Source organism: Natronolimnohabitans innermongolicus JCM 12255 (assembly GCF_000337215.1).
In the GTDB taxonomy this organism is placed as follows: Archaea; Halobacteriota; Halobacteria; order Halobacteriales; family Natrialbaceae; genus Natronolimnohabitans; species Natronolimnohabitans innermongolicus.
The window spans coordinates 54798-110449 of sequence record NZ_AOHZ01000075.1 but is presented as its reverse complement, the minus strand read 5'-3'; the positions used below and the strand labels follow the sequence as shown (position 1 = coordinate 110449).

Below are 55652 nucleotides of genomic sequence, written 5' to 3'. Positions count from 1 at the left end.
CGGCGCGCCGGCGACGGCGAGCAGCGTCGCGGTCTTGGCCTCAGCGGCGACGGCGAGCAGGTTCGAGAGCGCGCCCGCCTCGAGCGCGCGGGTCGTCCCGACGAACAGGTTGACGGTTCCGTGGCCGGGCCTCGATCGCGTTTCGTCGGCGACGGAATCGGTCGGTTGGGACTCGGAACCGTCTCCCGTCGCCTCGGCGTCACCCGCGGGATCCATCGGCAGCGCGGCCGGGTTCGAGATTCCGGCGGTCGCGTACGCCGTCACGGGGCCGTGCGTGGCCCCGCGGGCGTCGACTTGATCGACCCCGGTGAGCAGCGTCGGTCCGTCGGCGCGGCGGACGGAGTCAGTCTCGTTGCCCTCATCGCCGTCATCGCCGTCGTCGCCGAACCCGGCTCGCTCGAGGCGTTCGTCGACGTACGCCGCGAGATCGGTGCGCTCCCAGCCGTCGGGGACGGAGACGTTGTACGCGCAGTCGGCGGTCCACCGGCCGCCGTTCCAGCCGGTCGAGAGCCACTCGGTTCCGGGTCGACGAACGCGGAGCACGCCCGCCCGGCGACTCGCCGCGTACGCGGGCTCGGACGCGGACTCAGTCATCGTCATCGTCCTCGAGCACGCCGAGCGCCGCGAGGAGCCGATCGTTGGCCGCGCGATCCTTGACCGCGACGCGAACGTGCGAGTCGAGTCCCCGGAACGTCGTCGCGTCCCGGATCGCGACGCCGTCGTCGCGGGCCGCGTCGATCACGTCCTCGACGGCTCGCTCGCCGACGTCACACAGGAGGTACGGCGCGTCGGAGGGGAAGACGTCGAAGCGCGACTCGAGCGCCGCGCGCATCCGGTCGCGCTCGGCGTCGACCCGGTCGCGCGTCTCGCGAACGAACGCGTCGTCCCGCAGGCAGTGGGCGCCGACTGCGGCGGCCGGCGTCCCGAGCGACCACGCTCGGCGGGCCGTCTCGAGGGCGTCCCGTCGCTCACTCGAGGCGACCGCGAAGCCGGCGCGCAGTCCCGGCAGCCCGAACAGCTTGGTCAGCGAGCGGGCGACGATCACGCGCTCGGACTCGAGGCGAACGGCCGAGGGCAGTTCAGTAAAGCCGAGGAAGGCTTCGTCGACGAGCAAGACGGTGTCCGCCCGCTCACAGCGACGCGCGAAGTCGGCTACCGCGTCCGGGTCGGCCGCCTCGCCGGTCGGATTGTTCGGCGTGCAGAGAACAGCGAGCGCGCAAGCCTCGAGCGTCCCGTCGTCGACGTCGAACAGCTCGTCGTGGGGGACGAATCGCGGTGATGCCCCCTGTAGCTCGACCTCGCGGGCGTACTCGCCGAAGCTGGGATACGGGACCAGCGCCTCGTCTCCCGTCTCGAGCGTGGTTTCCATCGCCAGTCGGATCGCCGCCAGTCCGCCGGGCGTGGGGATCACGCGCTCGGCCTCGCAGTCGACGAACTCGCCCGCGGCGGCGCGAAACGCCGAATAGTCGTCGTCGGGGTAGCGACGGGACCGCTCGAGTGCCTCCGTATAGACTCGATCGACGCTGTCGGGCGAGGACGGGTTGGTGTTCGCCGAGAAGTCGAGGACGTCCCGGTCGGTCTCGCCGCCGTGTGGGACTCGCTCGGCGGTCCGGACGGCGTCGGGATTCACGGTCGGCCACCGCCGCCGTTGCTGTCGCTGGTGTCATCCCCGTCGCTCCCCTCGTTTCCGTCGTCTCCGTCCTCGCCGCCAGCATCGATTCCGAGCCGGTCGCAGACCGCTTCGAACCGATCGAGGACGGCCCCCATCTCGCCGTCGGGGACGAGCGAGAGCGCCCCGCCCATCGCGACGCCCTCTTTCGCCTCGCCGGCGCAGTAGCGCTCCATCGAGACGTGCTCGCGCTCCTCGAAGCCCGGATCGGTCACCGTCAGCTCGCAGTTCAGTCGGTAGCAGATCTCGCCGAGCTGGTCGCCCTGCTCGTCGGCAACGAACGACGTGGTCGCGATCGACAGCGGCTCGGAGACGCCGTAATGGCGCAGCGCGGCGGCCACGGCGACCATCTGCGTCCCGCCGCCGAGCGTGACGTCGATCCCCGACTCGAGCGCGCCCGCCGCGATGCCGGCGACGGTCGCCTGGACGGGGTCGCCGACGGCCCGAATCGCCGCGAGCGGACGCCCGTCGCAGTCGCCGGCCGCGAGGTCGCTCGCGGCCAGGGCATCGTCGACGACCGCGCGCTTTCGCTCGAGGGGGTTTCGCGGGAGCGAGGAGGAGACCGTTCCCGGCTCGCCGAGCGCGGTGAGCAGGCCGAGCGCGGTCGTCGTCCCGCCGGGAACCGTCTCGCCGATCGCGATCTCGTCGTCGGGGAGGCTCGCGCCGAAGGCGTGCGCGCGGTCGAAGATCGCCGCGGCGTCGGGGACGGCCGCGGCCTCGCGGATATCGGCGCCGGGATCGACGCCGAGGTCGACCGTCGGCGCGCCCGTCGGCTGGGCGAGGCCGGCGTCGACGACCGAAACGTCGAAGCCGACGACCTCGCGGACGGCTCGAGTCACCGCGGCGGGCGTCGGGCAGCCGTTCGGGCTGACCGGCGTGACGGGCGCCATCGTCGGCGCGCCGTAGGCGATGATCTCGGCGTCGGCGGAGGGCGTGTGTTCCATCAGCTCCGGCGCGGCGCCGGCGGCGCTGATGCCGTCGATCAGGCCCGTCTCGGTCGTGCCCGCGGGGAGAATCACGCGCATCTCAGCGGCCCTCCCCGCCGTCGGTTCCGGACCGATCGACCGATCGTGACGGCGACCGAGCCGTCCAGTCGGCGGCGATGCGGGCGTCTTCTCGTCGGTTCACGTTGATCGCGAGTCGCGGATCGTAGCTCAGGTGCGTCATGGATGATGGGTTCGTCTCGGAATCCGAATTGCCGACCACGTTGACCCCGGTCGGCGCGAGGTGGTCGCTCGACTCGAGCGTCGCGTCGACGCTGACCCCGAGGCGGCGCTTGAGCGCGACCGGCACGCAAACGGTCAGCGAGGCGTCGGTCCCGCCGTGTGTCGCGAGAACCCGGTCGATCGCGGGCGCCTCGAGCAGCGGAAGGTCGGCGGCGACGGTCAGTATCGGTGGCTCGAGGGCGGGGCGCTCGAGGAGAGTCATCAGATCGGCAACGTAGCCCTCGCCGGCGGTCTCGAGGAGCGTCACTGTCGGCCGATCAGGATCGGTCGAATCGTCGGCCGCGAGCGCCTCGAGGTGGGCCCGCGTTTCGGGCGCGTTTGGCGACACGGCCGCGTAAACGGTCGCGATGCGGCTGGCCTCGAGGGCCGCGAGCACGCGGTCGACCATCGCCGCGCCGCCGATCGGGTACAGCGGCTTCTCCTGGGCGCTCTCGAGGCGGGTACCCTTTCCGCCACACATCACAAGAGCGTCCACGCGATCACCCCCGCGTGCGCGCCGGCGACGCGGCCGATCTCGTTGGCCGCGCCGAAGATGTCGCCGCTGATGCCGCCGAGGAATCGATCGGCCCAGTACCAGGGGAGGCCGACGCCGACGATACCGCCACAGACCGCGATCGCGGCCGGGTGCGGCCAGATCGCTGCGGCGGCAGCGAGCACAAGGCCGGCGGGGACGACGAACGCGCCGGACGTCGCGGCCGCGGTGAACTGCCGGCCCATCCCCTCGTGGGCGGCCCGGCCGAAGCAGGCCATCGCGGCCAGCCCGAGTTTCGCGCCGACTTCGGCGGCGACGGCGACGCCGACGGCCGTCGCGGGCGACAGTCCGGCGAGGGAGACGCCGGCCAGCGCGAGCCCCGCGACGGTGAGGGCGACGGCGAGCAACGCGCCCACGCCCGTCGTCGTGTCTTTCAGAACCTCGCGGCGCCGTTCGACGTCGCCGTGAACGACGAGCGCGTCGCCCAGGTCCGCGACGCCGTCCAGGTGGTGAATCCCCGTTACGGCGTAGACGGCGAGCACGTACGCGAAAGCGACCGTCGGCGCCGGCAACGCGTCGGTCGCCAGCAGCGGAATCGACGCGAGCGCGCCCGCGAGGAGGCCGACCAGCGGAAACGTCCACGGCCGCGATCGAAACGCCTCCCAGTCGCCGTCGCGGTGGTCGACCGGCAGCCGAGTCAGAAAGCCGAGCGCGCCGCGGACGGCGGCGATCCGGGACCCGATCACGGCTCCGTCGCCACCTCCGTTCCCGTCCCGATCCACGTTCGGACGCCGCTCTCGAGTAGGCCGATAGTCCCCTCGAGCGTCGCGCTCGCGCCCTCGAGTGCGTACTCAGCACCGGCGAAGAGCGCGACGGCCGCGGAGACCGGCTCCGCCGGAACCTGTTCGCCGCCGTCGACCGTCGGCCCGACCGTGGCCATCGCGACCGCGAGACCGATCGCAATGACGATCGCGACGACACCCGCCAGTCCGACGACGGAGACCGCTCGCTTTCCGTCCTCGAGCGTCGGCAGTTCGGCGCCGGTGTTGAGGTCGTAGACGCCGACCTTCGTCAGCCGGACCGAGAGCACGCAGGCCAGCGTCGCCATCGGCCAGCCGGAGTTGGGCGACGGCGGCTCCCGCGCCCACCGTCGGGCGCGGGCGAGCGCCCGCGGATCGGCGCCGGCGACGGCGATCGCGACCGCCGCGATTCTGGCGGGGAGCCACATCACCGCGTCGTCGAGTCGCGCGCTCGCGGCCCCGTGGGGTTTCGACGGGTAGCCGAGCATCGAGTCGAGCGTGTTGACGGCCTTGACCCACGCCGCGACGGCCGCGGCGAGGGGAAGCGAGAGTGGCGCGAGCAGGGCGAAGGGCAACAGCGTGGCGACGAGCCCGTCCGCCAGGTTCTCGCCGGCGCTCTCGACGGCCGCGCTGCGCAGTTGCGCCGGCAAGAGCGACGACGTGTCGCGCCCGACGAGTCCGCGAACCTGTTCGCGGGCCGCCTCGAGGTCGGCCGGTCCGTCCGGTCGGTCGACGCCGGTCGCGTCGACGACGTCGCTCGTCAGCGCGAGCAGCGAGCGAAGGCTGGTCGTCAGAAAGAGGACCAGCCCCGCGACGACGGCACCGGCGAGCGGCGCGAGTTCGGTCGCGAGGATGACGGCGCCGCCGGCGGCGAGTGCCGGAACGAGGGGCGCGAACAGGGCGATCCCGACGCCGGCGAGTCGCCGTCCCCGCTCACTGTCGGCCCACTCGCGGTCGAGCGCGGCGACGAGTCTGCCGAACCACGCGACGGGGTGGAAGGCGTTCGGCGGCTCGCCGACCAGCAGGTCGAGGCTAAACGCCAGCCCGAGTAACGCGACCGTCGTCAGCAACACGGATACCCCTCCGAACTCGAGCGCGCCGCGCGTCGCTGCGGTCGAATTGCGGCACGGAGCCTCGGTCCGTTCACGTTCACGCTCACGCTCACACTCACACTCTCGAGAGGCGCGCGCTCGGTCATGCGTCTTCTGCCGGTCCCGACCCCGGCGTCGATTCCGATCGATCCAGCGGTCGCTCCGCGACGCTCTCGAGGAGGGCCGGAACGTCCTCGAGCGAGCGGTCCTCGAGTACCAGTGCAGTGCCGCCGACGTCCTCGACGCCGCCGTCGGTCGCGGGGTCGTCGCCGACGTGGACGAGGGCGGCGGGCTCGACCCCGAGACGGTCCGCCGTGAGTTCGAAGATTTCCGGCGCGGGTTTGCGCCAGCCACAGCCGACGCTGGTAACGATCGCGTCGAAGTCGTCCCGTTCGAACGCCGACCGAACGAGCGTTCGGCCGACGAGTTCGGGGACGCTGCAGTTCGAACAGATCGCGACGGGGCCGCGCTCGCGGGCGGCCGCGACCGCCTCGAGCGCGCCCGGGCTGGTCTCGACGTCGGGGTCGAACGCCGAGACGACCGCGCGCCGGGCGGCGTTGTGCTCGCACTCGACGCCGCGGCTGGCGAGCGCCCGCGAGACGTGCGCCGGCAACGGCACCTCCGCGCCCGCCGGCGCGTCCACGTGCGCCTCGGTGTAGGCGTCGGCCCAGTCGGCCGGGACGTCGACGCCCCGTCGCTCGAGTTCCGTGGCCACGGCTGCGGCCGGATCGGACGGTCTGTCGGCGGTCACAAGGGTTCCAAAGAGGTCGAACGAGACACCCACGTTCTCGAGACTACCGCAATCTGACTTTAATTTCGCGATCGGTCGCTCGGCCTCGGTGAAAAGATTTGTAACGACTACAGTCAGGGTAGCTATCGTGGTCCCGCGCGATGTCTCAACGCTCCCCCTCCACCACCGGATTCGTCAGTCGCGTTCGGCGCCTCGTTCGCGCGCCGTTCGAAACGCTTCGCTCCCTGTTCCGCGTCGACGACCCGCGCCGGTCGCCCGACGCTGATCGACAGGCCGACAGCGGGCAGTTCGACGAGCGCGACGCCTGGATCGAGCAGGTCGGCCGAACCGACCGCGACGAGCGGACCAGGTACGACGAACGGGCCGAACGGACGCACCGCCCTGCCGACCGACGCCGCGAGCCAGCGCACGACGCGCCGGTCGACGGCGGCGCCGTCCAACTCGAGTCGAACGCACGCTCGCGGTCGCGGTCGATCGACGCGCTGCTCGATCCCGAGACCGGGCCGACGAGTCGAAGCGACATCCTCGAGTACGGCTGTCTGCCCTCACAGTACGTCCGGGCCGTTCTGGAAGAACACGGCGGTCGGATGAAACAGCGCCAGTTCGTCGAGCGCTACGGCTGGTCGCCGTCGACGCTCAGCGAACTCCTCTCGGACCTCGAAGACCGCGGCGTCGTCGAACGCTACCGACTCGGACGCGAGAAGGTCGTCTGCCTCCCGACGGCCGCCGACGCTGGGACTCGAAAACTCGAGGTCGACGCCGTTCGCGGCGGCGAGCGCGACGGGCTCTGAGTCCGTCTCGTCCGGAGACCCGGGCGAGACTCGACGGCGCCGTCGCTGTGTCGGTTCGATCGTAAAACAACCGCGGACGGTTCGAAAAACGGACAGTTCGGGGTTCTCTACGCGAGTCGCGAGAACGCGAGGTTGCCGGAGATGTTCTTGATGTAGATCTCGACGACGTCGCCTTCCTCTGCGCCGGGGACGAAGATCGTGTACTCGCCTTTCTCGGCGACACCGTCGCCCTTGCGGCCGGTTCCGGTGATCTCGACGGTGTAGGTCTTGCCCTCTTCGACCGCCTCCTGCTGTTGTTGCTGCTGGGCGCTGGCCGAGCGCTTGGTCACCGGCCGGAACGCACCGCAGGCGTCACAGCGCAGCATCGGCGTCCGGTCCTCGCGGACGAGGCGGGTGTCGGGCAGGCCACACTCCGAACAGAGCACGTACTCGTCGACGTAGGCGTCGACGGCCGCGTCGAAGTCCTGCTGGGAGAAGGTCCCGTTGTACCGGGCCCGGCCCTCCTCGAGTTTGCCGCTGGTACCCAGTTCGCGCTGGATGAATCGGTGAAGGTGTTCGTCCTCTCGAGAGAGGACGTCGGCGATCTCGCCGAGGTTCGTAAAGCGCGTAAACGCGCCGTCTTTCTGCGGTTCGGAGTCGGGGATCTGCAATCGCTGTTCGTCGCCGCCGATATCCGGAACGTCCTCCATAGCTCGGTCGAGACTCGCTTCGTAATCCATGGACGAAGGAACGAGACCGCGACGTAAATCCGTTCTGCTATCACGATCGAGAGACGGCGCCGCGATGGCTCGATTCGTGCGCGTAGCGCCTACAGCGCGTCGCTCCCGCTCTCGCCGAGCGACCCCTGCTTGTCCTCGTCGAGGCTCGCGAGGTCGCGTTCGGGGTTGGCCTCGTTGGGGCTGCCCGCCTCGCCGGTGATCTCGCCGTAAACGGCCTCACGGACCTCCTCGGAACTGTCGAACTGCTCGTTCGCGAGTCGGTCGAACACGTCGCCGAGCGACTCCGTCTCGTTCGGCATGTCGATCGGTTCGTTGCCGTACTCCGCGGCGATCTCTTCACCCGTGATCGGATACTCGACTTCGCCGAGGTGGCCCTCGACGTCGTCGAGAATGGACTCGGTCGTCTCCGCCCGCTCCGATTTCCGTTGCTCGGCGCGATCCTGGGCCCGGTCGCGGTTCGGTCCGTCGTCGCTCATGGGAGACGGTATCGCAGGCGGCGGGAAAAGCGACCGGCCGGCGTTCGCCGTGTCCGAAGCGGCCGAACGGGGCGTCCGTCGGCCGCTCTCGAGGTCGACGGATCTCTCCGTACTGGTGCCAGACTGACAGTCGTCACGCCAATGCTGTTGTTACAGCAGGAGCAACAGCGCTGTTGTCACGCTCGTCGTGCGCACAGCTACTTATACGAGGTCTCGAGAGCGGCTACTATATGGCCGACGACGAGAACGATGCACAGCGAACGATCGCTGCGTGTGACGAGTGTGGATCGCTGTACGCAGCCCTCGAGATAACAGCTGACGAGTTTCGACCGATCGGGCGACGCGACGGTTGTGAGTGCGGAAGCACGGCGTTTTCTCCCGTCGAAAGCGAAGACACGGAGCTATCGATCGACGGCCTCGAAGAGTGAGGCGGGCCCTCCCCGTCGGTTCCGACGCACCCGCACGACTGATCGCGGTTGCGCCGATCCATCGGTACAGCAACCCGTAGAGCGACTGCGGTCAGTTCGACCGGCGCGGATCGGTCTCGAGCCGAATCGTCACGAACCGCTACCCGTTCGACCAGCACTCGAGAGCGGACGTGCAACTTTTCCGAGTCGGCGAACGTTATTTGGGACATGAGTGATCAAACGGGGGCCCCCGGAACCGGATCCGGAACGTGGGGTGAGATGGACGACGCCGAGGCCCTCGAGCGGTATCGGACACTGACAAACGCGATCGACGGCGTTCCGTATCAGGTAGACGGAGACGGTCGTTTCGCTGCGGTCGGTGACGGTTTCGCCGAACTCGCTGGCTACTCGGGGGCCGAACTCGCCGGCGAACACGTCTCGCAGCTTCTCGCGACGCCGGCGGTCGAGCGACTCGAGCGTACGAGCGACGAGCGACGGCCAGACGAACGCGACGACAGTTTCGCCCTCGAGACGACGCTCGAAACGGCGGCCGGCGATCACGTACCGATCGAACTGCGGGGGAGTCCGCTGATCGGCGGTGACGATGGTGACGACGTTCGGGGGATCGTCGGCATCGTTCGCGAGCGGTCGGAACAGCAGGGTCAGCAGGACCAGCAGGGCGAGCGGTCGGAACAGCAGGAACGGCAGCACGAACACCGCCAGGAGCAGGCCACAGACCGACGCGACGAACGACACCCGGAGCGATCCGAACGTCGGAACCGAGAACGAACGACGTCCGATTCGCCGCTCGACACGTCGGGGGCGGTGACGACCATCCTCGACGAAGCGGACGTCGTCGACGACTCGTTCGACGTCGCGTGGATCGACGAAACCGCACAACGATACTTCGGTCTCGAGCGGGCTGCCGTCGTCGGACGCGACAAACGCACCCTCGTCGAGGAGACGATCCGCGACCGCGTCGCCGACGGTGACGCGTTCGCGGAGACGGTGTTGTCGACCTACGACGACGACGGGGCCGTCGAGCGCTTCGAGTGTCGGGTGACGGCCGACGACGGTCGCGAGGAGCGGTGGCTCGAGCACCGGAGCAGGCCGATCGAGTCGGGCCGGTACGCCGGCGGACGGGTCGAGCTCTACTACGACGTGACCGACCGCCGCCGCAGAGCGGCCCAGCTTCAGCGCGTAAACGAGGCGGTCAACGACTGGCTCGAGGAATCGTCGCTCGAGGCGGTCGCCGAGCAGGCCTCGGGACACCTCGAGGACATTCTCGAGATGGAGATCAACGGCGTTTACTTCCACGACTCGACCGCCGACGAGCTCCGGCCAGTGCGCTGGACCGATCGCGCCGAGACGTTGTTCGGCGAGCCGCCGACGTTTCGCGCCGGCGAGGGGATCGCCTGGCGGGTCTTCGATACCGGCGAACCAGAAGTGTACGCCGACGTTACCGACGCACCGGGCGTTTACGATGCCGAGACGCCGATCCGAAGCGAAATCGTCCTCCCGATCGGCGAGTACGGGGTCGTCATCGTGGGCTCGACGGAGCGAAACGCCTTCGACGACGACGATCTAACGCTCGCGAAGGTCGTCGCATCGAGCCTCGAGGCGACGCTCGATCGCATCCATCAGGACCGACGACTCGAACGCGAACGGGACCTGACCGACCGGATCCTCGACGTCACGCCCGTCGGAACGCTGGTCGTCGACAGCGAGGGAGAGGTTACGCGGATGAACGAACGGATCACGGAACTGTTCCGGATCGAGGACCGCGAGTCGTACACGCCGACGGACCGGCCGATGTACGACGAAGACGGCACGCGCCTCTCGGCCGCGGATTACCCGGCTGCAGCGGTCCTCGAGACCGGCGAGCCGGTGTACGACCGCATCTTGCAGGTCGAACTCCCCGGCGGCGAGCGACGATGGCTGTCGGTCAACGCCGTCCCGATCACCGACGAGGACGGAACGATCGATCGCGTCGTCACCACGGGTGAGGACGTTACCGATCTCAAGAGACGGGAACGCGAACTCGAGACCGAACTGAGCGAGGTGTTCGGTCGCGTCGACGACGGCGTGTACGCGCTCGACGAGGAGTACCGACTCTCGTTCATCAACGACCGCGCAGCGGAGTTACTCGACGTCGACGAACGGACGATCCGCGGGGCGCGTCTCGACGACGCGTTCGGCGAGACGCCGGAGATCGAGCGCGTCCAGAACGCCGTCGACGAGGCGATGGACACACAGGAGCCAACGCACCTGGAGCACTACTCCGAACTGCTCGAGTGCTGGGTCGAAGCGACGGTGTACCCGTCCGAAACCGGCACCTCGGTTTACTTCCGTGACGTCACCGAACGCAAGGAGATCGAACGCGAACTCCGCGAGCGCGAGCGCCAGCTCTCGACGCTGATGGACAATGTCCCCGGAATGGTCTACCGCGCGAAAAACGAGCGCGGGTGGCCGATGGAGTTCGTCAGCGACGGCGCCGCGGCGCTGACCGGGTACGACACTGCGGCGATCGAAGGCGGCGACGTCAGCTACGGGGAAGACGTCGTCCACGACGCCGATCGCGACGACCTCTGGAATCGAATTCAACGCGACGTGGCCGACGGCGAGTCGTTCTCGGTCACCTACCGGATCGAGACCGCCGACGGCGATCGCAGGTGGGTCAGAGAGTACGGTCGGCCGGTCTTCGAAAACGACGACGTGGTCGCCCTCGAGGGCGTTGCGATCGATATCACCGAGCGAAAGGAGATCGAGCGACAGCTCGAAGAGAGCGAGGCGAAGTTCCGCACGCTCGCCGAAAACGTCGACGAGATCGTCTGGATGTCGACGCCGGACTCGAGCGAGCTACTGTACGTCAACCCGGTCTACGAGGAGATCTGGGGTCGCGATCGCGAATCGCTGTACGACGATCCCCACTCGTTCCTCGAGGACGTCCATCCGGACGACAGCGAGCGCGTCCGAAAGGCGTACGCGGCACTGCCAGACGACGAGTACGACGAGGAGTTCCGGGTCGTTCGCCCCGACGGCTCGGTTCGCTGGGTGCACGCCCAGGCCGTTCCCGTCCGCGAGGGCGGCGACGTCGTCCGCATCGTCGGCGTCGCCGCGGACGTCACCGAGCGCCGGGAGCGCGAGCGCGAACTTCGTGAGATCAACTCGCAACTCGAGGCCGCGATCGACGCCGGCGCCGTCGGCACCTGGGAGTGGCACGTCCCCGAGGACCGGTTCGTCGCCGGCGAGGCGTTCGCCCGGACGTTCGGCGTCGATCCGGCGGCCGCTAAATCCGGCGTTTCGCTCGAGGCGTTCGTCTCCTCGATCCACGAGGACGACCGCGAGCGCGTCGAGCGAGAGATCGACGCGGCCCTCGAAGCCGGAAACGAGTACGAGGCCGAATACCGCGTCTGGGACGACGCCGGCGACCTTCGATGGGTCCTCGCGCGCGGTCACGTCGAGTGCGACGCGGCCGGCAACCCGATCACCTTCCCCGGCACGCTCGTCGATATCACGGACCGAAAGCGCGCCGAACTCGAACTCGAGCGCCAGACCCGCGAACTCGAGACGCTGTTCGAGGTGTTACCGGTCGGGACCGTCGTCGCGAACGGCGACGGTTCGATCCGCCGGGCGAACGGCGTCGCGAAACGAATCTGGGGCGACGACGTCTTCGACGTCGAGGGCGTCGACGAGTACGAGCGGTTCACCGCGACGTGGGCCGACTCGGGAGAGCCAGTCTCGCCCGAGGAGTGGACGATGGCCGAGGTGCTTCGCGGCGAGGCGGTCACGGAGCCCAACGTCTACGAAATCGAGGCGTTCGACGGCGAACGACGGATCATCATGGAACACGGTATGCCGGTCAGAGACGCACACGGCAACGTAAGTCGCGCGATCGTTACGCTCACCGACATCACCGAACGCCGGGAGTATCAGCGCCGCCTCGAGGACCTGATCGACGACCTCGAGGAGTCCAACGAGCGACTCGAGCAGTTCGCCTACGCGGCGAGTCACGACCTGCAAGAGCCCCTTCGCATGGTCTCGACGTACCTTCGATTGCTCGAGCGACGGTACGAGGACGAACTCGACGACGACGGACGGGAATTCCTCCAGTTCGCGGTCGACGGCGCCGATCGCATGCGAAACATGATCGACGGACTGCTCGCGTACTCACGGATCGAGACGCGCGGAAACCCGTTCGAACCGACCGATCTCGAGGCCGTGTTCGACGACGTTCACGACGACCTCCAGTTCAAGATACGGGAAACCGACGCGACGATTACCGCCGACCCGTTACCCTGCGTCAACGGCGATCCGAACCAGTTGCGCCAGGTGTTCCAGAACCTGCTCGACAACGCCCTCGAGTACAGCGGCGACCAGCCGCCGCGGATTCACGTCTCGGCCGACCGCCGCGGCGACGAGTGGGAAATCTCGGTCCACGACGACGGGATCGGGATCGCTCCCGACGACGCCGACCAAATCTTCGAAATCTTTCATCGCCTGCACAGTCACGACGCGTACGACGGAGCGGGTATCGGACTCGCAGTCTGTGAGCGAATCGTCGAGCGCCACGGCGTTCGAGCGAGCGAAGCGGGGTCGTGCCCGGCAGACTCGCGGAACGAGTCCGTCGGCGGCGAGATCTGGGTCGACTCCGAACCCGGCGAGGGATCGACGTTTTCGTTTACGCTCCCTGCAGTTAGCGAGGAGACGCTCGAGGAGTAAGACGAACGGTCGTGTCCCCGTTGTGAGTGACAGTTCGCTCACCGACGAACTCGAGGCGGCCGACCGTCTGTCCGATGTCCGACTCGAGGGCACACTGCTGGCCGTCGGACTCTCGAGGGAGACCGTCGCAAACTCACAGCAGAGTACCTCGATCCCGCCGAACCGCTCGAGCCAGGTAGAACAGAACCGCTGGGTCACGGGAACCGATGCATTCTCACACCGTTCGCACCCGTCGGAGCCAACGAGGGGGCACATTGTCTCCTCTTGTGTGTAATATGCGCGTTTGGAGGGCGGTTAGACGGGTTTCGAGAATTGAACTACACACATAGTTGGGTAGGGCACTGAAACGTGACCGATCATAACAGTCAAAGACAGTGATAAGCTCCATCTGCCCGGAATGCGACGGTTTTGGCGAGGAAGTTGCCAAACGCATTGCCGATGGAAAGACAATAGCTGATTTCGCGTGCACAGACTGCGACCACGAGTGGTCTCTTACAGTATAAAAATCGCAGGCAGGCGGTGACTCAGGACTGAATTCAAGTTGCGTATCTCCGTTGGCCCTACTGCAATTTGGGAATCAGCGAGAAAACGTTCTACCCCGACCGAAGGCGGAGTCTTCGCTATCGATCACGCTTCGACGTGAGCGGAAGTTGCCCTCCCCGATTTGAACAGGTGAGAGACGTTCCTGCTCGCCTCGCTTCGCTCGGCTGTGCGGGCATGCGACTCTCGTGTTCAAATCGTATCGGGATAGACGTCCGACTGCTCACGTTGTTCGCAGTAAAAGTCCGCCCTCCCCGATTTGAACGGGGGACAAGTCGATCTACAGTCGACTGCTCTACCAGTCTGAGCTAAGGGCGGTTACATCACAATGTAGCCGCCGAGGGTAACATAAGGGTTATTATTCGGATCGAGTTAGTCGACTGTCTGACAGTGAAGATTAATATATCTGGACTAGAAGGAGTGTGGTAATCACGCGATGAGTAAGATCACGTTCCGCGCTGACGACGACCTCGTCGGACAACTCGAGGCGCTCGAGATCTCGAAGAGCGAGGCGATGCGCGAGGCGCTACGGTCGTATCTGGACGAGACAGCGAGCGCCCGTGCCGCGGAACGAGCGGAGCCGACCCAGTCAGGTGCGATCGACGACCTGATCCGCGAACGGGTCGACGACCTCCTTACCGAACGACTCCGGGACCTCGAGTACGCACGCGAGGAACGAACGCGGCAGTCGAAGGCACGCCGATCGGGAGACGTAACGATCACCGTCTCGCTCGAGGACGAGGGTCGCCCTCGAGACGAGACTCGGCGGGTCGACAACGCACGCGCGGAACGACACCGAGCAGACGGGGACAACCGACACTCGATCGATCCTGTCCGACGGTCCGGCGACGAACACACCGCCGTACGCGCAGCCGACGAAACCGCCACAGTCGAACGTAAGACATCGTCGAACGGCGACGACGGCGACGTGTCAGACACCGGTGGACACACGCAGTGTGGTCTGTGTGGAGAGACGGTCGACGACGAGCACGTCTACTGTCCGAACTGCGGTGAGAAGGCCTCGAGACGGCTGTTTTGTGAGTGTGGCGACGAAGTCCGTTCGGACTGGTCGTTCTGTCCGAGCTGTGGACGTCGGACGCCGGCGGCGGACGTCCTCGGACGGGATCGTCCTACATAACGACTAGTGTAAGACACGGATAGTCTGATTCGCCGAAACCTTTATTGCCTATGGCAGTCTTCCACTTACTCGCGTAAGACGGTCGTCTTACAGCGGGCGACGAAAGTCGCAAAACGCCCGATGGCGGGCGTTTCCGGTGTAAGACACGCCGCGTCTGACAGGGGCGCGCCACCGTCTTACTCAACAGGGAATACAACAATGGAGCGTGTGACACTGCGAATTCCGAAACAGCAGATCGAGGAGGTCGAACAGCTCGTCGACTCTGGCGAGTTCCCGAACCGGAGCGAAGCCATCCGGTCGGCCGTTCGCGAGATGATCAACGAGCAACAAACCGACGGACCGAGCGAGCAGTCCGGTAAACGAACCTGGGCCAAGGTGTAACGATGCAGGATATCGTACAAGATGCGCTCGAGAACGCCGAGGAAGAAGCGAAGGCGATGGACGCCGACATGGACGGTGACGAGTTCGGCGACCCACGCATCGTTATCGTCGGCTGCGGTGGCGCGGGTAACAACACGATCAACCGGCTGTACAACATCGGCGTCGACGGTGCGGATACCGTGGCGATCAACACGGACAAACAGCACCTGAAGATGATCGAAGCCGACACGAAGATCCTCGTCGGCAAGTCGCTGACCAACGGCCTCGGTGCCGGTGGCGATCCGTCGATGGGCGAACGCGCGACCGAGATGGCCCAGAGCACGGTACAGGAGGTCCTCGGCGATGCGGACCTCGTGTTCGTGACGGCCGGAATGGGTGGCGGGACCGGGACCGGTGCCGCCCCCGTCGTCGCGAAAATCGCCAAAGAGCAGGGCGCAATCGTCGTCGGGATGGTCTCGACGCCGTTCAACGTCGAGCGCGCACGGACGGTCAAAGCCGAAGAAGGCCTCGAGAAACTACGCGATAAGGCCGACTCGATCATCGTCCTCGACAACAACCGGCTGCTCGATTACGTCCCGAACCTCCCGATCGGCAAGGCGTTCTCGGTGATGGACCAGATCATCGCCGAGACCGTCAAGGGGATCTCGGAGACGATCACCCAGCCGTCGCTGATCAACCTGGACTACGCCGACATGTCGACGATCATGAACCAGGGCGGCGTCGCCGTCATGCTGGTCGGCGAAACCCAGGACAAGAACAAGACCGACGAGGTCGTCAAGGACGCGATGAACCACCCGCTGCTGGACGTCGACTACCGTGGCGCCTCCGGCGGACTCGTTCACATCACCGGCGGCCCCGACCTGACGCTGAAAGAGGCCGAGGGAATCGCAGACAACATCACCGAACGCCTCGAGGCGTCGGCAAACGTCATCTGGGGCGCCCGGATTCAGGAGAACTACAAGGGCAAGGTACGGGTCATGGCCATCATGACCGGTGTCCAGAGCGCACAGGTACTCGGCCCGACCACGCAAAAACAGGCCGACAAGTCGCGTGCGAGCATCGAAAGCGTCTCTGACGCCGATTTCGACGCGAGCAACAACGTCGAGGACGTCAACTCTCGCTCGAATTCCCGCTCTCGGTCGCAGTCCCAGTCGGGCTCGCGTTCCGGCGGCTCGAACTCCGGCTACGGCGCCCACAGCGACGGCGGGCGCGAGGAAGTCGAGAAACACAACGGCGTCGACGTCATTCGGTAGGCGGCTCGCAGTCACGTCCGCGACACACTACCCGCCGACTTCGGCGCGCAACACACCACCGACACACCACCGACACACCACACCACCTGCGTGCCGGTCGGCGACACGAGCGTGCCATGCTCGTTTTCTTTCAGCCAGTCCAAAACGATAGTGACAACCGTCGGCAACTCGAGCCATCAGCCAGCGACGGATGCACGCACTCGTCTTCGCAGCCGGCAGAGGGACCCGTTTACGGCCGTATACGGACGACACACCGAAACCACTGCTCGAGATCGCAGGTGAGGCGCTGCTCGAGCGTACCCTTCGAACGGTCGTCGACGCCGGCGTCGAGGCGATCACGATCGTCGTCGGCTACCGGAGCGACGAGGTCCGCGCGGCGATCGGGTCGACGGTCGGCGGCGTCCCGGTTCGGTACGCGGTACAGGACGATCGACTGGGACTCGCCCACGCCGTCCGGACGGCGTTCGAGGACGGCTACGGCGTGACCGATCCCGCGGCGCTGTCGGACGCCGGTGACGACGTCCCGACGGACGTGCTCACGGTCAACGGCGACAACGTCTTCGGCCCCGACTGCGATCTCTCGCGACTCGTCGATCGCCACCGCGAGTCGGACGTCGACGGCGCGCTCTTGCTCGATCGCGTCTCGCGAAACGAGGCCGAGACGACGGCCCGGTGTGACGTCGCCGCCGACGGAACGGTGCGTTCACTCGAGTCCGCGATCGCCGACGACGAGGACCCGGGCGCCGGTTACATCGCCGCCGGCGTCCAGACCCACGACGCGCGAGCGCTGTATACGGCCTGTCGCGCGGTCGAGCGCGCCGACAGCGAAAGCGACGAGTACGAACTCGCGGACGCCCTCGAGTCGCTGCTCGCCGACGGCCGACGCTACGTCGGCGTCGACCTCGAGTGCTGGCACCTGAACGTCAACACGCCCGCGGATCTCGAGCGGGCGCGACGGTACGTTCAGGCTCGCTGTTCGTAGTTACCGGGACTCAAGAGACAGGGGCCGAGACGCACGCGCACGATCCGTGGATCCGTGGTGGCGCGCGCTGGCGCCCGTCCGAGCGAAGCGAGGCGCGAGCGAGGCGAGCACCTCGACGAGCGAACGGGGAATGGAGTGATCCGCTGAGCAACGCGCGGGCGGGCGGCGATGCGTTCGAGGGACGAAAGAGCGAGCGCGGCGCTGTGCGCCGCGAAAAGCGAACGAGTCAGCTGGGGAGGGTGTGATATCCCCAGCGTCAACGGTAGCGACTCTGTGACCGCGGTCCCGAAACAATCGTATCGGGTCGAAATACATACAGTGAGTCGAAACACCAGATCGAAGTCGGACGACGGCCGCCGATTATGCGAGCGACTCGAGCAGCGAGCACTTCCGGCAGCGTTCGCGGGTGGTCGTCGACCCGCACTCGACGCACTCCCGCAGGTCGGCGCTCTCCTCGGCGTCGTCGTTGAACTCGTCGGCGACGATGCCCGCCACCTCCTCGTAGCCCGAGAGGATCGAGTGACGGGTACCGGGGTGGTTCTCCTCGAGATCGTAGAGCAGTTGCTGAATCTCGCCGCGATAGGCCTCGCTGGCGTGGGGACACTCGGTGATGTGGGCCGGGAGGTCCTCGAGGTGGGCGTAGAGGGCGACCTCCTTTTCGGGAACGTCCCGCAGGGGCTTGGCGCGGGGGACGAACTCCTCCTGGTCCTCGCGTTCCGAGAGGGGGCCGAGGCTGGCGTCGAAGTGTTTGGCGATCTGCGAGACGTCGCCCTCGAGGAAGTTCATCAGCGCGGTCTGGGCCTCGTCGTCTAAGTTGTGACCGGTCAACAGGAGATCGGCCCCGAGTTCGTCGGCGTACTTCTCGAGGAGATCCCGCCTGAAGACGCCGCAGTAGGCGCAGGCGGCCATGTTCTCGGGGTCGTCCTCGACGACGTCGTCCATCCGGATCCCGAACTCCTCCTCGTAGGAGACCAGTTCGTGGCGGATCTCGAGATCGGCGGCGAGTTCGACGCAGGCGTCGACCGATTCGTCGCGGTAGCCCTCGATCCCCTCGTGGATCGTCAGCCCGACGAGTTCGATGCGGGGATCCTCGGCGAACGTGTCGTGGAGGACCGTCGTGAGGACGACGCTGTCTTTCCCGCCCGAGAGCCCGATCACCCACGTCTCGGGGTCGTCGGGTGTCGCGTCCTTCGGCACGAGGTCGTCTCGGCGCACCCGGCGACGAACCCGCTTTTCGACCGACTCGCGAAAGTGGTCGTCACAGAGATGCGCGCCGGAGTAGGCGGCGTGCATGACCGCCTCCGCGTCACACCGGTTACAGTCCATCGGCGCCACCTAACCAGCGAGCGCGTATGTCCGTTTCGTCTCTCGGCGACTCCCTCGAGGGGGTGATGCGTACCTGAGTGCGAACCAGGCCGGGGACTCATACGGTTTACTGTCCGTCAGGTCCGGCGCACCCGCCGCCCGGGTCGCGGTTGCGCCGGGACATCGGCACAGCAATCCGTATCAGGCCGGAACCGGCTCTTCCTCGTCGGCCTCGTCGTCGGCTTCGACGACTTCGGCGCCGTCGGCCAGCGTGGCCAGCAGCGTCTCGACGTGACGTTCGCGACTCGCCGACGAGAACAGTTCGTGGCCGCCGTCGTAGAGCACGACGTGTTCGGCGGGAACGCGTCGGCCGATCGCGCGCATGCTGACGAGCGGATCCCGAAGCGAGCAGAAAATGACCGCGTCGTGGTCGATCGTCAACAGCTCTTCTTGCCCTCGGCGGGTTTCGCGGACGAACGCCGGCGAGACCCAGTCCGGCGTCGTCGCGAGCTGGTGATCCGTCGCCTTCGAGCCGAGCGCCTCGCGATCGATCTCGCGGACCGGAACACAGGGGAACGTCGTCGGCAGCTTCGAGACGGCCTCGAGCACGGGATCGATAAACGCCTCGCCGTAGCCCCAGAAGGGACTCAGGTAGACGTGGTTGTCCGCGCCGTCGAGGGCCTGTGCGACCAGCGCGCCCGCGCTGTGGGCCAGCAGCTGGTACTCCTCGTCGAACTCGACGACGTACTCGGCGATCGGCTCGAGCCAGTCGGCTTTGAAGTCCTCGATGTTCGTGGGGAGTTCGAACGCGTGAACTCGATAGCCGGCGTCGGTCAGCTGCCCGATGAGCCAGCTGACGTTCTCGTGAGTCCAGCGGTTGGCCCAGCCCATGACGAAGACGAGTTCCTCCTCACCGTCTTCGTTGAAGATTCGGTGTCGCATAGCTCTCCGTTTGCCGGGAACCGATAAAAAAGGTCCTCTCTTGACACGAGCGAGCCGGCCCGAGCGACGGTCGCGACCGGAGGAGAGAACGGGCGGACGCGGGCCGCTCGTTTACGAACCGTTTTTTGGCGAGCGCTCGAGGAGACGGTATGCTCGCGGCCCTGCGATCTCGGCTCTACCGAATCGGCTTCAACCTCTTTCCGGCCTACCGCGGAACCGGTGGTCGGGTGACGTACATCGCCCCGGACTGGCGGGAGATCCGCGTGAAGCTCCCCAACTCCTGGCGGACGCGCAACTACGTCGGGACCACCTTCGGCGGCAGCATCTACGGGGCCGTCGATCCGTTCTACATGATGATGCTACTGAAGCGTCTCGGCGACGGCTACGTCGTCTGGGATAAAGAAGCCGACATACGCTTCAAAAAGCCCGGTCAGGAGACGTTGTACGCGCAGTTCCGGCTGACCGACGAAGAGCTCGAGGCGATCCGCGCCGAACTCGCAACCGAGGGGACGGAGTCGATCGACCGCCACTACACCGTCGACCTCGTCGACGCCGAGGGGGTCGTCCACGCGACCGTCCGGAAGACGGTGTACGTGACGACCGATCGGTCGAAGGGCGCCTGAGACCGACGAGTGCCGTTCGAGAGCGTCGCCGCACCGAATCGATTCAGACACCGATCGGCCCCGTCCTGCGATCGGGTGGCCAGTGGCGTCCGACGGCATCACTATCGCGGCCGCGCTTGCGCGGCGAAGAAACCGTTTTGCGACTCGAGCACCCACGGTCGACAATGAGTGAACGCGGATTCGCCCGCCGCGACGCGGTCGATCGCCTCGAGAGACTCGTCGACACCGTCGAGGAGGAGCGGATGCCCGTTCCCGTCCGGGAGGTCTGGGCCGTCGGCGACGTCGCGCTCGGACTGGACCCCGTCGAACGGCTCGACGTCTACCTGACGAAAGACGTCCTGTTGCGCGACGACAGCGACTCGAGCGCGACCGACGCCGACGCGGTCGCCGACGAGTACGACGTCGCGGGCATCGGACAGTCCGTCCGGGCCGACTGGGCCGCCGACCACCCGGACGCCATCCGGGCGAACGCCAACGGCCACGCCGCCCCCGAGAAGTGCCTCGCCGCCCACCTCCTCGCCGACGACGAACCGATCCACCTCGAGGTCTGTAACGCCTCCTTCGAGGACAACGTCACCCAGCGTCTCCGCGGCGCGAAGCTGCGCGAGGACTACACCCAACTGCTCGACCCACGCGGGGTCTGTCTCTGGGCCGACGGCACCCGCAGCGACGAGGCGTTTCGCAAGCTTCGGGAGAGCGAACTGGCGCTGCCGACGCTCTCGAGCGCCCTCGAGATGCTCGGGCTGGAGGACGAAGAGGCCGAGACGGCCGCAAAGGAGCTCCACGCCTGGCGCGAGCAACAGGAGGGCGTCACCGTCCGCGGCGACGTGGTGTAAAAACGGTGCGTCTCGGGCTCCGAAGCCACGCTCTCGTGCTCGCTCTTAGTCCATACTCCGCGTCCCGACCTCGACGCCGGTGATCTCGAAGCGCGCGCCGCCGTTCGTTCCGTCGGCGATCGCGATCGACCAGCCGTGGGCGTCGACGATCTCGGAGACGATTTCGAGGCCGAGTCCGGTCCCCGTATCGGTGGTCGAGTAGCCGGAGTCGAAGACTCGATCGCGCTCTTCGACCGGAATGCCGCCGCCGTCGTCTCCGAAGAAGAATCCGCCCTCGAGATCGCCGACGGTGACGGTGACGTCCGAGCCGCCGTGCTCGACGCTATTTCGTATCAAATTCTCGAGCAGCCGCTGCAATCGGGGGGCGTCGGCGACGACCGTTCGATCGGTGTCGATCCGCACGGTTGCGTTCTCGGTCTCGACGCTTCGCCAGCTCCGGTCGACGATACTGCCGAGGTCGACCGCGGACGGATCCGTGACGACCTCACCGGCTCGCGCCAGTGCTAGCAGGTCGTCGATCAGTCCCGCCATTCTGTCGTGGGCGACCGCGATCTCGTCGAGCCGGTCGCTGTCGCACTCTTCTCCGAGTAGCGAGAGGTTCCCGCTGGCGACGTTCAGCGGATTTCGCAGATCGTGGGAGACGATGCTGGCGAACCGTTCGAGCCGCTCGTTTTTCCGACGAAGCGCGCGTTCTCTGGCCTTTCGATCGGAGATATCTCGCATGGCGCCGACTCGCTCGAGTTCGTTTTCGTTCCGCGTGACGGTACTGAATCGCATCTCGACGGGGATCGTCTCGCCGTCGACGGTCGTGAAGTCGAACTCGACGAACCCGACGTCGCGACCCTCATCGGCGACCGCTTCGCGGGCCGCTTTGATCTTCTTGGTCGCACTCTCCGACCCCCACTCGTAGATATCGGTTCCGAGGAGGTCGTCGCGATCGACGCCTTTCATCGACGCGTACGCCTCGTTGACGTACGCGATCGTTCCGTCCGGATCGATCGCGTAGACGGCGTCGTCAAGCGAGTCGAGGATCGCCGCGTAGCGTTCGAGCGCGCGCTCGAGTTCGCTCGGCTCGCTCGCGACCCGCGAGACGATACTGTAGCTTCCGTCCGCCGGGCGAAACTGCGGGCGGCCGAGCGTTTGCAACCGCGTCCAGGAGCCGTCGCGACGCCGGAATCGATACTCGACTGCGCCGTCGGCATCGTTCGAGCCCCGGGGACGCAACTCGATTCGATCGCGGTCGTCCGGGTGAACGTACTCGAGAAACGACTCGCCGACGAACTCCGCGGGATCGTACCCGAATCGTTCGATCGCACCGCTCTGGTAGCGGACGGTCCCGTCTTCGTCGACCACGGTAAAGAGGTCCGGACTCTGCTCGACGAGCGCCTCGAAGTCGGGCATCGGTGTGGGCCGACGTACGTCGTCATCTCCCATCACTTATCCGGGTTTCCTCGCGGAACGCGCGCTCGAATTCAGGTTGGAGTCGGCGAACCGAATCGCTCAGCCGATATCCCGCCGCGTAAACCACAGCTGACTCGCCACGAGAAACGCGGCGGTCATCACGAGCAGGGCGCCGACGCTCACGAGGTCGTAGGTGCTTTCGAGCAGGATCTCGTTCGGATCGTAGTATCGCGTCGGCGAGAGCAGGCCGACCTCCTCGTAGCTGGTCTCTTCGAGCAGCGATTCGAGCATGAAGAGCCCGAAGACGATCCCGAGGGCGAGACGCTGGGCGATGCTGGTGCGGTCGACGGCGACGGAGGCGACCAGCCCGATGCCGGCGCAGGCGAAGAGGTATGGAATCGACAGCGCGTGGACGGCCACCAGATCCATCGCTGAGAGCGGTTCGTCGACCAGTTCGGCCGAGACGTAGACGACGACCGGCGTGACGACGTTGACGATCACGATCGGAACGGCCAGTGCCCCGAACTTCTCTGCGACGACGCGGGCCCGTGAAATCGGCATCGCGAGCAGGATATCCATCCGCCCTCGCTCGACGTCGTCGGCGATCGTTCCGGCCGCGAGATACGCGATGTAGAGCCCGAGCAGGATGATCCAGCCGAAGATGTAGAGTTCGAAGGCGAGAAAACCCTCGAGCGTCGCCATCGTCTGGACGTCGAACAGGGCCATGATCTCGTCGGGATACGCCTGGAGAAACTGTTCGTCGATGTCGTCGAACGACTCGCTGAACGAGGGGTAGACCCAGATGACGATCGCCGCGAGCAACGACATCGCGATCGAGAGGTAGATGCTGCCGCGAACGCGATTTCGGCCTTCGTACCGCAGGAGCTCAAACACCCTCATCACCGCCGTAGAATCGCAGGAAAACCGACTCGAGGGGAGCCTCCTCGATGGTCAGATCGACGAGGTCGTACTCGCCGACGGCCGCGAGCAGGTCGTCGACGGCGCCGGTAAACGTGAACGTGTGCTCGCGATACCCGCCGGGACTCGAGTCGGCGGCGTCGACCGCCGCGTCGTCGAGAGCGTCTCCGCCCCCGACCTCGAGGTCGTGGACGCCCTCGAGACCGTCTTCGAAGGTCGACCGCGGGACGGAATCGGCGGTGACGACGCGAACGACCTTGCCGCTCCGGTGGAGCAACGCGTCGATGGGCTCGACGGTGACGAGGTTCCCCGCCCGGATGATGCCGACGCGGTCACAGAGCCGACGCACCTCCCCGAGGATGTGCGAGGAGAAAAACAGCGTCAGCCCGCGGTCGCGCTCCGCTCTGACGAAGTCCGCGAAGCGCTGTTTCATCAGCGGATCCAGTCCGCTGGTCGGTTCGTCCAGAATCACCAGCTCCGGATCGTGCATGAACGTCGTCACGAGCCCGAGTTTCCGGACGTTTCCGTGGGAGTACTCGCGGATCGGTCGATCCAGCGGCGGGTCGAACAACTCGAGTAACTCGTCGCTGCGCTCGTCGCCTTTGATCCCGGCGTGGACCTCGAGGACCTCCCGGCCGGTCGCTGACTCGTCGAACTGCGGATCGTCCGGGAGGTAGCCGATCCGCCGTTTGGCCTCGATCAGTTCCCGCTCGTCGGTGATATCTCGGCCGAGGATCCGGCCCCCGCCGGCCGTCGGGGAGATGAACCCGAGGAGCAACCTGATCGTCGTCGTCTTTCCGGCACCGTTCGGTCCGAGATAGCCGAAGATTTCCCCGCGTTCGACGGTAAACGACACGTCGTCGTTGGCGACCACCTCGCCGTACTCCTTGGTCAACCCCTCGAGTTCGATCGCGGCCATAGCTCGTATAGACTGTCTCGGTCATTATAATGTAGGGTCAGAAAGCAGGTCTGGCGCCGAACGGATCGGGTACCACGGACCGTCGAAACCACGTCGGGAACCGATCCGAGACTCGAGAATCGTCCCTCGAGCGCGACGGGAACGGCTATACCCCTCGCGTGCAGTGACACCGACATGAACGAGTCGTCGGTCCTCGACCGGGTTCGCTCGCCCCGCGTCGCACTGCTCGCGAACGTCGCGCTGGTCATGACGGGGTCGGTACTGGCGTTGCTGGCCATCGTCGATATCGTCACGGGTGCGCTCATCGTCGTGATCGGGTTCGTCGGCGTTCTCGTCTCGTTGCTCGGACGGCGGAGCGAAGCCGAATCCGAGTCCGAGGCCGAGACCGAGACGTGAGTGGGGATGCCCGACGCGTCGATTCGGTGCAGCGTGTCGGAACGGACGGCGGTCCGTCTCAGACCCGTCCGACGGTGACGAAAAACGGGACGGCCTCTTCGCGGCGATACGCTCTGGCCTCCATCTGTTCGATCACGTCTCGCCCCATCTCGCGCCAGGCGCTCCTGAGCGAGTCGTACTCCGCCTCGGTCAGCGTTCCGGAGAGCATCGTTTCCCGATCGTCGGCGAGCCCCGCCCCCGTCGCCTTGCGTTGCGCCGCGAGCAGCGACGCCTCGCTGTACGGCGGCTCGACCGTCCGCACGTGATCGTACTGGCGCGTCTCGAGCACCTCGAGCCCCGCCTCCTCGAAGGCCTCGCGGGCGTCGGCGCCGAGCGCGACGTCCGTCGGAACGCCCTCGAGGTAGGCCGTGCGGGCGCGTCGCTCGAGGCGATCCTCGCGGTCCACGGTAGAGTCGACCTCGACGGCGGCGTTGTTCGGCTCGACGGCGGCGACGCGATCGGTCGAGACGCGGGCGAACTCAGCGAGGGCGGCCGCGGGATCGGGAAGGTTGATCAGCAGCGCCTGACAGACGACCAGATCGAAGCTATCGTCCGGGAACGGGAGTCGGAGGGCGTCGCCGGCGACCACGGGAACCGGGTCGTCGTGCGAGCCCGCGATTTCGAGCAGGTCGGCGTCGGCGTCGCAGCCGACGACGGTCGCGCCGTCGGGCGCCTCCTCGCGCAGGACCCGGCTCAACTCGCCGGTGCCACAGCCGACGTCCAAGATCCGCTCGTGATCGTCGAGCGCCAGCGGTTCGAGCGCCGCGCGGGAGTCGTCCCACATTCCCTCGCGGGTCCGACGCAGGTACTCTTCGGAGAACTCGCGCACGCTCGCTCGTTCGGTCGACTCGAGTAAAAGTAAATCGAAGACTCGCGACGCGGTCTGCCGTCCCGGAATACCGACGCAACCACAGGGCGGGTCGCGATCAGGGCGGAACTACCGTACAGCCGGTAGTCTGTACGAGGGAGCGCGAAACCTCGAAGACGGACGGCTGTCCGCGCTCGTACTCGCGCCCCGCTCGCGTCCGATTCGTTCGGTTACGCACTCGAGTCGCGCAGGTCACGGACTTTCTCGATGTTCCACGCGAACCCGCGGCCGTCTTCGGTGGGCGTCTCGAGCGCGAACGGCAGGTCTCGCAGATCGGGATGGTTCACGATCGCTCGCATCCCGTCCTCGCCGATGTATCCCTCGCCGATGTGGGCGTGTTCGTCCTTGTGCGTGCCGACGTCGTGTTTCGAGTCGTTGAGGTGGAGGTACTCGAGGTACTCGAGGCCGATCTCGTCGTCGAATCGTCCGACGGTCTCGTCGACGGCCTCGGGGGTCGTGAGGTCGTTGCCCGCGACCAGCGTGTGGGCGGTGTCGATACAGATGCCGATGTCCGTCTCGGTGCGGTCGATAATGCCCGCGAGGTGGGCGAACTCGCCGCCAAGCTTGGTGCCGCTGCCCGCGTCGGACTCGATGAGGATCTGGACGCTGTCGGGGACGTCGAGGTCGTCGATTACGTCCGCCGCGTTGTCGAGTCCCTGCTCGACGCCGGCGCCCGTGTGCGCGCCGAGGTGGACGTTGACGTACGGAACGCCGAGTTTTTCGGCGGCGTCGAGTTCGGCCTGCATGCTCTCTTTCGATTTCCGGCGGAGGTCTTCCTTGGGCGTACAGAGATTGACCAGGTACGACGAGTGGATCACCCACGGCCCCTCGAGTTCGGCGTCGGACTCCTCGCGGAAGCCGTCGGCGGCCTCGTCGCCGATATCGGGCTGTTGCCAGACCTGCGGCGAGGTCGTGAAGATCTGCCCGCAGTTACCGCCGAAGGCGAGTTGGCGGTGGACCGCGTTGCGAATGTCGTCGTACGGCGGCGTTTCGTCGTCCGAAGAGACGCGCGACCCGGAGATGGATACGTGTGCACCGACCTTCATGAGGGACCGTCAGTACCGATTCGTGATAGGGATACTGATTTGCGGACTCGACGGCACCTCCCTGCAGCGGAACTCCGCCTGGTCCACCGCCCTCGTCAGCGCTTCGCGCTGACCGGCCGCAGAATCGCTGTGCGATTCTGCGACGGCGACGATGAACGACGTGCTCGAATGCGCGCCGTACCCGGTTGGAATAACGGTGTGGTAAGATCACCCATGCCAGTCCCGAAGCGGAACAAAACCCGTTTAGTCGGGCCGCTCGAGTGACTGACAATGAGTACGAGTTACCGGATCGGACTCGTCGGCAAACCCTCCGTCGGCAAGTCCTCCTTTTTCAACGCGGCGACGATGAACGACGTGCCCGAAGGGGCGTATCCGTTCACGACCATCGATCCCAGCGTCGGCGAGGCCTACGTCCGCGTCGACTGCGCGGCACCCGAGTTCGACGAGGAGTGTACGCCCAACGTCGGCTACTGCGACCACGGCACCCGCTTCGTTCCGACGAAACTCGTCGACGTCGCCGGCCTCATCCCCGGCGCCCACGAGGGCGCGGGCCTCGGCAACCAGTTCCTCTCAGACCTGAACGAGACCGACGTCCTCGTTCACGTCGTCGACTTCTCCGGCCAGACCGACCTCGAGGGCGAGGCCACCGAGGGCCACGACCCCCGCGACGACATCGCCTTCCTGGAGGAGGAACTCGACCAGTGGTACCTCGGCGTCCTAGAGAAGGGGATCAACCGATACGAGTCGGGCTACACGACCGAGGACGACGCCATCGAGGAGGAGCTGGCCGAGCAGATGAGCGCGTTCAAGACGAACGAAGACGAGATCAAACGCCTGATTCGCCGAACCGACGTCGGCTTCGAACCCGACGCGTGGGACGACGACGACAAACTCGAGCTCGCCCGCGAGATCCGCAAGGAGACCAAGCCGATGGTCATCGCGGCGAACAAGATGGACACCCCCGAGGCGCAGGCGAACTACGAGGAGATCACGAGCGATCCCGACTACGAACACCTGACGATCGTCCCCTGCAGCGCTCACGCCGAGAAAGCCCTCAAGTCGGCCGACAAAGCCGACGTCGTCGATTACCGGCCGGGCGACGCCGACTTCGACATCGTCGGCGACGTCTCGAGCGAACAGGAGGAGGGACTCGAGCAGATCCGCGAGTTCCTCTCCGCGTACGGCGCGACCGGCGTGCAGGCCGCACTCGAGACCGCGCTGTTCGACGTCCTCGGCGTCACGCCGGTGTTCCCCGGCGGCGCAAACGGGCTGGGGAACGAACGCGGCGAGGTGCTGCCCGACTGCTACCTGATCCCGCCGAATTCGACCGCGGAGGACTTCGCCTACAGCCTCCACTCCGACATCGGCGACGGCTTCCTCCACGCCATCGACTGCCGATCGAACCGCCAGCTCGGGAAGGACTACGAGGTCGAATCGCGCGACGTCATCGAGATTATTACGACGAACTGAGGCGCCCTAATGTAAGGGCAACCCTATTTCTCTTCGACCTGTATCGTGCACCGTTCATTGAAACGTATATAGGGAGAAATATAACCACATACAATTAGAACAGTAGAAAGCCGCGAGATGTCGGCGAGTCTCATTCGGTAAGTGTCTGGTCTGGGCACAACCAGTGAACCCACTAGGTCCCAATTGGGCTTTTTACTGACTTCTTCAGCATTAGCACAATATTAGATGTTTTTATTTCTAGTGTAATTATGTTACCAACCCCATGTCAGAAACCATCGTTAGCCCTCCTATCTTTATTATTCTTAGAATATTTTGTTAATACTTTGTAATAGTGGTATTTATATATAGTGCCAAGGTACTACGTATGCAGTCGAAATATGGCAGATAAAAGGAAATCATCTCGTCGAGACGTTATTGGTTTAGTACCAAAAGTCGCAGCAGGTAGTGCAATCCTTGGAACAGCGGCAACGATGAGTATGTCAACAGCAAGTGCGGATCGTGGACCAGATCCGGAAGATCCCCATGATGATGTTGTCGAGGAAGTGCTCGAAGGGATCGATGGGTCAGACTTTGCAGAAATTCACTCTGCAGTTACTGGTCCAAAAAGGATGGATGACCAAGTCGGTAGTGTGAATGTCGCGCTTGCAGCTCCGATTACATATGGGGACGTTGCGCCAGGAGTGATGCCTCGGGCAGAAAACGTGACAGTCACCGTGGAACCAGATGGAACTCCTGGAGATTATGACTTACAAAATATCGTAACGCACGAGCAAGGAGATGATGGCGGTGAAGCAGCTCAAGTAGTTGATTACGCACTCGACGCAGCTTGGAGTGCATCGGTTGGACGAGTATTTCCAATACCGAATCCGATGTCAGTTGAGGGAACAACCGGTCCAGATATCTCCCAAGATTTCAATGAAACACGGATTGATGCGGACTTCGGCCGAGTAGTTGAGGAAGACATCATTGCGATTCGTTGGGAGGTCGATTTTCACGTCGATGCATCCGGAACAGTCCCACATGGTGCCTGGGTTTGGGATGTAACGCTCGAGGGGGATGTTGGTAATTACAGCACTGGAATGACTAACCCAGGGTTCAACAAGTACGATGAGTTCTCTCATACGCACACGGTGGCAATTAGTGTACAAGATTACGACTAATATGAATAGTACCATACTAAGTTAGTTATAAATAATATTTTGATTTGTCCAGCCGTTTCGTGATCTGAGGGTCTCGAAATCCCCGTTCTCGGTGCAGCCGGTGACAACGATGGCCCTTTTGCCGCCGTAGCCGCTGTCGGGTTTGATAACGAACTCGTCTCGTGCCTCAAGGATCGCCTCGGCGCGCTCGAGTTCGCCCAGCGAGCCGACGAGCGCCCACGTCTCCGGCGTCTCCATGGGTCAGATGACAAGCGCCTTGTTTCCGATGATCGCGGCCGCCAGCATGATAGCGACGACTGTCCACGAGAAGCTGATCGCCGGCGAGGGCCAGCCGCGCTCGGAGAGTTCGCGGGCGAACCGATCAGCGTACCACGCGGTGACAATCGCCAGGAAAGCATCGTCAGGGTGTCAGACAGGACCTGAAACGACGTGATCGCAATAGAGGCGACCATGACCAGCGCGTCGATTCGGTGGGCGGTGCCGAGGCGGAATGGCTCGAGGACGAGGTACGTTGCGGACGCCACCAAAAAGACGTTGGTGAGCAGGATGGGACCTCAGAAGACGCCACTCTCGACCAGGATGAGCGAGATGATGATCGGCCCGAACGTTCCATAGGTAACGAGCCGGATCTTACTGCGCAACACCGCGACGATGAGGCCGGCGATGAGCAACCTGAAGAAGATCCGGTCGGATTCGAGGGGCTGTTGAGCGAAGTCGAGTTGGTACCCGAATCGACGCCGAGCGTGGCGATGACCGCGAGCAGTTTCGCCAGCGAGGCGTACGTCGCGAACGTCGAAGCGGGTGCAGGTGGGACGCGGCCCGTCTCGTCTGCAGTCGCTCCAACGGTTCCGTTTTGGAGAAACAGTACCGATGTCGCCTCCCGGTCGAGCCACATTGCTCTCGACGAAATAAAGTGACGTACAACGGATTTACCGGCCAATCCGTCGGTTTCACAGTGAAAAACTCAGCGATGAGCGGCGGCGTAACTGATTTCACGGGTGGCAAGCATCGCCCGCGTCACCGGTTCCAGGTGAGACGCGTCACCGCGTCATTGAGGCGAGCAGTCAGTCGCGAGAACCAGGCCGCTGGTGAGACGATCCGGAGGCTAGCTTCGTCGACTTCGATGCGGTTCTCACCGTAGGGGTTTCGCTCGGCGCGCTCGTCTTCGTCGTGGTCGCCGCTCGAGACGTCGACGGCGACCGACAGCGAGCAGCGACCGCACGCTTCGCGGTCTTTGGGCATTGTCACACAATGATAGGCGTTGGCACGCAATAAATGCTCCCACGATCGGGCCCGAACTCGAGTCAGCCTCGCGGTCCGATCGCGACGACGCCGACGGACTTTTGAGCGCGTCGTGCCATCCCTCCGCATGAACGAGTCAGTCCCCGGGCTGTGGCCGTTCGGCGAGACCGCCCGAGCCGACGGCCGCGGCGGTGATTTCCGTGAGTGATCGAACGGACAGTTCCGGCGATCGCGACGTCGCGACCGACTCGAGCGAGACGGGCGCACCACCCGATACCGAAGAGATACCGGCCGACGGGCTCCAGGGCGTCCCCGACTGGGACGACGAGTACGTCGACCGGGTGAGCGACCGGCTCATGCACAACTACGACCTCGAGAAGGAGTTCGCGCTCGGCGGCGAGGAGTTCACGCTCTACGGCCAGATGGAGCTGATGAGGAAGAAACACTTCATCCACCCCGCGCTCTCGCTCGCCGAGCACGAATCGACGGAGCACCTGTTCGTGCGGCGCGTCGACCGTGTCGACGACCGAACGCTGGATCGGTTCGTCGACCTCGGACACTTGCTGTCGAACGACTGGATCGACGCCGACGAGGAGCACTTCTCGACGGAGTTTACGTTCGTCGCGATCGCCCCCTCGATTCCCGACGAGATCCGCGAGCGCGTCGAAGCCCACGACGGCCGAACGCTGCTGAAGTGGGGCTATCACGGCCACTACGAGATCAACCTGGCCGTCGTCGCACCAGAAGACGAGGACCTCGTCGCCAGCGAGAACGCGGACGTCGCGACGGCGTTTCGGCTCTGGGAACCGATCGAGGCGAGCGAACCGGGACTTCTCGGACTGATTTCGCGGCGCTTCCAGCTGTAGCTCGTCGTACTCGATCTGTCTCGCGGTGTTCGATTTCGACTCGAGTCACGTCGCTCGCGCCCTCGTTTCGGGTGTCAAAAAACGGGTATCGGCAGTCGAACTCGCGACGGCGAGTCGTGATCGCTCCGATCTTAGTCGTCGTCTGTGCTCACGTCGGCTGCGACGCCGTCGTCGGCGCCGCGAACGGTCTTCCAGTTGTCGTAGCCGATCTTGAACAGCGACAGCGCGAGGTACAGCAGGAGCGCAATGATGATCGCCTGCAGGATCGCCGACCCGATACCGAGGGCCGTCGTCTCGGCATCGGTCGTGATCCCGAGGAGTCGACCACCGACGACCTGATAGAGGCCGACCCACGCCAGTCCGAAGACCGTAATAATCGCCATCAGGACCATCGGTCCGCCGGTCGAGACGAGTTGCTTGGACTTGTTCCAGTTGGCTAACCAGATGGTGCCGGTCAGCAGCGCCAGTGCGGCAAGTAACTGATTCGCGCCGCCGAACAGCGCCCAGAGGTCCTCCCACTGGCCGGAGCCAAGGAGGACGAACGCAAAGACGGCGATGACCGTCGTGTTGATATATCGGTTCGCCGCGTACGTCTCGACGTCGGTCTCGGGAGTTCCGATGATTTCCTCCAGCATGTATCGACCCAGTCGAACGGCCGTGTCCATGCTGGTGAGGAGGAAACTCGCGAGCACGAGCGCCATGAATGGCGCAGCGTACTCGAACGGAATTCCGAAGGCCGTGAGGATCGCGCCGCCACCGGTTGCGAAGTTCGGCAGCGCAAGGGCGATCCCCTCGTCTGCAGCCGGAATCGCGACGATAACGACCGCACACAGCGCGAGCGCCGCGAGCAGTCCCTCTGCGAGCATGCCACCGTATCCGATCAGTTTCGCATCGCTCTCCTTGTTCAACTGTTTCGCCGTCGTTCCCGAGGAGACCAGCGAGTGGAATCCGCTTACGGTCCCGCAGGCGATAGTCAGGAACAACAGCGGGAACAGCGGCATCAGGGGAATCAACCCCTCGAGCGCGAGCGGCCCTTCCTGTCCGAAGAAGCCGTACCACGCGCCGGTTTCGATGTCGAAACTTAACTGCTGGCCCTCGTGGACCGCATCGCTTCCCATTCCGGTGACGAACGTGCCGACGATAACGGCGAGCAGCCCGCCGCCAACCCCGGCGTACAGGAGGAACGACGACAGGTAGTCACGCGGCTGCAGTAGCATCCACACCGGCAGGACGCTCGCTGCGGCTCCGTATATCAGCACGGTGAGAACCCACGCACCGGTGTTGGCGCTGCCGAGCAGCTCCGGAAGTATTCCGGGTGCTGAATCGAGCAGGACGATCGTTCCCTCGGGGTACGGGTCCTCGGCGGCCGGAACGAACGCCAGCGGATACTGAATGCCAACCCAAACGGAGCCGAATACGCCAGCGACGAAGACGACCGTCCCGACGGAAAACGGCAGCCCTAGCTGGTAGAGCCAGACGCCAAAGATGAACGCCAGCGCGATATAAATGACGCTCGCGGTCGCGGCCTGCGGATACGCGTCGAAGACGACGCCGATGACCAGCGCGAACACCGCGACGACGAGAATTGTCAGCAGGAACGCGAACCACAGCAACATGTTCTTGCCCCGCTCGCCGACGTACTCGCCGATGATGTAGCCGATCGACTTCCCCTCGTGTCGAACGCTGCTCGAGAGCGAGACGAAGTCGTGAACCGCGCCGATCAGCGGATTACCGATCGCGACCCATAGCAACGCGGGAACCCAACCCCAGACCAGCGCGGCCGTGATCGGGCCGACGACCGGCGCACCACCCGCGATACTCGAGTAGTGATGCCCCAACAACACCGGCTTCGTGGCCGGAACGTACTCTTGTCCGTCTTGATACTTGTGTGCCGGCGTCTCCCGGCTGTCGTCGAGGCCGACGAACTGCGAGAGGTACCGACCGTACCCGATGTAGGCAGCGGTAAACAGCACCAGCACCACTGCCACGATCCAGATTACACCTACCATGATAACGTCCCTCTATGGGGTACGAGGGAGAGACTATAAATATAATTCATTGTGGTCTACAGCAGGTGCGAATGCGCCCGCGATTCGGGGGTGTATCCGCCAGTCGTGTAAACGTTCGTACGGAATAATGCATCTTCTTACCGATGTCGTGATGGAAGATGGAAAACGGGCCGACTTCGCCGACTCGAACGCGGTCACTCGCCGACCGCAATTTCGAGGTCGTCTGCAACGTCCGCGAGGAACTCTCCTTTTACCTCTTCGACGCGGGTTTCGATCGTCCCGACGGTCGGCGCGTCGAACTCGCGTTCGATCCGCTCGAGTCGGTCGCGTTCGGTCGCGACGCGCTCGCGGAGGTAGGTCGCGCCCCGACCGTCCTCGTGGGATTCCGGCTCGGGCGTCAGTCGGTTCACGACGAGGCCGCGGACGGGGAGGTCGGCCTCCTCGAGTGACTCGATCGAGCGGGCGGTCTCCCGGACCGAGAGCTCGTCGGGGTTCAACACGAGGTAGAAGGCGGCGTTCTCACGCAGCGTCTCGCCGGCGAACGCGAAGCGCTCCTTGCGACCCTGAAGCCGCGCGAGGATCGGGTCGCCCTCCATCACTCGCCGCGGTTCTTGATTGCCGATCGCGGCCTTCTCGTAGAGGTCGATGCTGCGCTCGCGTTTGTCCGCGAGTCGGTCGATCCAGCGCTCGAGGAGGTCGGGCAGGGCGAGCAGCCGCAGCGTCGAGCCGGTCGGCGAGGTGTCGAAGACGACCCGATCGTAGTCGTCTGCGCGCTGCATGACGTCGACGAACCGATCGAACAGCGCCGCCTCGTAGGCCCCCGGCGTCTGGTGGGCCATCTCGAGTTGCAGTTCGACCTCGTTGACCATCGTCGCCGACAGTTGCGCGTTCAGCTGTTTTCGGAGGTCCAGCAGGTGGTCCTGGACTTCCTGTTCGGGATCGATCTCCAGCGCCGAGAGTCCGTCGTACCCCTCGACGGGCCGCGGTTCGTCGCCGAACTCCTGATCGAAGACGTCGGCCGTGCTGTGGGCCGGATCGGTCGAGACGACGAGCGTCTCGAGTCCGGATTCGGCACATTCGAGCGCGTAGGCGCTCGAAACGGTCGTCTTGCCGACGCCGCCCTTGCCGCCGAAGAAGGTAAACGTCGCCGTCATCAGAAGTGATACTGGTGGCCCTTGCGCTCGACGACCGACTGTCGGTCCCACATGCGCCGCTGCCAGGCCTCGTACTCGTCTTCCAGATACGGGAGCAGTTCGGCCGTGTAGTACGACACCGGACTGGGGATGCCGAACGCGTCGGGGAAACACGCCAGCATGAACGCGTCCTCCGTGTCCTCGGCTTCGGCTTCGATCTTCTCGTAGGCCGGGTGCGTGATCATCCCGTGGTAGAGTCCGCGGAGCCACTCCTCGAGCGTGGCCCTGAACGCGGCGATCCGGTCGGCGAGTGTCATCGTCGGTGATGCTCGGGGCCGAACCCAAAAAGCTGTCGCGGGACGCCGGGCACGGGCGTCGCGTCGCGCGGTCGCGAGCTGGCGCGTCAGACGGCCGTCTGCCGAACTATTACGTATCCCGCCGGTGAACCACGAATCGCACCCGGATTCCTGTCGGGGCATCCGCCCCGAATACCGCACTCGAGAGTAGCGACTCGTGGTCGGTCGCGTCGCGAAAACGGGAGCGGTGGTGTGTCTTTTGTGACGGCTCCCGTGAAATGCTCTCAACTGGATAGATATAATTGCATCGGCCTGTGGTAGACGGACCCGCGAGCCGAGGTGGCGATAGCCACGCTTCTTGACCGTCGAGCGCCAACGGCCGCGTATGGACACCGATTCGGACGCGATTCCCGTCACCGTGCTCTCCGGCGGGCTCGGCGCCGGGAAGACGACGCTGGTAAACCACCTCCTCCGGAGCGTCGACGAGCGGGACCTCGCCGTGCTGGTAAACGACATGGGCGCTGTCAACGTCGACGCCGAACTCGTCGCCGAGGGCTCGGATTTAGACCTCGACGACGGCGTCGCCGAGCTCTCGAACGGCTGCATCTGCTGTGAACTGCAGGACGACCTCGAGACCGCGGTCGTCCGACTGGCTCGCGAACGGGAGTTCGATCACCTGCTCGTCGAGGCGTCGGGGATTTCGGAGCCGGAACCGGTCGCCCGACTGTTCACCACGTCCTCGCGCGTGGCCGCCAGCTACGACCTCGACGCGCTCGTGACCGTCCTCGATACCCGGCGCTTCATGGATACGTTCGCCGGCGCCGACGTCCCCGAACGGCGGGGCGGGGCGGCGGGCGACGAGGACGGGACGCGTCCGCTCTCGGACCTGCTCGTCGAACAGCTCGAGGCCGCGGACCTCGTCGTCCTGAACAAGACGGATCTCTGCGAGCCGGCCGAACTCGAGGAGGCGGAGGCGCTCGTCACGGCGTTGCGACCCGACGCCGAAACGATCCGTACGGAGTTCAGCGCGGTCGATCCCGATCGACTGCTCGGCGTCGGACTGTTCGATTCCGCGCAACTGGGCGACGCGGCGGGCTGGCAGCGGGCGCTCGAGGACGAGGCCGACGGCCGCGGGCAGCGCCACGACCACGGTGGCAAACACGAACACGACGACGACGACCATCGCCATCCCGACGAGGTGTACGGCGTCGAATCGATCGTGGTCCGTCACCGACGGCCGTTCCACCCCGAACGGTTCGCCGCGTTCCTGCGGGCCCTCTCCGACGGCATCGTCCGTTCGAAGGGCGTCGCCTGGATCGCCGGAAGCGACCTGCAGATCGAAATCGCACAGGCCGGCCCGTCCGTTCACGCCGACGTCAGGGGGCCGTGGATCGCCGCGCTCCCCGAGATCCGGCGGGACCTCTACCGGTCGAATCGTCCCGACCTCGAGTGGCACGAGGAGTACGGCGACCGACGGACCGAACTGGTCTTCATCGGCACTGAACTCGAGGAATCGCGGCTCAGAGCGGCACTCAAGGACTGTCTGGTCACGGACGACGAGTGGGAGCGCGACGACGAACCCGACAGTCCGTTCCCGGGTGAGGTGGACGAGGACGAGACCGTCGTGCTCCGCGAGCCCTGATCGAACGGCGGCCGCGAGTATCGCCGGACAGCTTCGCGGCGGTTCAGAACGCGTCCTCGAGCGCCTCGAGGACCCGCGTTAGTTCCCCTTTGCGCTTCCAGGCGGCGATTCGGTCGCCGAACGGCAACGGTGCGGCGAGCGAGACCGACGACCGCAGGCGGACCAGCGTGCCGGCGGTCGGGGTCCCGTCGGAACCGTTTTTCTCGGCGGCCTCGAGTTCGATCCACGTCTCCATCTTCTCGAACGGTCCCTGTTCGCCCTCCTGCGTGTAGTAGATCGCGCCGTCGCGGTCCTCGAATCGCAGCGGCAACTGCATCCCGGGGCCGCTGGCGACGACCACGACCGCCTCGCCGCGGTCCTCGACGGTGTCGACGGCGAAACTCCCCTCGGCGCGGACGATCGTCGGCGGATCGAGCCACTCCCACAGCTCCGCCGGCGTCGCGTCGACGACTCGAGCGACCGTCACTTCGCGCATACCGGCTCCTTCGCTGACGTCGACATAAACACTGGTGGAGTCGGACGGGGTCGTGGCGGGGACGGCGACGGTCGAACGTGGAAACTGCTAAGTGACCGTCGGTCCCGTATTCCGCCATGGCAGACCCAGACGACGGTCGATCGGGGCTCCAGGATGGCCTCGAGTCCTCGGAGGGGGACCCGCGCGTGCTGGCGCTCATGAACGCGGTGCTGTCGACCCTGTTCGCCGCGATGATCGTCTGGGGGCTCTCGCTGGTCGGCACGCTCGAGTACAGCCTCACGACGGTGGCGCTTGCCGCCGTTGCCCTGTTCGTTCTCACGCACGTGATGACTCGACGGTAGATCGGCGTCGCGTCGCACGCGGCCGAGATGGCGCTGCGGAATCGCGGCAATCGCTCGGAGTCGCCGGACTCCGGCAAGGAGAACATCGTCGAGAACTTCCACTGCCCGGCGCTCGAACTGGGCGGGGACAACGCTCACATCGTCACCGACGACGCGGCCCCGAACTCGCGGTGAAAGGGGGGCGCGTTCGGCTCCGTTATCCACAGGGCTGGTCTGCGTCTCGATCAACCGCCACCAGGTCTCCGAAGACCGCTACGACTACGTCGCAAGGCTGGTCGAAGCGGCCGAACACCTGCCCGTCGGTGACCCGCTCGAGCCCGACTCCGTGGTCGGCCTTCCCGGCCGCCGGGAGTCGAGTCGATCCGTGTCTGCCGACTCGCCCGTGATGGCGGTGAACCGAGACGACAAGTACTCACGGCCGGACCGCTTTCGACCCGCTAATGGACGTGCGGACCGGCCGCTTCTACCGGCCCACGAAAGCAGAGCTCGCCGTCTTCGTCGCCGGAATCGTCAGCATGGGCCTCGAGATTCTGGCCGTGCGCGTCATCGCGCCCCAGTTCGGGAGCCACATCTACACCGTCGGCGGAATTCTCACCGTCTGTCTCGCCGCGTTGAGCCTCGGCTACTGGCAGGGCGGCAAGCAAGCTGCGACCGCCTCGAACCGGGAGATGTCGTGGCTGTTGCTCGCGACGGCCGTCTACATCGCCGTCGTGATCTACGCGAGCGACCTCCTGTTGAACTACACGTCGACGCTCGCCTTGCCACCGCGGTACGCCGCGCTTCCGGCCGCGATCGTCCTCTTCGGACCGCCGACCTACCTGCTCGGCTTTATTAGCCCCTACGCCGCCGAGCTATCCGAAAAGGAAGGCACCGGCGAGGCGTCGGGCCACGTCTACGCCCTCGGAACCATCGGCAGCATCCTCGGCTCGGCGGCGACCACGTTCGTCTTTATCCCCGCGTTCAGCATCGACGCCATCGGTCTCCTGTTCGGGATCTCGCTGGTCATCACCGCCCTCGTGCTCAACGCGCCCTCGCTCCCGCGAAAGCCGGTCCTCGCGAGCGTCGGAATCGCCGTCCTGCTGGTCGTCTCGAGCGGCGCCAGTCCGGTCGCAATCGACCACCGCGGCGACGTCGTCTACCAGACTCAGACCGCCCACCAGGAACTCGAGATTGTCGACGACGGCGACGTCCGGACGATGTACTTAGACGGCGCCCGCCACAGCGCAATGGATCTCGAGGACCCCGACCGACACGTCTTCGAGTACACGAAGTACTTTCACCTGCCGATGCTCATGACCGACGACCCCGGCGACGTCGACAACGTGTTGTTCATCGGCGGCGGGGGCTACACCGGTCCGCAGGACTTCGAGGAGCGCTACGACGTCGACGTCGACGTCGTCGAGATCGATCCCGACGTGACGGCCGCCGCGGCGGACTACTTCGGACTCGAGCACGGCGAGACCATGACCTCCCACGCGGCGGACGGCCGGCAGTTCCTCCGGGACAGCGACGAGACCTACGACGTGATCGTCCTCGACGCCTACAAGCAAGACCAGGTCCCCTTCCACCTGACCACCGTCGAGTTCATGGAACTCGTCAGCGACCGGTTGGCCGACGACGGCGTTCTCCACGCGAACGTCATCGCTGCGCCGGAGGGCCCCGCCGCCGAGTTCTACGAAGCCCAACACGAGACGATGGCGGCGGTCTTCCCCGACACGTACAGCTTCCGCACTTCCGACTCGAGTTCGATCCAGAACATTCAGGTTGTCGCGACGAACGAGCCGACCGGCTTCGACGAGGCCGATCTGGCGGAGCGAAACGACCAGCGCGACCTCAACGTCGACCTTTCGGACGCCGTCGCCAACCACATGGACGATCCCGACGCCGACGACGCGCCCGTCCTCCGGGACGACCGCGGCGAGGTCGACAGTCTCCTCGATCCGATGCTCGGCCAGCGGTACGTCATCGAGGAGACCGATGGGGGCGGCTCGACGGGGCCGGCCCCTGCGATGGTCAGACCGACGCCGTGAAACTGCCGACACTGACCCCCGCGAAACAGCTTAGTCCCCCATTCTGACCGTGAGCACCGGAACGTCGCTCTTGCGAACGACGGTCTCCGTAACGCTCCCGAGGACGATTCGATCGGCGCCGGATCGACCGTGCGTTCCCATCACGATCGCGTCGATGTCAGCTTCGCCGGCGTACCGCAGGATCTGTGCATCCGGATTACCGTGTTCGACCGCTTCGACGACCTCGAGGTCCGAGTCGGCGGCCAGTTCGGCGACCGCGGCGGTCGCCTCGTTCCCTTCGGCTCGCTGTCGCTCGACGACGTCACCCCACTCCGCTGACGCAGGTTTGGCGCCCGCGGCGAATCCGCCCAGCGGAATCGGTTCGACGACGTACAGCGCGTGGAGTTCGGCGTCGTTCTGGCGCGCGAGCGCGATCGCTTCTTCGACTGCGGCCGTCGCCGGTTCGCTCCCGTCCGTCGGCACGAGAATTCGGTCGTACATCCCGCACGTAGCTCCCACGTGCTACCGAATGTACGTTTCGCCGAATCCACAGGCGCCGAGGATCGTCGTCGCGACGCCACGTGAGAAGCGGATCGACACCGATACCGACTGACAGCGAGGCGGCGCTCACGCCGATCGCTCGTAGTCGGGATCGAACAGCTGTGCCGATCCTGGCGCCGGATCGCCGTCGGTCAGGTTGTACCGCGAGAAGTCCGAGACGCCCGCTTCGCGCAGTAGATCCTCGTCGTAGACGGCGTTGCCGGTGAATTCCGACGGATCGCGCGAGAGGATCTCGAGGACGGTGTCGCTGACGATTTCGGGCGTCCGCCAGTCGTCTTCGGTCCCCATACCGAAGTACCGCGTCGCGCGGGTATCGATTGCCGTGACGGGCCAGAAGGCGTTACAGCCGACGTCGTCGCCGGCGAGTTCTTCGGCCAGCGAGAGCGTGTGGAAGGTCATCCCCAGCTTCGACCAGGCGTACGGCGCGGAGCCCGGCGCGCGGTCGATGGTCACTGGCGGCGCGTTGGTCAACAGCCAGGCGTCCTCGACCTCGCGGAGGTGGTCGACGAACGCCCGCGAGGTGAGGTACGTGCCGCGGACGTTGACGTCCGTCAGGAGGTCGAAGCGATTCGGCGGAAGGTCGGCGATCGCAGCCATCTGGATCGCGCTGGCGTTGTTGATCACGATATTGACGGTTCCGAACTCGTCGATCGCGCGGTCGGCGGCCGCCTCGACGGCGGCCTCGTCGCGAACGTCGAGTTGAATCGACAGCGCGTCGACGCCGCGTTCCTCGACCTCGCGGGCCGTCTGTTCGATCGATCCCTCGAGGTCGTTCTCTTCGAAGTCGTCGTCAGATTCGCTCGTCTTCCCCGTGGAAACGACGTTACAGCCCCGTTCGGCCAGGGCGAGCGCGATGGCTTTGCCGATACCGCGGGTCGTTCCCGTAATAAATGCCGTCTGTCCGGAGAGGTCCGGTTTCTCGAGTGCCATACGTTCGCATTCGCCGATGGGGCGGATAAACGCCGGCAAAGCGGCAGATGGGGCATGGTTCGGATGCGGTCGGCGAGACGTACTCGACGAATGCCCATTCTCATAAATCAATAAGTGCGATATCAAATGCGCTCTTCAGCTCGACGACGGCCTGAAGGAACTGACTGCAGGCGACGGACGACGTGAGCTGACGCGACGGGCGGTCGAAAACGCGAGACGCAGCTCCGAACGGAGTCGTCCGGAAGACGATAACCCGACAGCGACGGCTCGGCCGGTTCACCGACCGACTCGAGGAACGTCCGGCGGATAGATTAGACCGACGAGAACGCGTGTGGACGACCGTCCGTCGGTTCCGGCGCAGCCGCGCCCCATTCGGGGTGTGCCATAACTCGGAACGACAGACCGTCTCACTCCTCGCCGCCGGTGACGACGACGGGCCGATCGGCGTTGAGGATCACCGACTGCGTGACGCTGCCGAAGACGGCCTTTCCGACCGGCGAGCGCTTGCGGCCCCCGAGAACGATCACGTCGGCGTCGTGGTCGTCGGCCGTCGAGATGATGTCGCCCTCGCTGACCCCGCCGCTTTCCTCGAGAATCGTGACCTCGACGCCCGCGTCCTCGAGGCGTTCTTCGGCGCGCCGGACGGACGCGATTCGCGAGGCCGATTTGTACCGTTCGAACTCCTTCGGGAGATCCGACCCCTCGTCGGTGTGGACGTAGAACAGAAACGCCTCGACGGACTCCGACGCGTCGGGAAGCGACGCGACGTACGTCGCCTGTTTGACGGCCCGTTCCTCGCTCGTGTCGACGGGTACTAGAACGCGGTGCATGACACACATGTCACACGAAAGCGTAATAAAATCGACCCTGGGTTTCGATTCGGTGGAATTGCGACGGTGGGACGGCCAACGAGGGCGTCGACCGCGCTACTCCCGCTCTCGAAGCGAGCGGCGCTGGATCTTACCGGTGGTCGTCGTCGGGAGTTCGTCGACGAAGGCGACGTGTTGGGGGTACTCGTACTCGGCGAGTCGATCCCGGACGAGGTCTCTGATCTCCTCGCGGAGGGTATCGGGATCGTAGTCGTCGGTCGCGGGCTGGACGTACGCTTTGATCGCCTCGCCGCGGGTCTCGTCGGGGACGCCGACGACGCCGGCCTGTTCGGCGTCCGAATGGTGGAGGATCGCTTCCTCGACTTCCATCGGGCCGACGCGGTAGCCGCTGGTGAGGATCACGTCGTCGGTCCGGGAGTGAAACCACAGGTAGCCGTCGTCGTCCCGTTCCACGAGGTCGCCGGTCAAGAACCACCCGTCTTCGGTCCGCTTGTTTGCCGTCTTCTCCGGTAACTTCCAGTACTCGTCAAAGAAGACCCGGCGGTCGTCGGACGTTACCGCGAGTTCGCCGATCTCGCCGCGCCCGAGTGGCTCTCGCGTCTCCGGATCGAGCACTCGCACCTCGTAGCCCGGCAGCGGTTTCCCCATGCTACCCGGCCGCGTCTCGTACCAGGAGGAGTTGCCGACGACGAGGTTCAGTTCCGTCTGTCCGTAGAACTCGTTGATCGCGACGTCCGCGAACGTCTCCTCGACCCAGTCGACGACCTCCGAGGTCAGCGGCTCGCCGGCCGAGGCGAAGGTCTCGAGCGAGAGGTCGTACTGCGCTTCGGGATCATCGACGGCCGTGAGCATCCGCAGCGCCGTCGGCGGCATGAACGCCTTCGTCACGTCGTGGCGCGCCATGAGATCGTAGGCGTCCTCGGGATCGAAGCCGTCGCGGGGCCAGCCGACGACGGTGCAGCCGTGGTGCCAGGCGGCGAACAGCGTCCCGCCGAGCGCGGCGCCCCAGGCCCAGTCGGCGGGCGTCCACACCGTCGTCTCGCCGGGCTCGAGCCCCCGGTCGAAGTAGTTGTACGCCGCGGCGGCCCGACCCAGCCAGAGGGCGTGGCTGTGGCGGACGCCCTTCGGCGGCCCGGTCGAGCCGCTAGTGTACATGATCGCCGTCGGCGTCTCGGGCGTGGCGTCGTAGACGTCGATCCCCGGTTCGTATGACTCGAGCAGGTCCTCGAAGGCGTGGGCCTCGCCGCTCACGGCGTCGGTCGTGCCGAGTTCGATCACGTGCTCGAGGGCCGGACACTCACCGCGGATCTCCTCGACCGTCTCGCGGACGTCCGGGTCGACGACGACGGCCGTCGCCTCGCTGTCCGCGAGTCGGTACTGCAGGGCGTCGCGACCGAAGAGGACGGTCAGCGGGACGGAGACGGCGCCGAGCTTCCAGTTCGCGAGGTGCGTGATCGGGTTCTGGGGCTTCTGCGGAACGACGACGCCGACGCGGTCGCCGGCGTCGACGCCGAAGTCGGCGAGCGCGGCGGCGAGGCGATCCGAGCGGTCGTCGAGGTCGTCGAAGGAGTAGGTCTCGAGTCCGCCGTCGGGCGTCTCGTACCGCAGCGCCGTTCGACTCGTGTCCTCGTGTTTTCGGAGGAAGTCGACGGCCGGATTGAACTCGTCGGGGAGGTCCCACGAGAACGCTTCGCGTGCCTGCGCGTACGACTCGAACGTCGGCATCACCGTCCAGGGCATAAGCGCGTGTACGGCAACCAACATATAACGGCTGGCGGTTTCGGCGCGACTCGCGTCCCGTCGAGGGTCGCCCGAGTCGTCGCGAATCCGACGCGACTGCGAGCAGGTACTCGAGTCCGAGTGATCCTCGAGGCGAGCTTATAAAGCCTCCGCTGCAAAAGGACAACGACTATCGGGACGACGCCACCACGCTCGAGTACATGCAACTCGAGCAGCCGGCACAGACAGAATCACAATCCCAATCCGGAGCCGAGTCCAGGCCCGAGTCCGAGTCGCGGGACGCGGGCTGGTCCGGAACGGTCCCCGCGGCGTTCGACCTGCGGATCATCGGTCTCGTCGTGGTGGCCGGTGGACTCGCAGCGTCGGTGAACATCCCCTTCGGCGGGCTCCCGGTCGCGATCGCCGCGTTCGTTCTGCTCGCGGCCGGCGGGACCGCCGTCCACGCGCTCGGCGAACGACAGCTGCGCCGAATCACGGCCGGCCTCGTCGAACGGTGGAGCGCCCGCGGCGGACAGATCGAGGACGTCACCCGCTCGTCGAACGGCATGCAGACCGAGTGGACGATCCACACCGCCGGCGGCAACGTCGTCGTCGGCGGCTTTCCCCTGTTTCCGATGACGAAACTCACCGTCGAGTGGCAGGGCGTCGGCGACACGATGGACGCCGACGAAGCGGAAGAGAACATCGATGCGCTTGCAAAGGGCCTCTACGCCGAAATCTTCGAGATCGGCGACGCACCCCAGCAATCCTGAACGCGCGTTTCGTTCGATTTCGACCGGACCGATCGAAGACTCGAATTTTAATACGAGCGTCACGTACGGTGTTGTGTGTCAACAGAATACACACCATCCGACCTGATGGATCGCGAATCGCGATCGAACCGGTACTTCCGAAACGCGGTCGAACGCCACTGGGATCCCGGCGAGATCGACCTCGAGCAGGACGTCGAGAACCTGCTCGCGTACATCGATCGGCGGGAGGGGTTCGACGACCAGGCGTGGGCCAGGACGCTAAACGGCATCGCGAAGTTCGGCGCCGGCGAGGATGCCGTCACCGAAGATCTCGCACCGTTGGCGACCGTCCTGGAGGACATCGACGACCAGCTGTTCCTGACGACCCAGCTCTACGAGGAAGCAAAGCACGCGGACTTCTTCGATCGCTACTGGCGAGAGGTGATCTGGACCGTCGAGGACGAACTGGGCTGGGAGCGGTCGAATCCCCGCGACGATCGGTGGTTCAACGAGCCCTACGTCGAACTGTTCGATCGCAACAGGAGAGCCCAGTATCGGCTGCTCGAGGACGACACGCCCGAAAACCGAGCGACGGCGTACTGCCACTACCACCTCACCGTCGAAGGGATCCTCGCCCAGACGGGCTACTACGGAATGCAGACTTCCTACGGCGGCGAGTTCGAGGACCTTCCGCACCTGCCGGGGCTCGTCGAGGGCTTTACGAAGATCAGAAGCGACGAGGGTCGCCACGTCGGCTTCGGAATGAATCAGCTCAAGACGCTGATTCGGGAGGAGAACGTCGATCCAAAACTGATCGAGGAGACCGTAAACGAACTCCTTCCGCTCGTCCAGGGCATCACCGAGGACGAACGGTACCAGCCCGACGATCCGGACGAGCGCCTCGGCCTCGAGGACGGCGAACTGGCCGCCTACGCGGTCGACAAGCACACGGATCGCATGCAACAGATCACCGACGCCGCGGCCGACATTCCGGACGTCGACGAACTCGTTCGACTCGAGGGTGACGACTGAGACGGACTGCTGTACCGCTGGACCGGTGGGACCGACGAACTGGTCGGATCGCACCGGAAACGGCGTACAGCAGACCGGACGAATTACGGGACGAAACTCGCCGGAGCCGGCGGGGACCAGTCGGCGGGGCGGTTCTCAACGGATGTGGCACCGACCAAGCAATTAAGAGGGTCGGCAGTGACAACTTTTGCGACCATGATGAGCACACAGTTAACGCTTGACAGGATTATCGAACGCGCGGTCGACCTCTTCCCGGAGCGGGAACTGGTGACGAAACTGCCGGACGGCAGCGTCCACCGTTACACGTACGGCGACGCGTACGAGCGCATCTGCCAGCTCGCGCACGCGCTCGACGAACTGGGACTCGAGGAGGGCACGCGGGTCGGCGTCGTCGCGACCAACCACTACCGCCACTTCGAGCTCTACTTCGGGCCGGCCTGCACGGGGCGGTCGATCCACATGTGCAACATGCGGCTCCCGGACCACCACTTCGTCCACACGATCGAGGACGCCGATGACGAGGTGATCTTCGTCGATCCGGGACTCATCGGGAAGGTCGAGGCCAACGCCGACCAACTCGAGAGCGTCGAGCAATACGTCGTCCTGTGCGGGCCGGACGAACTGCCCGAAACCGACCTCGAGCCGGTGACCGACTACGAGTCGCTGCTCGAGGGCCATCCGACCGAGTACGAGTGGCCCGACATCGACGAGGACGCGGAGTATGGGCTGTGTCACACCTCGGGGACGACCGGCCTCCCGAAGGGCGTACCCTACACGCACCGGGCGATGTACCTCCACAGCATCATGTGCGGTCACGTCGACGCCAACGGCATCGGCGAAAGCGACGTCTCGCTGCCCGTCGTCCCGATGTTCCACGCCAACGGCTGGGGGACCCCCTACGCCGCGACCTTCGCGGGCGCGAAACAGGTGTTCCCCTCGGTCCACACGGATCCCGAGTCCATCGCGCGACTGATCGACGAAGAGGAGGTGACGTTCTCGGCGGCCGTCCCGACCATCTGGCTCGAGATGGCCGAGTTCCTGGATGAGAATCCGGACGTCGACATCTCGAACATCGACCGGCTGACGGTCGGCGGGTCGGCGCCGCCGGAGTCGCTCATCCGGAAGTACGACGAGGAGTACGACGCGCCGATCATCCAGGGCTGGGGGATGACCGAGACCTCGCCGCTGGGGACGCTCAGCACGCTCCGCAAGGAAGTCGAGGAGCTCCCGCCGGAGGAGCAGTACGAGTACCGCTCGATGGCGGGCTTCCCGGTACCGGGCATCGAGGTCCGCATCATCGGTGACGACGGCGAGGAGGTCCCGCGGGACGGCGAAACGATGGGCGAACTCCAGGTCCGCGGGCCGTGGGTGACCGACGGCTACCTCGACCGCCCCGAGGAGAACGAGCAGTCGTTCACCGAGGACGGCTACCTCGAGACCGGCGACGTCGCGGTGCGGACCGAACTCGGCTACATCGACGTCGTCGATCGCGACAAGGACATGATCAAATCCGGCGGCGAATGGATCTCCTCGGTCCAGTTGGAGAACGAACTGATGGCCCACGAGGGCGTCGCCGAGGCGTCGGTCGTCGCCGCCGAGCACGAGCGGTGGCAGGAGCGGCCGCTCGCAGTCGTCGTCCCTACCGAGGGCGCCGATCCGACCGGCACCGAACTCGAAGACCACCTCGCGGAGACGTTCCCGAGCTGGTGGCTCCCGGACATCTACGAGTTCGTCGAGGAGATTCCCAAGACCTCGACGGGCAAGTTCGACAAGAAGCGACTGCGCGACCGGTTCGACGTCGTACTCGAGGAAGAAGACACGGAAGAGGCGAAATCGTAAGTCCAGTCGCGCGGCCGGTTTCGTACGCCGTCGAACGTCATTGTCGGCACGTCTTTCACCGAGGCCGGCTACAGCGAATCGAAGATGCAGTCGTTTCCCGACGCCGGTATCGTTCGCGAGTGACTACCTGATCGTGCAAGTTGAAGGGTAATTGGGTCCGCGTTCGAAAGCACTCACAGACTCGAGTGTCGCCACGTCGTTCGAGGACTCGACTAGCATCCCAAATGACCAAATGGGTGGGAAAAGATTTATTAGATCCAATATCTTCCAAGGTAACGGAGGGGATATAGAATGAAGGAATACAAAGACAGATACGAATGCCGTGATTGTTCGATGAAGGTCCACCCGGTTTCGTATCGATCGAACTGTCCGGATTGCGGCGGTGTCCTTCGGTCGACGGCGAGCCGATACTAACGTTGTTCACGGGACAGCCAACAGACTCCTTTCAGAAATAGCTCGATTTCTAATCCAATCGCTCAGTTAGTCGCGCCTTTCACCCTCACCTGCAATCGATACTAGGATTTAAAGGACGTATGTCCACAGGGACTATGATGTGGCGTATGGTAACATACACCAACTCATGCTCGAGATACCAATCGACGATGTGACCACGCCAATTCGGCGGCCGCTCCACCCGGAGACGCCGGTCAGAGAGGCAGCACAGCGCCTCCGAGATCCCGACGTCCCGGCGCTGGTCGTTCTCGACGCGGAGTCACCAGTCGGCATCGTTACCGAGTCCGATATCGTCGCGTTCGTGGCCGAGACGCGCGGTTCCCACCCAGTTTCGGCGATCATGTCTGCCCCGGTGTCGACAATCGCACCGAGCGAATCGATCGTGACCGCCGCCGAACGCATGCGCGCCGACGGCGTGAAACACCTCGTGGTCGCAGACGGCGAGACCTACCGGGGACTCGTCTCCGCGTCGACGCTCGCTCCCTCCCTCTCGCGTCGCCGACTCGAGATCGACTGGCGGGGCGATCCCGTGCGGATCGACGCCGACGAGGGCGGGGTCATCTCGGCCGGCGATTAACACCGCCTCACTCGAACAGTTCCTTGTGGCGGCCCGCGAGGTTGGTGTAGTCGCCCGTCGAAAACGTCTCGAACAGTTCCTCGGCGTCGATCGTCGTCTCCTCGAGTGGCGTGATTTCGGCGGGTACTCCGCGGACGAACGACGACGGCGGAATCTCGTACTCGTCGGGGACGACCGTTCCGGCGGCGACGACGCTGCCCGAGCCGACCGTCGATCCCGTGTTGATCGTCGCGTTGAACCCGACCAGCGCCCCCTCCTCGACGGTCGCCTCGTTGAGGACGGCGCCGTGGCCGACCATGACGCGATCCGCGAGTTCCGACGCGTGGATCGTCGCGTTGTCGCCGACGTGCGTCTCGCGACCGATGCGAACGGGTCCGATGTCTCCGCGGCACACGACGCCCGGCCAGACGCTCGCATCGGCTTCGACGCGGACGTCGCCGACGAGCGTCGCGTCCCGGCTCACTGCCGCCGACTCGTCGACCGTCGGTTCTGTTCCCTCGAACGCGTAGCTTCGACTATCGACCATAGTGAACGGACCACAAACTCGCTCATAATACTGAATGCGGCTCGTCGTGATAGTCACCGATGGGGAAAATTACCGAAAGCGAATCGAACGGGCGAGTATCACTCTTCTGCACCATTCGATGCCATTAGATGGTAATCAGTGGTATGCAAGCTCACCATTTATCCCTCGTCGAGTCCGATCCGTGCTCGACGAACATGAGTCAGTCAGAATCCCCCATCCGAGCGATGTTCGACGTACAGCGAACCGCAGTGAAACAGAGCCAGCAGCTGTTCAAGCAGGGTCTCTCCGTCCAGCGCAACGTCGACTCCATGGCGCTTACGGGGCTCAAAGGCCAGGAGTCGCTCCAGCGCCAGCAACTCGAGCTCGCGCAGGCGATGGCCCACAGCTACGTCGACGCGACGGCCGCGATTCTCCCCGGCGACGAGCCGTCCGACGCGCACCGTGTCACCGATGAAACGTTCGCACAGCTGAAGACGACCCACGCTGAGTTCTACGACGCCCTCGAGCGCGAACTCGAGCGGGACGTCGACACCGCCGACGAGTTCTCCGGCGAGTTCGTCGACGCTCTCGACGACCAGACCCACCAGTTCCTCGAGATGACTCGGTCCGTCGAGGATCAGACGGTCGAGAGCGTCGACGAGCTCTCGGGACAGCTTCGCGAGCAACTCGAGCGGACACAGGAGCTTCAGGACCGACTCGAGGAGCAACTCGACCAACAGACGGGAGACGTCGCGACCCTGCTTGAACGACAGGCCGAACAGATCGAGGCGTTCCAAGAGCAACTCGAGGACCAGAGCGAAGCGGTCACCCGGCGACTCGAGAACCAGCAGTCGGTCGAGGCCCACACGAAGATCGAAACCGACCCAGAGCACACGCTCGAGTCCATCGAGGGCATCGACGAGAGCGTCCGCGAACAGCTTTCAGAGGCCGGTATCGCGACGGTCGACGATCTCGTTCGTACCGACGCCGAGACGATCACCGAGGCCGCTGACGTCTCGGAGAGCGACGCCGAGGAGTGGATCGAACAGGCGGAAGCGTAGAGCGAGCAGTGAGGCGGCGACGCTCACGCAGCCGACCCCGACCGGCGCGAGACGCTACGAGTGCTATCGTGCGCTCGAGCCCGACCACGCGCTCCAGGTCGGGCACCGCCACGGCCATCGAGAGGCCGATATCGCGGGCTGCCGTGTGGTCAAGTCTCGTACCCACCTGGGAACGGACGTCGACGACGATACGCCGTCGTTCGAGGCTCACGATCACGATCACGGGTTCGGCCCTGGCCGCGAGGCGTGGTCGGCGAAACAACTATTACTCGCCACACTAGAGAAAATAATAACAGCACAATAGTATAACTAATATATGTGGTTCGAACCGACACAGGTTGAACTCGTCCGCGACGCCTTTCCCGAGTGGATGGCCTTTCTCTTCGCGTTTCTCTCCTATCTCGGGAGCGTCTGGTTCGTCGCGCCGGCGGTCGTACTCGCCTTCTGGTTCCGCGACCGACATCGCTTCGCGTCGTGGCTCGGGATCGTTATGGGCGGCTACGCCGTTATGCTCGGCCTGAAAGGCGTATTCGAGACGCCGCGTCCCGGCGTCGGCCCCGCGATCGCACCCGAGTCGCTCCCGACGGTCGTCGCCGTGCTGTACGCGCCGGCCGTCGAAGTCCACACGACCAGTTTCCCGAGCGGTCACGCCATCGCCGCGGTCGTCGTCTGGACGATGCTCGCCCTCGAGTTCGACGTCGGAACGAGGGGCCAGCGGTGGGCGGGTGCGGCCGCGATGGTCGGTCTCGTCTCGTTCGCTCGAGTCGGCGCGGGCGTTCACTTTCCGATCGACGTCCTCGTCGGGGCAGTCGTCGGCGTCGTCTACGTCGCGGGAATGCTCGCGGTTCGCAATCGCCTGCTGGCTCGCGACCACCACGCCGCCACGGGCGCGATGTTCACGCTCGCAGCGGTGCTCTCGCTCGCCGCGTTCGCCACCAGCGGCCGACCCGATGCGGTGGCGCTCTTCGGCGGTTGCGTCGGCGCCGCGCTGGCCTGGCAGTACGCGACGCCGTCCCGGGAGCCGTGGTCGGCGTCGATCCGCGTCTTCGCCCACGCCGCGCTGGGCCTCGCCGTGCTCGGGATCGTCGCGCTCGTCTTGCTCGTCGTCGACGCCGCGGTCGTCTGGCTGCTCGTCGGACTCGTCGGCGGACTGATCGTCGTCGGGCTTCCGGGCCACGTCAGGCACCCGGACGCCCGACGCTCGCGCTCGGAAGTGACGGGCTGACGGGAACGGGCTCGAAAAGGCGGAGCGTATCGCGGTGAATCGAAAACGAGAGCGAACGGTCGAAAATCGATTCGCGTGGCCGGCCGTCTTAGAACGTCTCGAGGTAGCGGTCGAGTTCCCACTCGGAGACGTCGACGAGGTACTCCTCGAACTCCTGGCGCTTGGCCTCGACGAACTTCGGTGCGACGTGCTCGCCGAGCGCGTCGTAGATAATTTCGTCTTCCTCGAGGGCGTCGACCGCAGCACCGAGGTTCGACGGCAGCGTCTCGATGCCGTACTCCTCGCGTTTGTCCTCGTCGAACTCGTAGATGTTCTCGCGAACCGGGTCGGCGCACTCGAGGTCGTTCTCGATGCCCTCGAGACCGGCGTGGATCATGACGGCGAGTGCGAGGTAGGGGTTACACGACGGATCGGGCGAGCGCAGTTCGACGCGCGAGGCCGCGGGGACGCGAGCCGCGGGCTTGCGGATCAGCGACGAGCGGTTGCGGTCGGACCAGGCGACGTAGACGGGTGCTTCGTACCCGGGGACCAGTCGCTTGTAGCTGTTGACGGTGGGGTTGGCGACCGCCGTGATCGCCGGCGCGTGCTCGAGCAACCCGGCGGTGAACGCGCGGGCTTCCTCCGAGAGGTTGAACTCGTCGTCCTCGTCGTGGAAGGCGTTCTCGCCGTCTTCGGTGAACAGCGAGAGGTGCGTGTGCATCCCCGAGCCGTTGATCTTCGGGATCGGCTTGGGCATGAACGTCGCGTGGAGGTCGTGCTGGGCCGCGATGGCGCGGACGACGGTTCGGAACGTGGCGACGTTGTCGGCCGTCGCGAGCGCGTCGTCGTACTCGAAGTTGATCTCGTGTTGTCCCTCGGCGACCTCGTGATGGCTGGCTTCGATTTCGAAGCCCATGTCCTCGAGGCCGTAGATAATGTCGCGACGGACGTCAGAGGCGAGGTCTTTCGGCGCGAGGTCGAAGTAGCCGCCGGCGTCGTTCGTATCGGTCGTCGCGCGACCTTCGTCGTCCTCTTCGAAGAGGAAGAACTCGGGTTCTGGCGCGGCGTTGACGGTGTAGCCCATCTCCTCGGCGCGGTCGAGGGCGTTCTGTAGCACGCGTCGCGGATCGCCCTCGAACGGCTCGCCCGTATACGTATCGTAGACGTCACAGATCATTCGGGCCGCGGCGCTCTCTTCTTTCTTGCGCCACGGCAAGACGGCGAACGTGTCGGGGTCAGGAACGAGACGCATGTCCGATTCCTGAATGCGGACGAACCCTTCGATCGAGGAACCGTCGAAATAGATCCCCTCGGAGAACGCCTTCTCAGCCTGTCGAGCCGGAACAGAAACGTTCTTTACGGTCCCAAGAATGTCAGTAAACTGTAGACGGAGGAAGTCGACGTCTTTCTCCTCAATCTCGTCGAGTACCGCCTGTTCCGTCTCAGTGATGTTTCCGCTTGTCATCTTTCTCGTCGTGGTATCCAAGTAACTCTGCTACTAAAACCCTACTGCTCCAAGCAAATCTTCTCTGCACCCGGAGAAACTGTATATTCGTAAAGTTCTAAAGGCTCGAGTGAGAGGGTGAGTGTGATGACGTACGAAAATCTCGATGCAAAACTAGTGAATGCACTTCTCGGCGACGGGCGAGCGAGCCTTCGAAGCCTCGCCGAGGAACTCGACGTTTCCGTGACGACCGTTTCGAATCACCTCTCCGATCTCGAAGACGAAGGTGTCATCGAAGGCTACACACCGAGAGTCGACTACGATGCGGTCGGATACGACGTCACCGCAGTGATCCAGTTGCAAGTCGAGGGGAACGCCCTTCCAGACGTCACCGAAACGCTGCGCGACCACCAGCAGATGACATCTGTCTACGAGGTCACCGGCGACTACGACGTCATCGCCATCGGGAAGTTCAAGAACACCGACGGGATGAACGACCAGATCAAACAGCTATTGACCGATCCCGACATCAAAGCCTCGAATACGAGCGTCGTCCTCAACACCGTCAGCGAGAACGAACAGTTCGAACTCGAGGTCGACGACGCCTGAGCAGTTCGGTTCAGCGATAGCGCGACGATTTTCTCGAGCGGTTCCGAACGACTCGAGCGTCTGTTCTGTCATCGCGATGTCCGCGAAGGCGTCAGTACCGAACGTACAGAACTGCGATCCCGAGTGCCAACAGCAACAGTCCCCACCAGAGGGAATCGCCGGGAAGCACGATCAGGATGAGCGTGACGATGCCCGAGGAGATCAGCGACCAACCGAACGTGGTTTGAAACGCCATGGCCGGCGTACGACTGCCAGTACAAAAGATCACGGGCTTGCCAGAAACAGGGTGCGACTCGAGCGATGGGATCGAGAGCGGTGGGCGCTACTCGAGTGAGGAACCATTCACAGCAGGCAGCACCAACCGCGGAAACTACTACACTCGGGTATTCGCTCCGGACGAGCATCGGCGAGTGAGCGGTTCGGAGAACCCGAACGGGCGCCGTTCGCCGAGCACGGCGTCACGCGCCGTGCTCGGGCCGACGACTGATGTGAGCGACGAGTGCGGCTTCGCCGCACTCGAGCGAACTGAAGGAGGAGTGCTTTTATACTAACTTTTGCCGAGAGCGCGGCTTCGCCGCGCTCGCAGAGCAAAAGTTAGTCTCACATCATGCCGCCCATGCCGCCGCCCATACCGCCCATGCCGCCGCCGGGTGCGCCGCCTTCCTCGTCGCCACCCTTGTCGGTGGAGAGGTCGCCGGCGGAGATGATGTCGTCGATCTTGAGCACGAGGTTCGCGGCCTCGGCAGCCGAGGTAACGGCCTGTTCTTTGGCGTGGGCCGGTTCGACGACGCCAGCCTCGAACGTGTCTTCGACGTCGCCCGTGAAGACGTTCAGGCCGGCTTCGACGTCGCCGTCGTCGTGGGCCGCACGGAGGTCGACGAGCGTGTCGATGGAGTCGAGTCCGGCGTTCTCGGCGAGCACGCGCGGGACGAGTTCGAGCGAGTCGGCGAAGGCCTCGACGGCCAGCTGCTCGCGGCCGGAAACGGAGTCGGCGTAGTCACGCAGGCGCGAGGCGAGTTCGACCTCGATGGCACCGCCGCCGGCCAGCACGCGGCCGTCGGAGACGGTCTGAGCGACGACGTCGAGCGCGTCGTGGACGCCGCGCTCGAGTTCGTCGACGACGTGGTCGGTCGAGCCGGCGAGCAAGAGCGTGACGCCGTGGGCGTCCTCGCCCTCGACGTAGAACAGTTCGTCCTCGTCGTCGCGGGTGACGTCACCGTGGCCGAGGTCCTCGGCGCTCGCGTTGGCGAGGTCAGTGACGACCGAGGCGCCGACGACTTCCGAGAGGAACTCCAGGTCGCTTTTCTTGGCGCGGCGGACGGCGAGGATGCCCTCCTTGGCGAGGTAGTGCTGGGCGAGGTCGTCGATGCCCTTCTGGCAGAAGACGACGTCGGCGCCGGTGTCGACAATCTGCTCGACCTTCTCCTTGAGCTGTTTCTCCTCGCGGTCTAAGAACTGCTGAAGCTGGTCGGGATCGGTGACCGAAACCTCGGTGTCGATGTCGGTCTCCTCGACCTCGATCGGGGAGTTCAGCAGCAGGATATCGGCGTCCGTCGCCTCGGTCGGCATGTTGTCGTGGACGGGATCCTTGTCGATGATGCCGCCCTCGAGGAGGTCGGACTCGCCGGCGCTGCGGCCGGTCTGGGTCTCGATGTTGAGGAACTCGAGGTCGACGACGTTGTCGCCGTCCTCGTTCTCGACGGTGACCTGACTGACGGCGTCGATGATGAGCTCGGCGAGGTACTCCTTGTTGACCTCGGTCCCCTTGCCGGTCATCGAGGTCTCGGCGACCGAGCGCAGGAGCTCCTCGTCGTCAGTGTCGACGTCCTGAGCGATGTCGTCGATCTCCTCGCGGGCCTGCTCGCTTGCCATGTGGAAGCCCTTGATGATCGCCGTCGGGTGGATGTCCTGCTCGATGAGATCCTCGGCGTTTTTGAGCAGTTCGCCGGCGATCGCGACGGCCGTCGTAGTGCCGTCGCCGGCCTCGTCTTCCTGCGTCTCGGCGACCTCAATGATCATCTCGGCCGTCGGGTTGTCGATGTCCATCTCCTGAAGGATGGTGACGCCGTCGTTGGTGATCGTTACCGATCCCATCGAGTCGACGAGCATCTTGTCCATCCCCTTCGGACCGAGTGTCGAGCGAACGGATTCAGCGACCGCACGAGCGGCGCTGATGTTGTAATCCTGCGCGTCCTTGTCCTTGACGCGCTGGGAGTCCTCGCTCATCACGATCATCGGCTGTCCCTGCTGCATTCGCTGGCTCATAGTCAGCCGAATCATTGATTGTGATTCTATATAAATGTTGTGGTATTCGAGATCCGTACCGATCACGACTCGAGTACATTGAAGCGGGAAAACCGCAAGAATGCGGTCTAATTCGAGATAATATGTGTTGGTCGCTAACACCCAGCTCTCTCACAGACTGAGCCGGCATCTCCGCCATACTTAAATATTGTTGGATAGCGGTTCGGGCAGCAATTCCACCGAGGGGAAGGACAGGTACGATTCCAGAACGTTAGGACTCGAGCGGTTCGATCAGCGACGGCTCGTCGATCGACGGATCGTTGACCGCCGTCGACACCGGATACGCGTGCAGTCCCTCGGCCGGATACGGCTCGAGCAACTCGCTCGGATCGTCCGCCGTCAGCCACTCCCGCTCGTCGCCGGGCTCGAGGATGACGGCCATCCGGTGGTGGAGGTCGGCGACCAGTTCGTTCGGCTCGGTCGTAACGATCGTAAACGTCTCGAGGGGACCCGCTGCCGGAGCTGTCTCGTCGACGCC

At 65.1% G+C, this 55652-nt stretch carries 58 protein-coding genes, 1 tRNA gene and 1 pseudogene (2 of these 60 cut by a window edge); 28 read left to right on the top strand and 32 right to left on the bottom strand.

What is annotated here, in order from left to right:
* The 7 genes from C493_RS15850 to C493_RS15820 form a co-directional block, all read right to left on the bottom strand.
* Positions 1–600 carry the 5' portion of an adenosylcobinamide amidohydrolase gene (locus C493_RS15850; RefSeq protein WP_007260485.1) on the bottom strand. It extends 243 nt beyond the left edge of the window, so 600 of the gene's 843 nt are visible here — the first part of the coding sequence; the start codon lies at positions 598–600; its stop codon lies off the left edge, out of view.
* Positions 587–1630 (bottom strand): pyridoxal phosphate-dependent aminotransferase, encoded by a 1044-nt coding sequence (locus C493_RS15845; RefSeq protein WP_007260484.1) that lies wholly within the window; start codon positions 1628–1630, stop codon positions 587–589. The genes C493_RS15850 and C493_RS15845 overlap by 14 nt, the downstream gene beginning before the upstream one ends.
* A complete protein-coding gene (locus C493_RS15840; protein WP_007260483.1) occupies positions 1627–2694 on the bottom strand; it encodes a nicotinate-nucleotide--dimethylbenzimidazole phosphoribosyltransferase in 1068 nt (355 codons plus the stop codon). Before C493_RS15840 ends, C493_RS15845 begins: the two co-directional genes overlap by 4 nt.
* A 1-nt stretch (position 2695) precedes the next feature.
* A complete protein-coding gene (locus tag C493_RS15835; RefSeq protein ID WP_007260482.1) occupies positions 2696–3355 on the bottom strand; it encodes a GTP--adenosylcobinamide-phosphate guanylyl transferase in 660 nt (219 codons plus the stop codon).
* Complete coding sequence (gene cobS / locus C493_RS15830; RefSeq protein ID WP_049889417.1) at positions 3355–4113, bottom strand: adenosylcobinamide-GDP ribazoletransferase; 759 nt, start codon at positions 4111–4113, stop codon at positions 3355–3357. Before cobS ends, C493_RS15835 begins: the two co-directional genes overlap by 1 nt.
* A complete protein-coding gene (gene cbiB / locus C493_RS15825) occupies positions 4110–5240 on the bottom strand; it encodes an adenosylcobinamide-phosphate synthase CbiB (protein WP_007260480.1) in 1131 nt (376 codons plus the stop codon). Before cbiB ends, cobS begins: the two co-directional genes overlap by 4 nt.
* 121 nt (positions 5241–5361) lie before the next feature.
* Positions 5362–6042, bottom strand: a complete 681-nt coding sequence (locus C493_RS15820; RefSeq protein WP_049889411.1) for an HAD family hydrolase — start codon at positions 6040–6042, stop codon at positions 5362–5364.
* 107 nt (positions 6043–6149) lie between these two features.
* Here C493_RS15820 and C493_RS15815 point away from each other — a divergent pair, with 107 nt between their 5' ends.
* Positions 6150–6800: a helix-turn-helix transcriptional regulator gene (locus tag C493_RS15815; RefSeq protein ID WP_007260478.1), complete on the top strand. Its 651-nt coding sequence runs from the start codon at positions 6150–6152 to the stop codon at positions 6798–6800.
* Positions 6801–6907: 107 nt separating this feature from the next.
* On the opposite strand, the gene C493_RS15810 is transcribed toward C493_RS15815, so the two are convergent.
* Together C493_RS15810 and C493_RS15805 are read right to left on the bottom strand one after the other, a co-directional pair.
* Positions 6908–7519, bottom strand: coding sequence for a translation initiation factor IF-2 subunit beta (locus C493_RS15810; RefSeq protein WP_007260477.1), 612 nt, complete (start codon positions 7517–7519; stop codon positions 6908–6910).
* Positions 7520–7608: 89 nt separating this feature from the next.
* On the bottom strand, positions 7609–7995 hold the full coding sequence (locus C493_RS15805; protein ID WP_007260476.1) for a DUF5789 family protein: 387 nt from the start codon (positions 7993–7995) through the stop codon (positions 7609–7611).
* Here C493_RS15805 and C493_RS24075 point away from each other — a divergent pair.
* The 4 genes and pseudogenes from C493_RS24075 to C493_RS24305 all read left to right on the top strand — a co-directional run bounded on the left by C493_RS24075 (position 7994) and on the right by C493_RS24305 (position 13124).
* Positions 7994–8122 (top strand): hypothetical protein, encoded by a 129-nt coding sequence (locus tag C493_RS24075; RefSeq protein WP_275039838.1) that lies wholly within the window; start codon positions 7994–7996, stop codon positions 8120–8122. The two genes, C493_RS15805 and C493_RS24075, sit on opposite strands and share 2 nt — an antisense overlap.
* 103 nt (positions 8123–8225) lie before the next feature.
* Positions 8226–8423: a hypothetical protein gene (locus C493_RS15800; RefSeq protein WP_007260475.1), complete on the top strand. Its 198-nt coding sequence runs from the start codon at positions 8226–8228 to the stop codon at positions 8421–8423.
* 207 nt (positions 8424–8630) lie between these two features.
* Positions 8631–10763: pseudogene (locus tag C493_RS24310) on the top strand (PAS domain-containing protein); the annotation flags it as partial.
* A 12-nt stretch (positions 10764–10775) separates the two neighbouring features.
* Complete coding sequence (locus tag C493_RS24305) at positions 10776–13124, top strand: PAS domain-containing protein (protein WP_049889416.1); 2349 nt, start codon at positions 10776–10778, stop codon at positions 13122–13124.
* 784 nt (positions 13125–13908) lie between these two features.
* Here C493_RS24305 and C493_RS15790 read toward each other — a convergent pair.
* Positions 13909–13982: transfer RNA gene (locus C493_RS15790), tRNA-Tyr, on the bottom strand.
* A 118-nt stretch (positions 13983–14100) separates the two neighbouring features.
* Here C493_RS15790 and C493_RS15785 point away from each other — a divergent pair.
* The 4 genes from C493_RS15785 to C493_RS15770 all read left to right on the top strand — a co-directional run bounded on the left by C493_RS15785 (position 14101) and on the right by C493_RS15770 (position 17418).
* Positions 14101–14802 carry a double zinc ribbon domain-containing protein gene (locus C493_RS15785; RefSeq protein WP_007260473.1) on the top strand — a complete coding sequence of 234 codons (702 nt, stop codon included), beginning with the start codon at positions 14101–14103 and terminating at the stop codon, positions 14800–14802.
* Between the two features lie 198 nt (positions 14803–15000).
* Positions 15001–15183, top strand: coding sequence for a ribbon-helix-helix domain-containing protein (locus C493_RS15780; RefSeq protein ID WP_049889410.1), 183 nt, complete (start codon positions 15001–15003; stop codon positions 15181–15183).
* 2 nt (positions 15184–15185) lie between these two features.
* Positions 15186–16436, top strand: a complete 1251-nt coding sequence (ftsZ, locus tag C493_RS15775; RefSeq protein ID WP_007260471.1) for a cell division protein FtsZ — start codon at positions 15186–15188, stop codon at positions 16434–16436.
* Positions 16437–16626: 190 nt separating this feature from the next.
* The gene (locus tag C493_RS15770; protein WP_007260470.1) at positions 16627–17418 is read left to right on the top strand and encodes a nucleotidyltransferase family protein; all 792 of its coding nucleotides are present in this window, start codon (positions 16627–16629) and stop codon (positions 17416–17418) included.
* 360 nt (positions 17419–17778) lie between these two features.
* On the opposite strand, the gene ncsA is transcribed toward C493_RS15770, so the two are convergent.
* Both ncsA and C493_RS15760 read right to left on the bottom strand, forming a co-directional pair.
* Positions 17779–18744, bottom strand: coding sequence for a tRNA 2-thiolation protein NcsA (gene ncsA / locus C493_RS15765; RefSeq protein ID WP_007260469.1), 966 nt, complete (start codon positions 18742–18744; stop codon positions 17779–17781).
* 180 nt (positions 18745–18924) lie between these two features.
* The gene (locus C493_RS15760) at positions 18925–19665 is read right to left on the bottom strand and encodes an alpha/beta fold hydrolase (RefSeq protein ID WP_007260468.1); all 741 of its coding nucleotides are present in this window, start codon (positions 19663–19665) and stop codon (positions 18925–18927) included.
* A 149-nt stretch (positions 19666–19814) separates the two neighbouring features.
* Here C493_RS15760 and C493_RS15755 point away from each other — a divergent pair, with 149 nt between their 5' ends.
* Entirely contained in the window at positions 19815–20288 is a 474-nt protein-coding gene (locus C493_RS15755) for a DUF4442 domain-containing protein (protein WP_007260467.1), read from the top strand.
* Positions 20289–20452: 164 nt separating this feature from the next.
* Positions 20453–21124 (top strand): DUF7095 family protein, encoded by a 672-nt coding sequence (locus tag C493_RS15750; protein WP_007260466.1) that lies wholly within the window; start codon positions 20453–20455, stop codon positions 21122–21124.
* A 45-nt stretch (positions 21125–21169) separates the two neighbouring features.
* Here the strand turns inward: C493_RS15750 and C493_RS15745 are convergent, their stop codons facing one another.
* The 3 genes from C493_RS15745 to C493_RS15735 all read right to left on the bottom strand — a co-directional run bounded on the left by C493_RS15745 (position 21170) and on the right by C493_RS15735 (position 24362).
* Positions 21170–22525 carry a PAS domain S-box protein gene (locus tag C493_RS15745; RefSeq protein ID WP_007260465.1) on the bottom strand — a complete coding sequence of 452 codons (1356 nt, stop codon included), beginning with the start codon at positions 22523–22525 and terminating at the stop codon, positions 21170–21172.
* 99 nt (positions 22526–22624) lie between these two features.
* Entirely contained in the window at positions 22625–23419 is a 795-nt protein-coding gene (locus C493_RS15740) for an ABC transporter permease subunit (protein WP_007260464.1), read from the bottom strand.
* Entirely contained in the window at positions 23412–24362 is a 951-nt protein-coding gene (locus C493_RS15735) for an ABC transporter ATP-binding protein (RefSeq protein ID WP_007260463.1), read from the bottom strand. The genes C493_RS15740 and C493_RS15735 overlap by 8 nt, the downstream gene beginning before the upstream one ends.
* Before the next feature lie 174 nt (positions 24363–24536).
* Here C493_RS15735 and C493_RS15730 point away from each other — a divergent pair, with 174 nt between their 5' ends.
* Positions 24537–24758: a hypothetical protein gene (locus C493_RS15730; protein ID WP_007260462.1), complete on the top strand. Its 222-nt coding sequence runs from the start codon at positions 24537–24539 to the stop codon at positions 24756–24758.
* A gap of 58 nt (positions 24759–24816) precedes the next feature.
* Here the strand turns inward: C493_RS15730 and C493_RS15725 are convergent, their stop codons facing one another.
* Both C493_RS15725 and C493_RS15720 read right to left on the bottom strand, forming a co-directional pair.
* The gene (locus tag C493_RS15725; protein WP_007260461.1) at positions 24817–25626 is read right to left on the bottom strand and encodes a class I SAM-dependent methyltransferase; all 810 of its coding nucleotides are present in this window, start codon (positions 25624–25626) and stop codon (positions 24817–24819) included.
* Positions 25627–25835: 209 nt separating this feature from the next.
* Positions 25836–26711 carry a deoxyribonuclease IV gene (locus C493_RS15720; protein ID WP_007260460.1) on the bottom strand — a complete coding sequence of 292 codons (876 nt, stop codon included), beginning with the start codon at positions 26709–26711 and terminating at the stop codon, positions 25836–25838.
* Positions 26712–26981: 270 nt separating this feature from the next.
* Here C493_RS15720 and C493_RS15715 point away from each other — a divergent pair, with 270 nt between their 5' ends.
* Both C493_RS15715 and C493_RS22770 read left to right on the top strand, forming a co-directional pair.
* Positions 26982–28181: a redox-regulated ATPase YchF gene (locus C493_RS15715; RefSeq protein ID WP_007260459.1), complete on the top strand. Its 1200-nt coding sequence runs from the start codon at positions 26982–26984 to the stop codon at positions 28179–28181.
* 377 nt (positions 28182–28558) lie between these two features.
* Complete coding sequence (locus C493_RS22770; RefSeq protein ID WP_152421181.1) at positions 28559–29341, top strand: hypothetical protein; 783 nt, start codon at positions 28559–28561, stop codon at positions 29339–29341.
* 21 nt (positions 29342–29362) lie between these two features.
* Here the strand turns inward: C493_RS22770 and C493_RS15710 are convergent, their stop codons facing one another.
* Positions 29363–29578, bottom strand: coding sequence for a hypothetical protein (locus C493_RS15710; RefSeq protein ID WP_007260458.1), 216 nt, complete (start codon positions 29576–29578; stop codon positions 29363–29365).
* Positions 29579–29811: 233 nt separating this feature from the next.
* Here C493_RS15710 and C493_RS22765 point away from each other — a divergent pair, with 233 nt between their 5' ends.
* Positions 29812–30258, top strand: a complete 447-nt coding sequence (locus C493_RS22765; RefSeq protein ID WP_152421180.1) for a hypothetical protein — start codon at positions 29812–29814, stop codon at positions 30256–30258.
* Between the two features lie 100 nt (positions 30259–30358).
* Here C493_RS22765 and C493_RS15700 read toward each other — a convergent pair whose 3' ends face one another.
* Positions 30359–30583: a hypothetical protein gene (locus tag C493_RS15700; RefSeq protein ID WP_007260456.1), complete on the bottom strand. Its 225-nt coding sequence runs from the start codon at positions 30581–30583 to the stop codon at positions 30359–30361.
* A 191-nt stretch (positions 30584–30774) separates the two neighbouring features.
* Here C493_RS15700 and C493_RS15695 point away from each other — a divergent pair, with 191 nt between their 5' ends.
* A complete protein-coding gene (locus C493_RS15695; protein ID WP_007260455.1) occupies positions 30775–31449 on the top strand; it encodes a hypothetical protein in 675 nt (224 codons plus the stop codon).
* A 131-nt stretch (positions 31450–31580) separates the two neighbouring features.
* Here the strand turns inward: C493_RS15695 and C493_RS15690 are convergent, their stop codons facing one another.
* The 3 genes from C493_RS15690 to C493_RS15680 all read right to left on the bottom strand — a co-directional run bounded on the left by C493_RS15690 (position 31581) and on the right by C493_RS15680 (position 34908).
* Positions 31581–33458, bottom strand: a complete 1878-nt coding sequence (locus C493_RS15690) for a carbon starvation CstA family protein (protein ID WP_049889408.1) — start codon at positions 33456–33458, stop codon at positions 31581–31583.
* A 194-nt stretch (positions 33459–33652) separates the two neighbouring features.
* Entirely contained in the window at positions 33653–34612 is a 960-nt protein-coding gene (locus C493_RS15685; RefSeq protein WP_007260453.1) for an ArsA family ATPase, read from the bottom strand.
* Entirely contained in the window at positions 34612–34908 is a 297-nt protein-coding gene (locus C493_RS15680; protein WP_007260452.1) for a hypothetical protein, read from the bottom strand. Before C493_RS15680 ends, C493_RS15685 begins: the two co-directional genes overlap by 1 nt.
* Before the next feature lie 364 nt (positions 34909–35272).
* On the opposite strand from C493_RS15680, the gene C493_RS15675 reads away from it, so the two are divergent.
* Positions 35273–36529: a CobW family GTP-binding protein gene (locus tag C493_RS15675; RefSeq protein ID WP_007260451.1), complete on the top strand. Its 1257-nt coding sequence runs from the start codon at positions 35273–35275 to the stop codon at positions 36527–36529.
* 43 nt (positions 36530–36572) lie between these two features.
* Here the strand turns inward: C493_RS15675 and C493_RS15670 are convergent, their stop codons facing one another.
* A complete protein-coding gene (locus tag C493_RS15670) occupies positions 36573–37004 on the bottom strand; it encodes a hypothetical protein (RefSeq protein ID WP_007260450.1) in 432 nt (143 codons plus the stop codon).
* Positions 37005–37120: 116 nt separating this feature from the next.
* Between C493_RS15670 and C493_RS15665 the strand changes: the two genes are divergently transcribed.
* The 3 genes from C493_RS15665 to C493_RS15660 all read left to right on the top strand — a co-directional run bounded on the left by C493_RS15665 (position 37121) and on the right by C493_RS15660 (position 39375).
* The gene (locus C493_RS15665; protein WP_007260449.1) at positions 37121–37345 is read left to right on the top strand and encodes a hypothetical protein; all 225 of its coding nucleotides are present in this window, start codon (positions 37121–37123) and stop codon (positions 37343–37345) included.
* Positions 37346–37372: 27 nt separating this feature from the next.
* Positions 37373–37519 (top strand): hypothetical protein, encoded by a 147-nt coding sequence (locus C493_RS23125; protein ID WP_007260448.1) that lies wholly within the window; start codon positions 37373–37375, stop codon positions 37517–37519.
* Between the two features lie 266 nt (positions 37520–37785).
* Entirely contained in the window at positions 37786–39375 is a 1590-nt protein-coding gene (locus tag C493_RS15660) for a spermidine synthase (protein WP_007260447.1), read from the top strand.
* Positions 39376–39405: 30 nt separating this feature from the next.
* Here C493_RS15660 and C493_RS15655 read toward each other — a convergent pair whose 3' ends face one another.
* The 4 genes from C493_RS15655 to C493_RS15640 all read right to left on the bottom strand — a co-directional run bounded on the left by C493_RS15655 (position 39406) and on the right by C493_RS15640 (position 43415).
* Positions 39406–39855, bottom strand: a complete 450-nt coding sequence (locus C493_RS15655; protein ID WP_007260446.1) for a universal stress protein — start codon at positions 39853–39855, stop codon at positions 39406–39408.
* Positions 39856–39981: 126 nt separating this feature from the next.
* The gene (locus C493_RS15650; protein ID WP_007260445.1) at positions 39982–40845 is read right to left on the bottom strand and encodes an SDR family oxidoreductase; all 864 of its coding nucleotides are present in this window, start codon (positions 40843–40845) and stop codon (positions 39982–39984) included.
* Positions 40846–41252: 407 nt separating this feature from the next.
* On the bottom strand, positions 41253–41675 hold the full coding sequence (locus tag C493_RS15645) for a universal stress protein (protein ID WP_049889407.1): 423 nt from the start codon (positions 41673–41675) through the stop codon (positions 41253–41255).
* Between the two features lie 96 nt (positions 41676–41771).
* Positions 41772–43415, bottom strand: a complete 1644-nt coding sequence (locus tag C493_RS15640) for an acyl-CoA synthetase (protein WP_007260443.1) — start codon at positions 43413–43415, stop codon at positions 41772–41774.
* 200 nt (positions 43416–43615) lie between these two features.
* On the opposite strand from C493_RS15640, the gene C493_RS15635 reads away from it, so the two are divergent.
* From C493_RS15635 to C493_RS15620, 5 genes are all read left to right on the top strand, one after another.
* The gene (locus C493_RS15635) at positions 43616–44167 is read left to right on the top strand and encodes a hypothetical protein (protein WP_007260442.1); all 552 of its coding nucleotides are present in this window, start codon (positions 43616–43618) and stop codon (positions 44165–44167) included.
* Positions 44168–44242: 75 nt separating this feature from the next.
* Positions 44243–45178, top strand: a complete 936-nt coding sequence (locus C493_RS15630; RefSeq protein ID WP_193787908.1) for a ribonucleoside-diphosphate reductase — start codon at positions 44243–44245, stop codon at positions 45176–45178.
* Between the two features lie 198 nt (positions 45179–45376).
* Positions 45377–47017 (top strand): long-chain fatty acid--CoA ligase, encoded by a 1641-nt coding sequence (locus tag C493_RS15625; RefSeq protein WP_193787907.1) that lies wholly within the window; start codon positions 45377–45379, stop codon positions 47015–47017.
* A 291-nt stretch (positions 47018–47308) separates the two neighbouring features.
* Positions 47309–47431: a rubrerythrin-like domain-containing protein gene (locus tag C493_RS22760; RefSeq protein WP_152421179.1), complete on the top strand. Its 123-nt coding sequence runs from the start codon at positions 47309–47311 to the stop codon at positions 47429–47431.
* Positions 47432–47597: 166 nt separating this feature from the next.
* Positions 47598–48047, top strand: a complete 450-nt coding sequence (locus tag C493_RS15620) for a CBS domain-containing protein (RefSeq protein WP_007260439.1) — start codon at positions 47598–47600, stop codon at positions 48045–48047.
* 7 nt (positions 48048–48054) lie between these two features.
* On the opposite strand, the gene C493_RS15615 is transcribed toward C493_RS15620, so the two are convergent.
* Positions 48055–48573, bottom strand: coding sequence for a gamma carbonic anhydrase family protein (locus C493_RS15615; RefSeq protein ID WP_007260438.1), 519 nt, complete (start codon positions 48571–48573; stop codon positions 48055–48057).
* A gap of 224 nt (positions 48574–48797) precedes the next feature.
* Here C493_RS15615 and C493_RS15610 point away from each other — a divergent pair, with 224 nt between their 5' ends.
* Both C493_RS15610 and C493_RS15605 read left to right on the top strand, forming a co-directional pair.
* Positions 48798–49613 carry a helix-hairpin-helix domain-containing protein gene (locus tag C493_RS15610; RefSeq protein ID WP_007260437.1) on the top strand — a complete coding sequence of 272 codons (816 nt, stop codon included), beginning with the start codon at positions 48798–48800 and terminating at the stop codon, positions 49611–49613.
* A 316-nt stretch (positions 49614–49929) separates the two neighbouring features.
* Complete coding sequence (locus tag C493_RS15605; protein WP_007260436.1) at positions 49930–50838, top strand: phosphatase PAP2 family protein; 909 nt, start codon at positions 49930–49932, stop codon at positions 50836–50838.
* A gap of 88 nt (positions 50839–50926) precedes the next feature.
* Here the strand turns inward: C493_RS15605 and glnA are convergent, their stop codons facing one another.
* The gene (gene glnA, locus C493_RS15600; RefSeq protein ID WP_007260435.1) at positions 50927–52282 is read right to left on the bottom strand and encodes a type I glutamate--ammonia ligase; all 1356 of its coding nucleotides are present in this window, start codon (positions 52280–52282) and stop codon (positions 50927–50929) included.
* Between the two features lie 126 nt (positions 52283–52408).
* Between glnA and lrp the strand changes: the two genes are divergently transcribed.
* Positions 52409–52870 (top strand): HTH-type transcriptional regulator Lrp, encoded by a 462-nt coding sequence (gene lrp, locus C493_RS15595; RefSeq protein WP_007260434.1) that lies wholly within the window; start codon positions 52409–52411, stop codon positions 52868–52870.
* Positions 52871–52961: 91 nt separating this feature from the next.
* Here lrp and C493_RS23490 read toward each other — a convergent pair whose 3' ends face one another.
* The 3 genes from C493_RS23490 to C493_RS15585 form a co-directional block, all read right to left on the bottom strand.
* On the bottom strand, positions 52962–53105 hold the full coding sequence (locus tag C493_RS23490) for a hypothetical protein (protein ID WP_007260433.1): 144 nt from the start codon (positions 53103–53105) through the stop codon (positions 52962–52964).
* Positions 53106–53470: 365 nt separating this feature from the next.
* Positions 53471–55123, bottom strand: a complete 1653-nt coding sequence (thsB, locus tag C493_RS15590; RefSeq protein WP_007260432.1) for a thermosome subunit beta — start codon at positions 55121–55123, stop codon at positions 53471–53473.
* Between the two features lie 262 nt (positions 55124–55385).
* Positions 55386–55652, bottom strand: partial view of an SOS response-associated peptidase gene (locus tag C493_RS15585; protein WP_007260431.1) — the final stretch only. Its footprint extends 498 nt past the window's final position; 267 of the gene's 765 nt are visible here — the last part of the coding sequence; its start codon lies beyond the right edge, outside the window; its stop codon occupies positions 55386–55388.

Coding starts and splice junctions, on each gene's coding strand:
- ftsZ (WP_007260471.1), top strand. CDS start 15,186: ATGCAGGATATCGTACAAGATGCGCTCGAGAACGCCGAGGAAGAAGCG.
- C493_RS15690 (WP_049889408.1), bottom strand. CDS start 33,458: ATGGTAGGTGTAATCTGGATCGTGGCAGTGGTGCTGGTGCTGTTTACC.
- C493_RS15675 (WP_007260451.1), top strand. CDS start 35,273: ATGGACACCGATTCGGACGCGATTCCCGTCACCGTGCTCTCCGGCGGG.
- thsB (WP_007260432.1), bottom strand. CDS start 55,123: ATGCAGCAGGGACAGCCGATGATCGTGATGAGCGAGGACTCCCAGCGC.
- C493_RS15635 (WP_007260442.1), top strand. CDS start 43,616: ATGCAACTCGAGCAGCCGGCACAGACAGAATCACAATCCCAATCCGGA.
- C493_RS15710 (WP_007260458.1), bottom strand. CDS start 29,578: ATGGAGACGCCGGAGACGTGGGCGCTCGTCGGCTCGCTGGGCGAACTC.
- C493_RS15665 (WP_007260449.1), top strand. CDS start 37,121: ATGGCAGACCCAGACGACGGTCGATCGGGGCTCCAGGATGGCCTCGAG.
- C493_RS15745 (WP_007260465.1), bottom strand. CDS start 22,525: ATGCCCGACTTCGAGGCGCTCGTCGAGCAGAGTCCGGACCTCTTTACC.
- C493_RS15610 (WP_007260437.1), top strand. CDS start 48,798: ATGTTCGACGTACAGCGAACCGCAGTGAAACAGAGCCAGCAGCTGTTC.
- C493_RS24075 (WP_275039838.1), top strand. CDS start 7,994: ATGGGAGACGGTATCGCAGGCGGCGGGAAAAGCGACCGGCCGGCGTTC.
- C493_RS15750 (WP_007260466.1), top strand. CDS start 20,453: ATGAGTGAACGCGGATTCGCCCGCCGCGACGCGGTCGATCGCCTCGAG.
- C493_RS22760 (WP_152421179.1), top strand. CDS start 47,309: ATGAAGGAATACAAAGACAGATACGAATGCCGTGATTGTTCGATGAAG.
- C493_RS15755 (WP_007260467.1), top strand. CDS start 19,815: ATGCTCGCGGCCCTGCGATCTCGGCTCTACCGAATCGGCTTCAACCTC.
- C493_RS15835 (WP_007260482.1), bottom strand. CDS start 3,355: ATGTGTGGCGGAAAGGGTACCCGCCTCGAGAGCGCCCAGGAGAAGCCG.
- ncsA (WP_007260469.1), bottom strand. CDS start 18,744: ATGGACTGTAACCGGTGTGACGCGGAGGCGGTCATGCACGCCGCCTAC.
- C493_RS15760 (WP_007260468.1), bottom strand. CDS start 19,665: ATGCGACACCGAATCTTCAACGAAGACGGTGAGGAGGAACTCGTCTTC.
- C493_RS23125 (WP_007260448.1), top strand. CDS start 37,373: ATGGCGCTGCGGAATCGCGGCAATCGCTCGGAGTCGCCGGACTCCGGC.
- C493_RS15840 (WP_007260483.1), bottom strand. CDS start 2,694: ATGCGCGTGATTCTCCCCGCGGGCACGACCGAGACGGGCCTGATCGAC.
- C493_RS15685 (WP_007260453.1), bottom strand. CDS start 34,612: ATGACGGCGACGTTTACCTTCTTCGGCGGCAAGGGCGGCGTCGGCAAG.
- C493_RS15645 (WP_049889407.1), bottom strand. CDS start 41,675: ATGCACCGCGTTCTAGTACCCGTCGACACGAGCGAGGAACGGGCCGTC.
- C493_RS15670 (WP_007260450.1), bottom strand. CDS start 37,004: ATGCGCGAAGTGACGGTCGCTCGAGTCGTCGACGCGACGCCGGCGGAG.
- C493_RS15720 (WP_007260460.1), bottom strand. CDS start 26,711: ATGAAGGTCGGTGCACACGTATCCATCTCCGGGTCGCGCGTCTCTTCG.
- C493_RS15615 (WP_007260438.1), bottom strand. CDS start 48,573: ATGGTCGATAGTCGAAGCTACGCGTTCGAGGGAACAGAACCGACGGTC.
- C493_RS15660 (WP_007260447.1), top strand. CDS start 37,786: ATGGACGTGCGGACCGGCCGCTTCTACCGGCCCACGAAAGCAGAGCTC.
- C493_RS23490 (WP_007260433.1), bottom strand. CDS start 53,105: ATGGCGTTTCAAACCACGTTCGGTTGGTCGCTGATCTCCTCGGGCATC.
- C493_RS22770 (WP_152421181.1), top strand. CDS start 28,559: ATGGCAGATAAAAGGAAATCATCTCGTCGAGACGTTATTGGTTTAGTA.
- C493_RS15735 (WP_007260463.1), bottom strand. CDS start 24,362: ATGGCCGCGATCGAACTCGAGGGGTTGACCAAGGAGTACGGCGAGGTG.
- lrp (WP_007260434.1), top strand. CDS start 52,409: ATGACGTACGAAAATCTCGATGCAAAACTAGTGAATGCACTTCTCGGC.
- C493_RS15715 (WP_007260459.1), top strand. CDS start 26,982: ATGAGTACGAGTTACCGGATCGGACTCGTCGGCAAACCCTCCGTCGGC.
- C493_RS15785 (WP_007260473.1), top strand. CDS start 14,101: ATGAGTAAGATCACGTTCCGCGCTGACGACGACCTCGTCGGACAACTC.
- C493_RS15655 (WP_007260446.1), bottom strand. CDS start 39,855: ATGTACGACCGAATTCTCGTGCCGACGGACGGGAGCGAACCGGCGACG.
- C493_RS15680 (WP_007260452.1), bottom strand. CDS start 34,908: ATGACACTCGCCGACCGGATCGCCGCGTTCAGGGCCACGCTCGAGGAG.
- C493_RS15805 (WP_007260476.1), bottom strand. CDS start 7,995: ATGAGCGACGACGGACCGAACCGCGACCGGGCCCAGGATCGCGCCGAG.
- C493_RS15800 (WP_007260475.1), top strand. CDS start 8,226: ATGGCCGACGACGAGAACGATGCACAGCGAACGATCGCTGCGTGTGAC.
- C493_RS15815 (WP_007260478.1), top strand. CDS start 6,150: ATGTCTCAACGCTCCCCCTCCACCACCGGATTCGTCAGTCGCGTTCGG.
- C493_RS15625 (WP_193787907.1), top strand. CDS start 45,377: ATGAGCACACAGTTAACGCTTGACAGGATTATCGAACGCGCGGTCGAC.
- C493_RS15810 (WP_007260477.1), bottom strand. CDS start 7,519: ATGGATTACGAAGCGAGTCTCGACCGAGCTATGGAGGACGTTCCGGAT.
- C493_RS15650 (WP_007260445.1), bottom strand. CDS start 40,845: ATGGCACTCGAGAAACCGGACCTCTCCGGACAGACGGCATTTATTACG.
- C493_RS15605 (WP_007260436.1), top strand. CDS start 49,930: ATGTGGTTCGAACCGACACAGGTTGAACTCGTCCGCGACGCCTTTCCC.
- C493_RS15620 (WP_007260439.1), top strand. CDS start 47,598: ATGCTCGAGATACCAATCGACGATGTGACCACGCCAATTCGGCGGCCG.
- C493_RS15700 (WP_007260456.1), bottom strand. CDS start 30,583: ATGCCCAAAGACCGCGAAGCGTGCGGTCGCTGCTCGCTGTCGGTCGCC.
- C493_RS15730 (WP_007260462.1), top strand. CDS start 24,537: ATGAACGAGTCGTCGGTCCTCGACCGGGTTCGCTCGCCCCGCGTCGCA.
- glnA (WP_007260435.1), bottom strand. CDS start 52,282: ATGACAAGCGGAAACATCACTGAGACGGAACAGGCGGTACTCGACGAG.
- C493_RS15770 (WP_007260470.1), top strand. CDS start 16,627: ATGCACGCACTCGTCTTCGCAGCCGGCAGAGGGACCCGTTTACGGCCG.
- C493_RS15640 (WP_007260443.1), bottom strand. CDS start 43,415: ATGCCCTGGACGGTGATGCCGACGTTCGAGTCGTACGCGCAGGCACGC.
- C493_RS15780 (WP_049889410.1), top strand. CDS start 15,001: ATGGAGCGTGTGACACTGCGAATTCCGAAACAGCAGATCGAGGAGGTC.